The following is a 57,671-nucleotide window of genomic DNA, read 5'->3' as shown; positions in this document are numbered from 1 at the left end:
ACGAAATCCGGCGACCAGCCAACCCGCCTGGTCACAGGAACAAAAGAACTTGCGGGATTTTGCGCGGAAGTCAGTGAATATTATCAGGGGCTCCATTTTAACACCGCGCCCCGCCTTCGCATTGATGGGGACATGGCTTGGGGTCAGGTCCACTTCCAGTGGATCGGCATCTGCCGGGCCGGGGCAACGCATAGCGGCCAACGCTACGCGGCTGGCTACTATCAGGTGACCTACCGTCGGCTCGAAATCGGCTGGCGTATTGAACGGCGCGTCGAAATACAAATCAGCGGAAACATCGTCGAAGCCTTTGAGCCGGTGATCGCTGGTATGAGCCGAGACGCTTTCAGGAAATCTTGAATATGACCCGTTGATCCAGACGACAGGTCAGACGCCGATGAACGCCACACGACTGTCCTGCGACCTTGCAGCCTCGCGCTCGCGCGCCTGTTCCAGCGCTTCATGATTGTCGCCGATCCAGTCGCAAATCTGGCTGACGGTCCCCAGGAACCCCCTGCCCAGATCCGTCAGCCGATATTCCACGCTCGGCGGCATGGTCGGCCGGACCTCCCTTGACACCATCCCGAAACGCTCAAGTTCGCGCAGCGTCTGGGTCAGCATTTTGGAGCTGATAGGCGCTGCGCAGCGCTTGAGGTCGGAAAAGCGCATCTCGCCACCACCCAGTCTGTATGTGACGAGCATTGTCCACTTGTTCCCGACCAGTTCGAGAATCTGCAGGGCGGTTTGCGGGTCCACGTTGGTATCCATAAGATACCTAATACCTAATCGGCGCCTTGTTGCAAATAGAAACTAGAATCGGTAGCCCTCCTTCATCAAGAGGCGCGACACGCCCGTGGAGAGGAAGCTATCATGAAAATTCTTGTTATTGGCGGCACCGGCATGATTGGCGGCCATGCAGCCTTTCATCTTGCATCGCAGGAGCATGATGTCACGGTCTCGGGCCGCAAGCCCCCGCAACCGGACACCGAACTGTCGCGCCTGCCCTTTTTGCAGGGCGATTATGTTGAGGGTAGCTTCACGACGCAGCATTTGACCGGCTTTGATGCCATCATCTTCGCGGCTGGAGCCGACCTCCGTCATGTTCCCGAGGGTGCGGATTATGAGGCTCACGTCTTCCGAGCCAACGCCGAGGCCGTGCCGCAGTTCGCCGCGCTCGCCAAGCAGGCAGGCGTCCGGCACTTCATCCATGTCGGCAGCTTCTATCCCCATGTCGCGCCAGAACTGGTGGAAAAAAGCGTCTATGTTCGCGCCCGAAAGCTTGCCACCGACGGCATTACCGCGCTGGCGGATGACAGCTTCCATGTTGTCAGCGTGGATGCGCCGTTCGTCGTGGGTGCGGTTCCAGGCATGAGCCTGCCGATGTTCGAAGCATATACCCGTTATGCCGAGGGACAACTTGGCATCCCGCCCTTCGCTCCTGCCGGCAGCACGAATTTCATTTCCACCCTGTCCTTGTCCGAAGCGATCCAGTCCGCGCTGGAAAGGGGCGAAAATGGCAAAGCCTATCTGGTTGGCGACGAAAATCTGAGCTTCGCGGACTATTTCAAGCTGTTCTTCCGGGCTGCCGGGAACGATGTCGATGTGCCTGCGCTGGATCAGGAACATCCCCTGCTGCCGGACGTCGCGATCTTCACCGGGCGCGGAAACGTCGTGCGGTACGAACCCGACGCAAAGACGATGGCCGACCTTCGCTACCGCCGCAACGATGTTGCTCGTGCCGTAAAGGAAGTCGTCGATCAGTTCCGGTCGGCAAAATGAGTATGGCTCCTCTGGCGGGCCAAACGGCAGTCGTTACAGGGGGCAGCGGCGGTATCGGCACGGCTTGCGCACGGGCGCTCGTTGCCGATGGCGCGCGCGTGCTCATCACGGGGCGCAGGCAGGAAGCGCTGAACGCAGCGCGAGCCCGCATAATCGGCGATTTTCCGGAAGCGCAGGTCGCGATCTCCGCTGGCGATGCTACATCCGAAAAGGACGTTGGCGACGCCCTCACGCAGGCATATGCCATGGCAGATCGCCTCGACATTCTGGTGCCTGCGGTCGGAGGCGGCGGCTTCGGCCCCTTCCTCTCGACCAGTGTAGAGGATTTGCGCCGGGATCTTGACCTCAACATCACCAGCGCTTTCATCGCGATGCAGGCCGGGGCCAGGTTGATGCGCGAAGGCGGGTCAATCGTGTGCATATCGTCCACGGCCGCGACCCTCCCCTTCCCCGCGCTCGCTACCTATTGCGCCAGCAAAGCCGGGCTGGAAGCATTGATCCGAACCGTGGCCGACGAACTGGCCGCGCTCGGTATCCGCGTGAACGCGGTCCGCCCCGGCCTCACCCGCAGCGACGCCACGGCGGATATGTTCGCCAGCCCGGCGGTCATCGATCGCTTTCTGGAGCAAACGCCGCTCAAACGGACGGGAGAGCCGAAAGATATTGCGGCGGCGGTGGCCTATCTCGCCAGCCCCGCTGCGTCCTGGGTCACCGGACAGTCCTTTGCGGTCGATGGCGGACAGGAACTGCGGCGCAACCCGGACCTGCTGGGCGCCGCCTGATAAACGCACAGAATAATCGAGGACAGGATGATGCTGGATTTCACGGGCAAGACGGTTTTGGTGACTGGTGGCGGCGCGGGGATCGGACGCGCCTGCGCCGATGCTTTTGCACGGCAAGGCGCACAGGTCTTCATTGCGGAGATTGATCCGGAACGCTGTGCCGATTTCACCATCGGCAAGGCGATTCAATGCGACGTCAATGATCCGCAACAGGTTGATGCGCTGGCCGACCGCCTGAAACAGGAAACGGGCGGGAAGCTCGATATTCTTGTGAACAATGTCGGCCATTTTCTTCATGCCAAAGCATTTTCTGATCTTTCACGTGAGGAGATGCAGGAAATTATCGGCCTCAACCTGATCAGCCTAATGCACGTGACGAACCGCTTGCTTCCGCTACTAAAGGCGTCGGCACCCGGCAGTTCGATCATCAACATCACCTCCATCGAAGCCTATCGCGGCATTCCCAACTGCTCCGTCTATGCCGCCGCGAAATGGGGGATAACGGGCTTCACCAAGAGCCTCGCTCTTGAACTCGCGCCGCTCGGCATCAGGGTGAATGACATCGCGCCGGAAACAACGGACACACCCCAGACCCCGATCAATTATATGGTGCCGCCGGAAAATCGCGAACATGTGCAAAGATGGGTGCCCCTCGGCCGCTTCGGCCATCCGGACGACTGCGCGGGCGCGGCGCTCTACCTCGCCAGCCCGCTTGCGTCCTGGGTCACGGGAACGGCCATTAACGTTGACGGCGGTTCGCTGGCGGCGGCAGGATGGATCCGCGATATCAACGGGACCTGGACCAACATGCCGATCGTGACCGGCAACGGAATGAACCTGTGAGCGGCGCGATGAACAAGCTGATCGACGAAGCGGCGCTGCGGCGCTCGGCAGAAATCTACGCGCAGGGTGCGGATCGGAAGGACAAGCAGTTGTGGCGATCCGTGCTGGCGAATGACTGCCGGATCGAAGGGCCGGGCTTCGTGACAGAAGGGCTGGAGGCGACATTGATGTCGATCGACGGACTCGCGCAGATGTTCCGTTCGACATTCCACCGCGTCCATAATCAGACAGTTATGATTGACGGTGACAGAGCCAGCGGCGAGACTTATTGCACTGCCGATCATTTGCTCAACGACGCGGACCAGATTTTGCGCTGGACGATCCGTTATCTCGATGAATGGCGTCGTGATGGTGACGCGTGGCGCTTTACCCGGCGTAAGCTCGAACTGTTGTGGGAGGAAATGGTGCCCGTGACGGTTCGGCACGGCTAACGCAAATCCCAATTCATTAGGAAGCAATCAAAATCGCGCTACACATGTTGGACCCTGTCCAGCCCGGATCATATACCGCATCGTCGGCGTTGTAGATCCGGGCAACAAAGTGGAATGCGATGAACGAAAGACGTGCCTGCATAAACGCGATAGGTTGCGCCGTTCCTGACCAGGATGTGCATTCCCCCTTCATTCGATGGGCCAGCCAGCAATTAGTGGATGAACGGGCGCGCGGCCTGTTCATCCGCATGGCGGAACGCAGCGGCATCAATCATCGCTGGTCTGTCCTTCCCCAAGTGGATGCAGAGGCCTCACCTGTCGATCCCGGCGGCTTCTACGCGGACGCCATGCCTTCGACGTCGCAACGCATGCAACTCTATCATCGCTACGCCCCTGAATTGGCCCTGCGAGCCATCGACGCTTTGCGCGCAAAGATAGTTCTGGATGGCGTTACCCATCTCGTCGTCGCCAGTTGCACCGGCTTCGTCGCTCCCGGCGTCGATCAGATCATCGCCGACGCGCTGGGTCTGGTCGGTGTGGAGCGGACACTTGTGGGGTTCATGGGCTGTTACGCAGCGGTCGCGGCGCTTCGGACGGCACGACATATCGTGCGGTCGGAAACCGACGCGCGCGTACTGGTGGTCACCGTCGAACTGTCCTCGCTTCACCTTCAGCGGGAACAGCAGGTCGAAAGATTGCTGATGATGCTGCAATTCGGCGACGGCGCAGCGGCGGCACTGGTCAGCGCGCAGGATCGCGGTTTCGCGATGGATGCGCCCTTCGCGATAAATCTGGAAGATTCTGCCGATCTCATCCGGTGGGAGATCGGCGACGCCGGTTTCGTCATGCACCTGTCCGGTGAAGTCCCGAGCCGCATTCAGGCCGCTCTGCGAGACAATGGCGTCAGGGACCGGATTTGCGGTTCGACTGATCCCGTATCCGTCGCGAATTGGGCGGTTCATGCCGGGGGCCGGTCCATATTGGACGCAGTCGAAAACGGCATGGACCTGCGACCCGATGCTCTGGCCGTGTCTCGCGGCATCCTCGCGCGCCATGGCAACATGTCGTCCGCAACGCTGATGTTTATCCTCAGCGATCTGCTCGACGAGGGGAGCCACGGCCCCGGCGTCGCGCTCGCCTTCGGACCGGGCGTCGCTGCGGAAGGATTCCGCTTTTCGCGAGCAGGATGATGACAGGAGCGGCCAAGCTGGAGGCGCTCATCATCGGCGGCGGCCCGGCCGGCTCTGCCACCGCCATCACCCTCGCCCGTGCCGGAATGAGGCCGCATCTGATTGAGCGTCGGGCCGCTGCCCCCGCTGGCGTATGCGGGGGCTTTCTCGGCTGGGACGCGATCGCTGGCCTTATGGAATTGGGAGTGGACCCCTGGAAGCTTGGGGCGCGACCCATAAGTCGCTTCAGGCTGGCCACGGGGACACGCTGCGTCGAAGCCGCCCTGCCCGCCACGGCCGGGGGCATTTCCCGCCACGTCCTGGACAATGCCCTTATCGAGGCAGCCGCCAACGCCGGTGCTATTGTCAGCCGAGGCCGAACAGCCCGCACAGCCGATCCAGATCGCCGCGCCGTGCGCTTCGACAATGGCGAGACGCTTACTGCAGACGCCCTGTTCATAGGCGTCGGAAAGCATGAGCTGCGCGGCGTCGCCCGGCATTTCTCAAGCTCATCGGTCGGGCTACGCACCTCCCTCCCTGCGTCCTCCGTATCGCATGGCGCGCTGTCGGGCGTCGTTGAACTGCACCTGTTTAACCAGGGCTATGCAGGACTGCTGTTGCAGGAGGATGGATCGGTCAATCTCTGCCTGTCGGTAAGCAGAGATCGGCTGACTACAGCGGGGAGCGTTCCCGCGCTGCTGGACGCGTTGCAACAGGAGGCCCCACTGCTCCGCGAACGGCTTCAGGGCGTCCCCACCCATTTCGATGCCGTAGCTGGCGTTCCCTATGGCTGGCGCGCGCCGCAAAGCCACAAAGGCGTCTTTCGCATCGGTGATCAGAGCGCCGTCATAGCCTCCCTCGCAGGCGACGGTATCGCCATCGCCTTGGCCAGCGGAGCGAGCGCCGCCGGAGCAATGCTGGCCGCAGGACCTGAAGCCTCACCGGCATGGCAGGACAAATGGCGGCGGCAATGCGCGCGGCCTGTCGGCATTGCCGAAGCCTTGCGCCATGGTGCAGCAGCACCCCTGACCCGCAATATCCTCATGTCGCTGCTACGGTTCGCGCCCGGACTGGGAACCAGCGCCGCGTCTCTCACCCGGATCCGGAAAGGATAAGCGGCGTCTCCCGCACACGCTCCACGCACATGCGAAAAGCGAAACGGCGCACGATCCGCACCTGATCCTCGGATATGCCAGCCTGTGCCAGCAGGTCGATCCATTCCCGACGCCGGAACGATCGGGCGATCGATAATTGACCATCTTCCCGCACGATCCTGTGGACGCGCAGCAGTCGCGCCAGAATGGGGAAGCCCCAATGCGCAAAACCGTGGCGATGCAGATCGCAGATCAACCAACCCATCCGCGCTTTCGCTTCCATATGACGCAGGAAAGTCATCAGCTGCGCGTCGGTCATATGGTGCGTGACCTGGCTTGAAATGATGAAGTCGAACGGCTCCGGCTGATCGAGATAATCGCCAGCCCGATAATCAATCGACAGGTCTGACGGGGTCGCATGCCGCGCCGCCTGCAAACTCTTTTCATTCAGGTCCACGCCGATCAGCTCGGCATCGATACCCCGGCGCCGCGCCCATCGGGCAATCGCACGCAGGACGTCGCCGTCCCCAAATCCGACATCGAGCAGGCGGAAATGTCTTGCCTGTCCCACTGCGCGTTGGAGAAAGGCGATGGCGGGCCAGGCTGTGAACGTCCATCGGTTGACCCGCGCCAGATCGTGCAGCACCCGCTCATATACGGCGGGGTCGAGATCGGGCGCGTCCATCTGCTCTTCCTGACGCGATCTTGTGATGAGCTTTGCCATGTCTCGTCTTCTCCCGCCATCATTCTACCACGGAGAAAGCAGTTGATGCGCCAGACTTTTTGTCTCACCGTGCAAGCGCTGGGGCGGATAGGAGTATGACAATGCTGGCGGCTTCCCTCCTCTTGCTCGCCTCTTCGGCTGCGCTTCCTGCGACCGATGTGACCGGTCTATGGGTGACGGACGATGGCAAGGGCCTCGTCAAAATCGAGCCATGTGGCGCGAAACTGTGCGGCCGGATCGTGCGAGTGCTCGATACGGGCGCCGATGTCCCCAAGACAGACGTGCACAACCCGAACCCTCGCCTTCGCTCGCAGCCTTTGGCGGGTCTTCTTACCCTTTGGGATTTCAGCCGATCCGGTTCCACATGGACAGGCGGGCGGGCTTATGATCCAAAAAGCGGGAAAAGCTATCGTTCCTCACTGGCGCGCAATACTGACGGATCGCTGAAGCTCACCGGCTGCGTGCTCTTCATCTGTGAATCGCGGCGCTGGACCCGAGGCGGCTAGGCCGCTTCCCACTGGAATATCCCATACCGCATCGCCCCTGTGCGTAGCGCGAGGATGAGGCGCGGAAGGCTCAGTATGAAATCACGGCTCATCGTGGCGCGGCCAAGCGCAAGCCGACGAATGTCCCGGTCGCTCAAGACGCTCTTCGCCAGGCGGCCAAGGCAGATCGACCAGGTACGGCGCACGTCCCGGCTGATGTCCCGATAATCCATCAGGCGAAATCCAGCGTCCGAGGCCAATGTCAGATAATCTTTCTGGCTTCCCATGCTGGGCAACCTGCCCTCCTTGCATATCGGTAACAGCAAATGCCGCACCTCCCAAGCAGATGCCGCCTCCCCCTCCAGCCAGGCGCACACGACCAGACGGCCGCCCGGCCGCAATATGCGCCTTGCCTCGGTGAAGAAGCGCGGCTTATCCGTCATATGCTCAGAACTCTCGATCGCATAAGCGCGGTCGAACGACCCCGTTTCCAGTCCGTTGTCCAACCAGTCCCGCACCAGACAGGTAAAGCGCGGCGAACGCTCTTGCGCAATTGCGTGCTGGGCCGCCGACAGAGTCAGGCCGATGATCGACACGTCATGGCGTGTCAGGATATTGGCCGCCGTCGCCCCATATCCGCAACCAATGTCGCAAATCCGGTCCCCCGCTTCTACGCCAAGCCTTTGCTCCACTTCGGTCACCAGTTGGGCGGCGGCCTGCTCGGGCGTTTCGGTCCCGGTGCGCCAATATCCGTGGTGAACATGATCGCCCCAGATGCGACGATAGGCGAGGTCAAGCTCATCATAGTGAAGCGCGACGCTGCGGGAATCCGGCGCTTGATCGGGGACAATCATTAAATAGACCGTGCAAGCAGGAGGCCGGTCAGCGACATCGATCAAGCTCCCAAAATGAGATAAATCCGCCCCTCGCGCAGGGATTGCAACGACTAAAATTGCCGGGGAGGTGGTTCGTTCCGGCTATCGTCCACCCTAGTGACCCATCCTAACATCCACGCTTTAACAAGCTGCGACGCGATCCAGTCGAAGCCCCCTTGCGTTCCCCCCGCGATAGGCAGAACATCGGCCCTTCAAAAAGACCGTCTTCACCACGAGAGGCGGGATGAGGAGAGCAAGGATGAGCGGCACGCAATCGCGCTCTATTGCGCTGATCGGCCCCGCCGGAGCGGGTAAAACTAGCCTCGCGGAAGCAATAATGCACATCAGCGGGGCTGTTTCGCGACAGGGATCGGTCGAAGCTGGCACCAGCGTCGGCGATGCAAGTCCGGAAGCGCGAGAGCGGGGAAGCTCCACCGAACTCAACCTCATGCAGTTCGAATGGATGGGGGATCATTTCTCCCTCGTCGATATTCCAGGCTCGCCCAGCTTTGCCGATGACGCGGCCATCGCTCTCAATACGGTCGACCTCGCCATCGTCGTCATCGATCCTGACCCGGCCCGCGCGCCCTTGGCAGAGCCCACGCTGCGCAAGCTCGAACGGGCGGGCGTTCCGCATGCCCTGTTCGTCAACAAGATCGAGCAGACGCGGGGCAGCATCCAGGATCTGCTGACGGCCCTCACCCCCATGAGCGCCGCCGCGCTCGTCGCCCGGCAGATCCCGATCCGGTCGGGCGATCGGGTCGATGGCTTCGTCGATCTCGCGCTGGAACGGGCCTATCATTATGAAACAGACAAGCAGTCGCAGCAGATCGCGCTCGCCGAAGAGTTGAAGGCTGATGAAAGCCAGGCGCGCTTCCATATGCTGGAACAACTGGCCGATCATGACGACATCCTGCTTGAACAGCTCCTGTCGGACGAACAGCCAAGCCTTCAAACCATCTTCGCCGATCTCGCGCAGGAAACCGCCAGCGGCCTCATCGTGCCAGTGTTGTTCGGTTCCGCTGCCAATGGCTTTGGTATCCGCCGCCTGCTCAAGATGCTGCGGCATGATACCCCTGCCCCCGCAAAGACGGCGGAGCGGCTAGGCATCAGCGGAGCAGCGGCACAGGTGCTGAAGATTTCCCATGCGGCAACGGTAGGCCGCCTGGCGATCGCGCGGCTGTTCGGCGGTGATTTGCAGGACGGCGCCGACTTGCAGGATAATGGCGGACAATCCCTGCGCGCGGGCGGGATATTTGCGCTTCAGGGTCTTGCCACGACTAAGATCGCCTCCGCTGATCCGGGCGCGATCGTCGGCATTGCCAAGATCGACACGGTAAAGGCGGGTGACCTGATCGGCATCGCGACCAAACCCGGCGGCACAGGGCTGCTCGCTGACCGACCGGCAACCAATTGCGCGGTGGCGATCGCCGCGAAGGACCATAAGGACGAGGTGCGCCTGTCCACCGCTCTCAATCGACTGGCGGAGGAAGATCATGCCCTTCACTGGAGCCAGGACGAAGCATCACGGGAGACACTGCTTCATGGCGTGAGTGACGAGCATCTGAACGTCGCGCTGGCCCGCCTGAAGCGCCGCTATGGCGTGGCCGTATCGGTGCAGCAGCCGACGATCGCCTACAGGGAATCTATCCGAAAAGCGGTCACGCAACGCGGGCGGCACAAAAAACAGTCCGGCGGGCATGGGCAGTTCGGCGATGTCGTGCTGGAAGTGCGTCCTCTGGAACGGGGAGAGGGCCTTCGCTTCGAGGAACAGATCACGGGTGGCGCGATACCCAAGCAGTGGATTCCGGCGGTCGAAAAGGGCGTGCACGACGCCCAGGCAAAAGGTCCCCTCGGCTTTCCCGTCGTCGATGTCGCGGCGACATTGGTTGATGGCTCCTTTCACAGCGTCGATAGCTCCGAACTCGCTTTCCGCACCGCCGGACGGATAGCGATGAGCGACGCACTGGCCGCCGCGTCCCCTTATCTGCTGGAGCCGGTCGCGCATGTGACGATCATGACACCCGGCACCGCATCATCCCGCATCACCTCCGCCGTGGCCTCCCGCCGTGGCCAGATGCTGCGCATGACGAGCCGCGAAGGTTGGTCGGCCTGGGATGTGATTGAAGTCCTGCTACCGGAGGCGGGGCTGCAAGGTCTGGAAGCGGAAATCCGCTCGATGAGCCAGGGCATGGCTCATTTCGATGCGCATTTCGATCATCTTGCGGAAGTCGCCCCGAAACTCGCCAACAGCATCGTCCAGCGAGTCAAGGAGCCCGCCTGATCACGCAGGCAGATTCTGCCGCACCCAACTGACGATCGCTGCCATCGGCATGGCGCCCGCATTGCGCGCAATTTCCCGCCCCTTGTGCACGATCACCAGCGAAGGAATGCTGCGGATCGCATAGCGGGCGGCAAGATCGGCTTCCGCTTCCGTATCAATCTTCCCCAGCCGGGCATGTGGCTCCAGCTGCGCGGCAGCGGCTTCGAAGGCTGGCGCCATCTGGCGACAGGGACCGCACCAACTCGCCCAGAAATCGATGATGAGCGGAACGTCGCTGCTGGCCGCATGCTGCGAAAAATTGGCGCTGGTCAGGGTCACCGGCCGACCCTGGAACAATGCCTGCTTGCACCGCCCGCAACGCCCCTCGCCCAACCGTTCCTTTGGCACACGGTTCAGCGTAGCGCAGGCCGGGCAACTGATCACAAGGGGTCCGTCCATGCTACAATGGCCTTCTGTTTAGGCCGCCAGCCCGCGCGATCGAAGCAAGGCATCGACTTCTGGCGCGCGTCCGGCGAAAGCCCGGAAGTTGTCGGCTGCGGAACGGCTGGCGCCCGCCGCCAATATCTCGCGGCGGAAGGCAGTGGCGCCTCCCCCCGGCAGATCGGCATGAGAGAATATCTCGAAAGCGTCGGCCGACAGAAGTTCAGCCCAGAGGTAGGAATAATATCCCGCCGCATATCCGCCCGCGAAAATATGGCTGAACGCATGGGCAAAGCGATTCCATTCAGGCGGATGGACAACAGCCACCGCCGCGCGCACCTGTTCAAGCGTATGCATCACACGCGCCCCCTGCGCCGGATCATAGTCGCGATGCAGCAGCAGGTCGAAGGTCGCAAATTCGATCTGGCGCAACAACGCCAGCCCCGCCTGAAACTGCCGCGCGGCAAGCAGCCGGTCAAATAGAGGTTCAGGCAACGGCTCGCCCGTATCCACATGCCCGGACAGGCCGATCAGCGTGTCCTTTTCCCAAGCAAAATTCTCCATGAACTGGCTGGGCAGCTCGACCGCATCCCATTCGACGCCGGAAATGCCGCCGACCGACGGCAGATCGACCTCCGTCAGCAGATGGTGCAGCACATGGCCAAATTCATGAAACAACGTCACCACGTCATTATGCGTGACCAACGAGGGACGATCACCCGCAGGCGGCGCGAAGTTGGTGGTCAGATAGGCAATCGGCCGGTGGAAAGCATCGGCATCCCGGAACCGCGCCCGGCACACATCCATCCACGCCCCACCGCGCTTACCAGCCCGCGCGAACAGGTCGAGATAGACCCCCGCGACAATCTCGCCGCTCGCATCCAGCACATCATAGAAAAGGACATCAGGATGCCAGGTGGAAACAGCTTTCCGTTCGATCAGGCACACATCGAAAAGCCGCTCGATCAGCTTCTGCGTGCCCGCCAGGACACGAGGTAGCGGGAAATAGGCTTTCAGCGCTTCCTGATCGACCCCATGCAACGTCCGCCGCATCGCTTCGGCGATGTAGGACAGGTCCCACGGATAAAGTTCGTTCAAACCAAAATGCTCAGCGGCAAAGGCTCGCGCCTCCTCCAGTTCCTTCTCGCCGACCGGCCGAGCGCGCTTGGCGAGGTCAGCCAGAAAGGCCAGCGCCTCGTCCGCATCCGCCGCCATCTTGGTTTCGAGCGAGTGCGCGGCGGAATCGTTGAAGCCCAATATCTGCGCCGCTTCATGCCGCAGTGCCATGATCTGGTCGATCCGTTCGCTATTATCATGACTGCGGTCATCCGATTGATCAGACGCGCGCGTATTGTGGGCGCGATAAACCCGCTCCCGCAGTGCCCGATCGTCGGCATGCAGAAGGATCGCCAGCACGCTGGGCTGGCGCAGAGTGATCAACCAACCCGGCAGGCCCTTTTCCTGCGCATAGGCGGCAAGAATGGCCTTGTCGCTTTCCGGCACCCCGGCCAACGCCGCCTCGTCGGTCACATGCTCGCTCCACGCTTCCGTCGCGTCCAGCACGGCGTTCCCGAAACGCGTGCTAAGGTCGCTCAGCGCCACGCCAATATCGAGGAATCGCTGGCGGGCCTCGCCTTCCAGCGCCACGCCCGCCAGACGGAAGGCACGCAGCGCCAATTCGACGGCCCGCTTCTGCGCAGGACGCAAGTCAGCAAAATCGGGCCGGTCCGCCACGCGCGCGACCGCATCATGATGCGCCCGGTTCTGCCCCGCCTCCATCAGGTAAGCCGTCATCAAGGCCTGTGCCGAAGCATGGGCTTCTCGCAGTTCCGGCGTGTCGGCTACCCCCGCAAGATGGCCAATGGGCGACCATGTGCGCGACAGGAGAAAATCGGCCCGCTCCGCCGCCAAAATGACGCTGCCGAAGTCATCGGCTTGCGATGCCGTAATCTGCTCGATCGCAGCGCGGTGCTGGTCAATCGCTGCCTCTATGGCGGTAACCACATGTGCTGCCTCGATGGCGGCGAAATCGGGCAGGTCGGTATCGGCAAGAAGGGGGTTAAGCGAAGTCATGGCTACTCTTGGTTGAGGCAGCCCAAACGGGCTAGGAAGCCCCTTAATTGGGCCATGACACCCTGCTCTTCAAGCTCCTCTCGCTACCTCGCCCACACAATCTTAGTGAGCATCCGCCCCGTTGATCGCCAGGACCGACATGACAAGAGCCGTTGTCCCCAATGCGGAAAGCCGGGCGCACTGGCAGGAATGGAAACCACGCCCTGCCCAAAGGCTGTCGTTAAAGAGGGGCAATCCGCGCGACCAGAGTTGGATCATTAAGGGTGCCCTTCGGCGCTTCCTGATCTGCCCCACGCGGCGTCCGGCACCTCGCCTCAGCGACGTAGGGATCCCATGGAACGGGCGGATAGCTTATAAACTGACGGCGCGGCCATGTCCCGCGCCGCCTTTTTACCTGGCCAGCAATTCCACAACCTCGATCAGATGCCCCTCGGGATCGGTTACGAAGGCGACCTTCACACCATGAGCTTCCCTGACTTCAATCGGTTGGACAACCTTGCCGCCAGACTTTTGGACCCGCTGGACAAACGCCTCAAGGTCGCTCGTTTGAAATCCCAGGATCACCTCATCCTGTGCGGGGGCATCCCGATCCAGAAACTTGAACAAAACGAAGGTAGCGCCGCCTTCGCCCGTAGCATTGAACAGGATTTCATCGATCTGCCGATCGCCGACCGTATCCTGAATCCGGGCCATTTCAACTAGGCCCGCGACATCCTTGTAGAAGGCGGCGGTGCCCTCCAGGTCTTGCACCACAAGCTTCGTAAAACCAAAATGCGAGGTCATTCATCCTACTCCTGATTATATGGAAAGGGCCAGGGGATAACCTCCCCTGGCCCTCTGAAACGCTATCCTTACGACAGGATCAACATCAGAACCGGAACGTTCCGGTCAGGCCGAATTCGCGCGGATTGGTGACGTTCACCGTACGATAACCTGATTCATAAGGAACACCAATGGCCGTATTAATCTGGGCGGTGCCCAGGCTGATGTTGGTGATCCGCTTCTGGTTCAGCAAATTCTTCGCGAACGCGGTCAGCTCGAACCGATCGTCTTCCGTGCGGAAACCTGCAAACAGGTTCAGCAGGGTACGCGAACGATAGTCATAATCGACCTGATCTGCGTAGAAGCCCGGACGATAGTTGACGAGCGCCCGCACAAACGGGGTGAACTCACCCATCGGGAAACGGATTTCCGTATTGGCGGTGAGGGTGAAGTCAGGAGTCTGGGACAGACGACCGTTTGTCACGCAATAGCTGACATTGCCTGGGCCAGTTACAGCCGGTGCGCCGTTCTGATTGGGAACGCCAGTGCCTGCATAGTCATTGCAGGGCACCAGAGCATCTTTGTAGCGCGCACGAACATAGGATGCGCTGACGCCCAGGTCCCAATTATCCGTCACCCGCCCGTCGATGGACGCTTCGATACCCTTGATCTTGGCATCGCCATTATAGTTGAAATCGAAGCCGCCCGTCGGAGGATTGGCCGCCGCAGACTCATAGTAGATGCCCGTGAACCGGCTCAGATAATTTTCCAACGTCTGATAGAAGGCGGAAATAGTGAAGTTCGCGCGGTTGTCGAACAACTTACCCTTCAAACCTGCCTCGAAGGAGTCGGTCTTTTCTGCCTTGGTACGGATCAGATCCTCGCTCACGCCTACCGGTACAGCGACGCCAGTGCTGCCAGCACGGTAGGAGTGACCATAGGCAAAATATGCGTTGAGGCGCGGATTGAACTCATAGGAGACCGTAACGCCGCCCGTGAGAGGCTTGTCCGTGAAGCGCTGCAGGTTCGCCGGCACGCCTTCGATCGGAGGGCCGGCCGGGAAGGCGGGAGATGTCACGAAGATGTCGGTCGTCTGAACATTCTTGATGATCGAATAACGAAGACCGCCTTCAATCGAGAAGCCATTGGAACGATATCTCAGATTGCCGTTGAATGACCAAGTTTGCGTATCCACCGGAGTGAAGACTTCCGTATTGATCGGCAAGAAGAGTCCAGCCGCAATCGGGGTGGGAGCGAAAAACGCGTCTGCCCGCTGGTTGGTCACAACGGTGCCAGTCTGCTTGGTGTAGAATGCACCAACGCCCCAGCCGAAGCCTTCCTTGTTGTTGGAGGCAAGGCGCAGTTCGGCCGAATCCACCTTGTAGGGCGAATTGACAGTCGATGCGTACACATAATCAGGGATGGCGTTGCCCGCGTCGAGGTCGCGTTCAGCCTTCAGCCTGCTGTACTGGTGAGCGCCGACGAACGACAGGGTGGCCGGGCCTAGATCATAATCGAAGGCCAGATTGACGATGTGGCTCTCATTCTGGTTGCGGAATCGGCCATCCGAGACGGCAGCATAATCAGACTCTGAAAGCGCGGGGCCAGACGCATTGACGCCGTCCGGCACGTTGCCAGCACCGACAACCTGCTGGGGCTGGATATTGTCCGCAAACAGATACTGGTAGCTCAGATAAGCGGTGAAGTCGCTGCTCGGACGCCAGCCCAGCGTGACGCGCGCGCTTTCGGTGCGACTGCGGGCACGCTCGCCAGTAGTGATGTTGCGGACGTTGTTGAGACGATTGCCATCGACCAGGCCAGCGACGCGGATCGCGAGCGTGTCATTGAAGGGCAGCGAAACACCAGCCTGGACGTTGTAACCGGCGCGCGACGTTGCGGTCGCCTGCGCATAGCCTTCGATTTCGTCGAAGTTCGGACGGCGCGTCGCGATGGTGATGGAACCGGCCGGTGCAGACAGGCCGCGCAGCAGGCCCTGCGGACCACGCAGCACTTCAATCTGCTGGATGTCATAGAGCGCCGTATAAACGGTCTGCGCATCCGTCGGAATTTCGTTATAATAGACCTGAACCGCCGGGCTGGTGCCCTGGTCGGGATCAAAGGTCACGCCACGCAGGGTGGTCGTGTTGTTGCGGCCGGTGGTGTTGGTCAGCTCAAGGCCCGGCGCGAGCTGCTGCACGTCCTTTGCGTCGAAGATGTTGAACTTCTGAAGCTGTTCGCCGGTCGCGACGTTCACGGCCATCGGCACCGACTGAAGCGAACGCGCTTCACGAGTCGCTGTTACGACGATTTCGTTGGTGGCGCTGTCATCGTTGCTGACACCTTCCTGCGCCCAAGCAGCAACAGGGACAATCAGTGCCGCACCGCACAACAATGCAGAAATTCCGGTAACCTTCTTCATGACATCCTTTCCGAGAAGCCCGGACTTGGCCCGAGCGATGTGGAGCCCGCTAACGGCCGTAGGGCTTCATCGCAATCCGGAGACTCATCACCTTGCCGATTTTCGCACGACACCGTGTTTTATGAGCAACACATAACCAATTCATTCGTAGCGAATGCGAGCGGGACATCCGCATATATATGAATGAATGTTCATCTGATCGCATTTTTCGTTGATCGACGGGTAATCGCTATCGATGTCTCGACGGTTCCGCTCAAACTACATTCTTGTTATTGGCACGCCAAAGTGCGATTATGGGCCCATAATTTAGGGGACGCATCATGACCGACAGCCGCAAGACAATTTTCCTGACCGGGGCCACCGGCAATATGGGCCGGGAGACGGTAAAGCGCATTGCGGAAAAGGCGGACACACTGCGTCTGCGAATATTGGTAAGGCCAGAGGAAAAGTCGCACCCCGTCGTGAAGGATGTCCAGCGCCGTGGCCTGGCCGAGGTGATATGGGGCGACCTCACCGACCCCGCTTCGATCCGCAAGGGGGTTGAGGGCGCCCATGTCGTGCTTCATGTCGGCGCTCTGGTATCGCCGCTTGCGGACCGCCTTCCGGCCGAGCTTGTGACCCGCGTCAACGTCGGCGGCGCGCAGAATATCGTCGATGCGATCCACGCGGTGGGCGACCCCAAGCAGACACGGCTCATCTATATCGGCACCATCGCCGAAACCGGCAGCCGCAATGCACCTGTGCATTGGGGGCGGACGGGCGATCCGATCAAGATCAGCGCCTATGACCACTATGCCGTCACCAAGACTCAGGCCGAAGCGATTGTCGCTCAGAGCGGCATCACTCACTGGGCATCGGTGCGCCAAAGCGGCATGGCGCATTTCGAAATGTGGAAGATTTTCGATCCGATCATGTTCCACAATCCGCTCAATGGCGTGTTCGAATGGTCTACCGCCAATGACAGCGGCCGCTTGATGGCGGCACTGTGCGGCGACGATGTGCCGGACGCATTCTGGCGCAATTTCTACAATCTGGGCGGCGGCGCGTCATCGCGCGTAGTGAATCATGAGTTCATGGAAAAATCCATGCCCAACTACCGCAAGGTGTTGAAACCGCACTGGTTTGCCACCCGCAATTTCCACGGCCAATGGTATGCCGACTCCGACCGGCTCGAAGCCTTGGTGCCCTTCCGTGAACAATCGCTCGATGAGTATTTCCGCGAAGCCCCACGGCATATGCCATGGATCGGACGCCTGGTGCCCAAGCTGATGCCCGGTGTCGTGTCAAAACAGATCGAAAAGCTGGCCAACGGGCCGGACGGCAGCCTCAACTGGTTCGCCACCAATAATGAAGCCAAGATCCGCGCCTATTTCGGATCACGTGCGGCGTGGGAAGCCATTCCCCGCAATTGGGACGACTTCCACTTCGCCCAGCCTTCGCGGGAACCGACCCTGCTCGATCATGGCTATGACGAAAGCCGTTCGCCGGAAGACTGGCGGATCGATGATTTGAAGGCAGCGGCGGAATATCGCGGCGGCAAATATCTTGGCAACTCTTTCGATGGCCCGGACATACCCGTGGAATGGCAGTCCGCTGTGGGCCATCGTTTCACTATGACGCCACGCCTATACCTCCAGGGCGGTCATTGGTGCCCCGTCACCATGATCGATACCGCCGCCTATGAAGCGGAAGCGGCGCGCAATCCCTTCTTCGCGCAGGTATGGGGCGACGCTGCCGGTTAAGCCGGAGAAGATATAGGGAGAGCTGGAATGAAAACGACGCTCGTTTGCCTGGCTGCCGCATGGATTTTAGGGACCACGGCGGCGGCTGCGCAACTGCCCGCCCCGTCGGAATTGCAGCAGGCGATCCCTCTTGGCACCGGCCCCGTGCCCGGCGGCAACGGACCTGAAATCTGGTTCGGTAAGTCCGGCAACATGAGCGTCCGTAATACCAGCGAAGCCGCCTTGCTGCCCGTCCTCCCCGACCCGGCAAAAGCGACCGGCACCGCCATGGTCATTGCGCCGGGCGGCGGCTTCATGACGCTTTCCTGGGATCATGAGGGGATGGAGGTCGCTCGCCTGCTGGCCGATCAGGGCATCGCCGCCTTCGTGCTCAAATACCGGTTGGACCCGACCCCGCGCGACTGGCCAGCTTTCGGCAAGATGATGCAGGGCAGAATGACCGACTGGGTCGGCAAGCCCGGTGGAGGTCTGCGCATCGTCACGCCCCCTTATGCGATCGCCGATGGGATCGCGGCGCTGAAGCTCGTCCGCGCGCGTGCGGCGCAATGGCATGTCGATCCGGCCAAGGTCGGCATGATCGGCTTTTCTGCCGGAGCGCGAACGACGATCCGTGTGACCATCGATGCGTCACCTGCTGACCGTCCTGCCTTCTCCGTCTTGCTCTATCCCCCGATGGAAAAGGTGGACGTACCCACCGACGCGCCGCCCGCCTTCGTGGCGATGGCGACCGACGATCCGCTGTCAGGGCGCGCGGGCTATGGGCTCATCGAAAGCTGGATCGCTGCTCGCCGCCCGATCGAGTTCCACGCCTATCAACGTGGCGGTCATGGTTTCGGCCTGGGTTACAAAGGCACGACGACGCAGGGTTGGACCGAAGCGTTGTTCCGCTGGATCGACCTCAACGGCTTCGGGGCAAAGGAAGCCCCGAAGCGCTGAGTCCGCTGCCCCGTCCTAGCGCACCGGCACCTTCAGCTTGGTGGTGACGCGCGTCAGCGGATAGCGCTTGCCATTCCATAGGAAATCGCCCGGCAACCCTGTCGGCCGGGTGATCTCGGCATTCAAGGTGCTTCCCGAAATTCGGTAGCGGACGCTGACCGGCCCCTGAGGCGTGGCAGCGGTTGCGGACAGGCTCTTGAGCGATCCCAACGCGGGCTCAACCTTCAGCCGCGCATAGCCCGGCGCATCAGGCCCAATCCCGGCCACGATACCCAGCAGGTCTGCGCTCGGGTGCGCACTCCATGCATGGCTGTCCGATCGTGTCGATTGGCCCTTGCCCCCCTGCCCCGCGTCGTCGCGCTCTTCCGGCCAGGTCGTATAGTGCATTGCCAGCAGATCACGCCACGTCTTGAGCATGTCGAGATAACGGTCGCTCTTCCCCGCATGGACCAGCGCCTGCGCCAGATACCAGGAAAAATAATAGCTGACGCTGGTGATCCCTTCCGGTGCGTCTATCCCTTTGCCCGGCACCATTATCCGGTCGATGATGGCTCCGGCCTCGTCGCGGTTCGCAACATCATAAAGGATCGCCAGAGCATTCATATGCTGGCTGAATCGGTCGCCATCAGGATTATCGGCATAAAGACCGCGCGCCGGAACCCAGCAGCGGTTGCGGATTGCCGCCTTCACCGTCTCGGCACGCGCGGCATAACGCTGCGCCTGGCTGGCATCGCCAAAGGCTGCCTCGATCGCTGCCCCCTGCTGGAGAGCGCCGAGCCAGCTGACACTCATCAGGCAGCTTTCATCGGTCTTGCCATAGGAAGGAAAGATGGTCCGATCGGTCGCGGGCTGGCCGACCCAGTCGATGAAGTTCCATTGCGGATTCTTACCCAACAGGCCGCTGGGGCGGCGGTAGGTTTCGAACCAGTCCAGAACCCGGCGCATGCGCGGTATGTTACGGACGATAGGCGCGGGATCGGGCTGCCGCAATCGCCAGTCATCCAGCATGCCAACCCACATCAGCGCGAAGGGCGCGATCACATTATTGCCGCGCGTCGGCCAGGCGCCTTCCATCAACCCGCCATCAACATCGGATGCAGCGAAGGCATCGATCGCCTGCTCGGCCAGACGGGGGTCACCCGATACGGCATAGGAAATCAGCATCTGAAGGCGCGTGTCGCCCGCATATTGCAGCTGTTCCCAATAGGCTGTGTCCATATAGGTTTCATGCGCATCGACCCGCGCCGTGCGCCAACCTATATCGAAAATCCGAGCAAGTTCAGGATCATCGCTTTGGAACTTACCGACTTGTTGGAACGGATAGCCGGTCTCGTAGGCTCTTAGCCCCTCCAGCACCAACGGTTGATCCTTGGTCTCAACCGTAATTTCGGCATAGCGCCAGGTCCGCCACCATAGCGGGGCAAAACTGCGCTTTTCCCCATCCGCGATAAAGCTGTCCCATATGCCGATCGGCTTGCGATCCTCGATCAGGTTTCGGTCGCCCTTGCGGCCCTGCGCATCGTATAGCGCCTCGGTCCACAGCAGCTTGATCGCCGCCCCCTTGCCGCCGGACACGTCCAACTGAGGATAGGCCGACACCATCGCATCGCGCTGAATAAGCAAGGTCGCCTTGCTGTTGGCCGGGATTATCACCGCCCGTGCGGGAAAGGCCATGGCGGCAGGCAGGTCAGTCCGCACCACCTTGCCCGCTGCCACAGGCGTATAGGATTGCTGCGGCAGCCGGTCGGCCACCAGCGTCCGCGTCGCCGCATCGGGAGCGGGAACCGCGTCCTGCCAGCCCTCGCCCTTCTCCTGCGGCCCGGCGGTATCGAAATCAGCCTTCGCCGCATCGATCTTCTCAGGGTTGCCCGCGACATAATACCATCGCTTCACCTGCCCCCAGCCATTGGCGAAGCCACGACCCTGGTCGCGCTTCACCCGCCACCCCTGCCGGTCAGTGGAAAGCTCCGCTGCCTCGCCTTCGCCGATCAGGCGAAACCCGGTCGCGACGCTCTGTTGGAACAGCGGCGCAGTGTTGGTGAACAGCGAACTGCCCTGAGCCGCCGAAATCTGCGCGGGCGTGGCATTGGCGGGCAGCTTCAGGGGCTGCACCCCGTTCCACACCGTCGCCGCGATGACGTTGACGCCTCGCTTCATATAGGGCGCTAGGTCGATGCTCTCCTCGCGCCAGTGGGCGATGTCGCCCGTCGAAGGCCCTGCCGCCACGCGCGCACCATTCACAAACAATATGAAACGGTTATCTGCCGTTACTTGCACCTTATAAGAGCGTGGTTTGTCCGGCAGGTCGAGCGTGCGGCGGAAATGCAGGACGATCGGGCGCACCGCTGGCCCCGCCTCCGCATGACTGATCCAGCCCTCAGCACCACCCGTTTGAGCGATAGCGGCGGGCGCAGCACCCAACATCAGCGAAGCAGCCAACAATGTGCGCATCCTCATCATTTCTTCTCCGGGGAAAGGGCACGGGCCAACGCTGCATCGAGCGCGGCATTGAATTGCTGGGATATGGCCGCGCGCGGCACGATCAGCTGGAACCCGTGGAAAGCGCCCGGTATCACCAGCAATTCGGTAGGGACATCCGCATCGATCAGGCGGCGGGCAAACTCCACATCCTCGTTCACGAACAGGTCGATGGACCCGACCCCGATAAAGGTCGGTGGAAGTCCTTTGAGGTTCTTCACCCGCGCAGGCACCGCGCCTTCTGGCTGGGTGGCAGCGCCAGGCCGTCGCCCCAGCAGCGCCTGCCAGCCCTTCCGGTTCGACTCTGCCGTCCAGATCAGCTGGCCGATATGCGGCGGCACTGGACGCGAAGAGCCCGTCCGATCGTCCAGCATGGGGTAGATAAGCGCCTGAAACGCGACTGGCACCTCGCCCCTGTCACGCGCCGCAATCGTCAGCATGGCAGCCAAGCCGCCACCCGCGCTTTCACCCATGACGACAATCCGCCCCGGATCGACGCCCAGCGCGGCGGCATTGCCGTGCAGCCATTTCAAACCCGCATAGGCATCTTCCAGAGGTCCGGGGAAACGCGTCTCCGGCGCCAACCGATATTGCACCGATACGATCACGCAGTTCAGCCGCTCGGCCAGGCTTTTGAGCGCGGGCAGATTTTCCCGCGCATCACCGCCGATGAAACCACCGCCATGGACAAAGAAGATGGCGCCCCGCGGCGCCCCCTGCTCGGCACCAGCGTTCACGACATAGACCGGCACCGCCGGATGTCCGCGCGATCCGGGTGCCTGCCGCTCCTCGACCCCTGCGGGCAGTGGGCCGGGCTTGGCGGGCTTGTACGTCACCCCGCTGCGCTGCGCCTGCATGATGCCGCGCGCGACCGGCCGCAACTCCGGATTAACCGACTTCAATCCTGCTTCTGGAGAAGTTACGACCGGCGCCGCTGCAATCAGCAGGCAGGATGCGATCGCGGCTGCGAAACGCCGCCCTTTCACCGTTGCGCCTCCAGTTTCGCTGGCCCCACCCATCCGGCCGGAACCGGCTTCAACTTCTTGTAGATCGTATCCTTGGGATCGATCATCGCATTCTGGGGTACGTTGGCGACAGCAACGCTGATGTCATTCTTGCCCGCCCGAACCAGCTTCGTCACATCGACGCGGAACGGTGCGCTGAACAGGGTGGGCAAACTTTGCCCGTTGACCGTCACCGTGGCGACGTCATGCACTTCGCCCAGATCCAGCATCACGCTTGTTCCTTTGGTCAACCAGCCCGCATCGACATTGATCGTGCGCCTGTAGGTTCCCGTTCCTGCAAAGCGCGCCAGTTCAGGCACCTGCTGCCAATCCTTCAGGCTGATAGAGGCGAAATCCTGGCTGTAGGGCTTGCGCTGGACACGACCGGCCGCCTGAAGCCGCCATCCATCCATGGGCAGCGTCATGCTGGCCACAGTCGCCGGTGCCGGAACGGTGACCGCCTGCGTCGTGGGATCAAGCATCAGGAGCGCGCTTTCCCCCGCCGCCAGGCTGATCGGCACGTCCGTCCCCTGCCCAGCGACGCGCGCCGACACAGGCGCAACCGTGCCGTCCATCGCATTCCACCGCGTCACGCCCCCCACTTCGGGCAGCGTCAGCGTCACCTGCCGTGCGGCGTCTCCCCTGTTGTACACAAAGGTCGCGGTACGGCCCTCAATCTTCCGCTGAACGAAGTAAAGATCGGCAGCGTCACCAGAAAAGCGCAGATTGGCCGGAACCGCCGCTGCCCGCAGAGCATCGGTCACACCAGCGGCGGGAACGATTTTCGCTCCGGATTTCAGCGCGGCGGCGACTGCCTTCTTCACCCTCGCATCGCGCTGGCGAGCCTGGGCCAGCCCTTCATCCCGGCTCGGCGCTCGATCGGTGAATAACACCGGCAATCCCGCCTTGGCAAAACGCGCGATCGCCTCGGCTGTTTCTGCCTGAATGCCATCGATCGGCGGCAACACCAGCACCGGGTAGCGCTGGCCACCCTGCGAAACGAGCTGTTTCCCTTCGATCCGGGCATGAGCGATCGAGTCCGGGTTGATCCGGTCGAAATCATATCCGCCCGCCAGGAACGCCTTTTCCGCTTCCTGCTTGCCCGCGCCGTCATCCTCGATGCCGACATAATAGCCGTAGCGGCCATAGAAATAGGCGACCGGAACCGCCGCCTCACCTGCCTGCATCACCGCCTGCAATCGGCCGATATAGCCCGCCAAAGACTTCATCGCGGGCCAGATCGGATTGGTCTCGTTCAACATGCTGGAAAAGCCCCCGGCAAAGGGGCTGGGCTGGAACGCGTGCCAGCCGGGCCAATCGTCTGCATGTAAACGGTAGTTATAGCCGTGCAGGATCATGGAGTTGACGCCACCAGCCATGAAAGAATCGACACGTCGGCGCATCTCTTCGGGCGTCACATTATAGGGACGGTCTTTCCACGCGAGGCTTTCGCCAGACACGATTGCGCGCCCGTAGAGATGCGCGCCCGACCGCGCCATGCGCATGAACAGCGGATCGCCCGCGCCCGGCAAATCCTCGGTCTCCGGTATGTCGGCCAGACCATATCCCCGGATCGTATCGAAAGCGCCGCCATGCGCCTGGAACTTCGCCTTCAGGCCATGCGCATGATTCCATGCCACGAAAGGCTGGATGAACCCCTCGATCATCATGTCTGAAACCGTGCGGCGATAGTCGGCGCGAACCCGTTCCGCCACATCGCTGTTCGCCGTGTCGAAATAGGGCGGCGACCAATGCTCGTTCCACGCCTGCATCCAACCGGGCTGGACAACGAAGGGCAGATAGGGCGTCAGATCATAGCCGCGCCGCTTCCTGAACTGTTGCAGCAATTCAGGTCCCCACTGAATATCCTGCATCAATTCCAGGCTGTCCACGAACGTCGATCGGATTCCGACCGGGTCATTCCCCAACGGATCACCGACGCGCGCCGCATGCGCTGCAAAGGCTTGCGGGTTCATATGATCCAGTATCAGCTGCGGCCCCTGCCCGGCCGCGCCCAATACACCGACGTCGGACGCATATTGGCGGAACACGAAGATTTGCCAATCGCCGGGCGGTGGGGTCCAGTCGAGCGTGCCATCATCGCGCAACTTGCTGGTCAGGACGACGCTTGATGAAGGATCGAGCGTACCAGCAGTCACCACGTCCCGCCACGGCGTCAATGTCATGCCCATCGCGCCGGGCGCGGACGGCTGAAGCACGGGCGCATTGCCCTTGACCGCAACGACCGCGACAGTGCGCGCCCGGCCCTCCATCCGCTTGCCCCAGTCGGCGACCTTCGGGTCCTTGACGCGCGCATCGAACATGCTGAGCGCGCCCAGCCGCCTTGTGCGCTTTGGGATATTGAGCTTGATTGGGCCGACCTCGCCGCCCTTGACCTGGGTGCTGGCCATGGCGAGTTCGGTGAACGCCAGTTCCGGCGTGATGGCAAAACCGCCGCCGGACGGCCAGGACGAACCCAGCGTATAGTCCAGCGTCAGGCCCAACGCCTTCGCCGCCTCCCCCGCAGCGCGGACATGGGCGAAGAAGGACGGCTCGGCATATTGATCGACGCGGGCCTTCTCATCCGGCGTAAGCGTCACGAAATTGGGCGTGAAAGACTGAATCTCCGCACCGGCAAATCCGGTGTCCGCCATCAGCTTCAGCTCACGCTGCAATTCCTGATCCGTCACCGCATCGCCCGGCCACCACCAACGCAGCCGGGGCCGGGCATCGACGGGCGGACTCTGGAAATGATCGTCCAGCGGGCCTGCAAAGGCCGGAGTCTCGACAAGCGCGAACATGGCTGTTGCGGCCAGTAGGCAGTTCTTGATCAAACGCTTCGCCGCCATGGCTCAGGGCCTCCGCATCATACGGTTCAGCCGCGCCGTGCCGGTCAGCACCGGATCAGCGGCGGATGTGCCCACCTCTACCTTGACGTCACCCGCTGGCACCACCCAACGCTGCGCCTTTGCATCAAAGTCCGCGAGCACGCGCATGTCCGCCGTAACCGTGACTTCCTTGCTTTCGCCGGGCTTGAGATTGGGCTTCGCCCATCCGATCAACCGCTTGGCCTTGCCCGGCCGGGTGACGTAGACCTGCGGCACGTCCGCACCCTCCCGCTGGCCGCTATTCACCACGGTGAAGCGGACAGACAGCGCCTTTCCGCCCGTGACCTTCAGCCCTTCATAGCGGAACTGGGTGTAGCTAAGACCGTAGCCGAAGGGATAAAGCGGCTTCAGCCCCTTCTTGTCGAACCAGCGATAACCGGCGTCCGATCCTTCCGGATAGACGATGTCGAACGGCTTCAAACCCGCTTGAAGACCATAGACGGCGCGCGTTTCCTTATCCGCAGGCGGCGCGTCGGAACCGGGAAGCACTGGATTGGGCAACTGATCCACCGAGGCCGGGAAGGTCACGGGCAGGTGGCCGGACGGGTTGACCTTTCCGGTCAGAACCCGCGCAATCGCAGCGCCGCCACGCTGACCACCATACCAGGCGGAAAGAATCGCGGGGACCTTGGCCTGCCAGGGCATCAGGACGGGGTTGCCGGTTTCCAGTACTACAATCGTCTTTCCGTTCGCGCTTGCCACCGCGTCGATCAGTTCGTCCTGACCCTCGCCCAGCGACAGGTCCTTGTGGTCGACCGCCTCGGTCGCGTACTTCTCCGCGAAAACGACAACGATGTCGGCCGACTTCGCTGCCTGAACAGCGGCTGGCACATCCTTGCCGTCCAGATAGCTGACGGCCGCATTCGGAAACTCGGCCCGCAGCGCGTCGAGCGGCGCCGTACCCCCATAGCCGCGACGGGCAAAGCCAGCAGCGGGGCCGCTTTCCGCGCCCTTGGAAACGCGCTTCAGCCCGCCCACGGGATTGACCTGGCTCGAACCGCCGCCGCTCGGCACGCCAACATCGGCGTTGCCTCCGACCACCAGGATCGTCTTCGCCGAAGCGGCCAGCGGCAGGATGCCGCCCTCATTGCGCAGCAGGACGATCCCCTGTTCCGCCGCACGCTGCGCGATGTCGCCGTTGGCATCATAGTCGATCGACTGACCCGGCTGTAGCGGCTTGTCGGCCACTCCATGAGCGTAGATGGCGTAGAGCACGCGTCCGGCGGCCTTGTCGACCGCCGACTGCGGCACCTTCCCCGCCTTGACCGCTTCAACCATCAGGTCGGAAAAATAGCGCTTGCCGTCGATCTGCTCGCCTGATTGCTGATCAAGGCCTGCGATGATGGCCTCGGTAGAATGCACCGCGCCCCAATCCGACATCACATAACCCTTGAAGCCCCAATCGCGCCGCAGCACGTCGTTCAGCAGAAAAGGATTCTCGCAGGCGTATTTTCCATCGACGCGGTTATAGCCGCACATCACGGACCCCGGCTTGCCGCGTTCCATGCCGATCTGGAAAGCCAGCAGATCGCTCTCGCGCATCGCCTGCTCATCCATGTTCACCGATGCGATGTTGCGACCGGTTTCCTGATTGTTGAGCGCGAAATGCTTGATCGTGCCGATGATGCCATTGGACTGCACGCCGCTGATCTGGCTGCCGACCAGTTCCCCAGCCAACAGCGGATCTTCACCCAGATATTCGAAATTGCGGCCAGCGCGCGGGTCACGCACCAGATTGACGCCGCCCACCAGCATCACGTTGAAACCCTTGGCCCGCGCCTCCGCACCAATCATTGCACCGCCCGCATGGGCGATTTCCGGGTCCCATGTGGACGCAAGCGAAAGCCCTGAGGGCAGTGCCGTCGCCACATCGCCCTTGCGCATTTCCATCAGGTTGGACACGCCAAGGCTAGCGTCGCTTTCCACCAGCATAGGAACGCCAAGGCGCTCCACTCCCTCGATATATCCCGCACTGAGGGGTATTCCCTGCGGCCGCTTCGACGCAGGCACGAGGCCCGTCATGGGTCCGTGGATGAGCCGGATCTTCTCTTCACCCGTCATTTTCGTCAGGGTCTCGGCCGCTCTGCGCTCAGGCGACTTCTGGGTATCGCGGGCATATCCCGCGACCGGCGTCAGCATCGTCCCTGCGGCGGCAAGCAACAGGATGGATGAGGAATTCTTCATGATGTGCAGCCTCTCCGCTGGGGGGACATTTTCCGATTGTCGGCAGTTTACATTCTTACGTTCCAGAACCACGCGCGTCAATATTCGATCGGTGTCGTTCGATTTATTTCAGAAGGCCATTGCTTCCGCTCATGGCTTGAGTCAGAGATGTGGTCATGCCAGCCACAAAGACCGAGAAAGCATTCACCCCAAAACGCGGCCGACCCGACGCGAAACAGGTCGCCGCGATCGATCGCGCTATCCTGGCGACCGCCACCCAGATGTTCCTGGAACTGGGTTATGACGGCGTGGCGATGGAGAATATCGCTGCGGCCACCGGCGTTTCCAAGGGCACGCTCTATGCCCGCTATCCATCAAAGGAAGCGTTGTTCACGACCGTCATCCATGATCGCGTCAAACAATGGTCGCTGATATCGGCCAGACAGGATCATCGGCTGACCGATGACATTGCCGAACGCCTCCACCATCACGCGCAAATGATTGCGCGGTCGCTGCTTCAGCAGGAAGTGCACGCGTTCCAGCTCCTGACGCTCGCCAATCGCGAACGCTTCCCCGAACTCGCCCGCGCTATGTATGAAGCAGGCTATCTCTACATCGTGCGCCTCATCAGCGACGACATCAGCCAGGCAGCCGCGCGCGACGGCATTCCTGCCCGTGATCCTTCCGCAATCGCTCGACAGCTTGTCGCCGCCATCACCGGGTGGGAATTGCAGGAAAGCAGCGCGGGTCCCATCGTCGAAGCCGAACTGTTGGCCGCCGCCCGGAAAACCGTCGATCTTTTGATGGCCGCCCGCGAAAGCTGGTGACTTGAATTTAGCACGTTGTCGTGCGATATAGGAAAAATCACAAACGGAGGATCCTGTTCCATGCGCTTTTTGATTCTTGCTGCCGCTGCTCTGTCGCTCGCCACTCCGGCGCTGGCGGAAACTGCCGCTCCCGCCAAGTACAACTCGACCGACACCGAACTGGGTGTCCTGCTCGACAACCCCGCTGCCAAGGCGATCGTTGAGAAGCACATCCCCGGCATGACCACCAATGATCAGATTGACATGGCCCGCGCCATGACCCTGAAGGCGGTCCAGCAATATTCGCCCGACGATGTCACCGACGCCCGCCTGGCGGCGATCGACGCCGATCTGGCCAAGCTGCCCTAAGGGTAAAAAGCTCAGGCTTTATTGAGGGAAAGGGGCGCGCAAGCGCCCTTTTCTATTGGGCTCCTGCCACACCTCCGCAAAAAGAAAGGGCCGGTTGTGGCCGGCCCAGGTAGGTGTAGGAGAGTGCCTAAAAGGCACATCTAATTGAACATGCATGTTCGATAAGTCAAGCGATCAGTGAGCATCTGTCAACATTTCCATCATATGGGAAACGGATCGTCATCTCCCGGTTGACGCGGCGTCACCAGACGCGCGGCCCTTGGCGCGATCCATCTTTCGACGCTCTCGACGATCTCATAAATCACCGGGACGAAGATCAGCGACAACGCCGTTGAGGTAATAAGGCCGCCGATCACCGCCAGCGCCATCGGCTGACGAAATTCCGCGCCTTCCCCAATGCCCAGGGCTGTCGGAAGCATGCCCGCCGCCATCGCCACCGTCGTCATGACGATCGGCCGCGCCCGTTCACGGCATGCGTTGCGCAGCGCCTCCGTCATCGGCGTGCCCGCCCGCTCCTCCTCGATCGCGAATTCCACCAGCAGGATCGAATTTTTCGCGCACAGGCCAAGCAGCATCAGCAGGCCGATCATCGCGGGCAAGTCCAGCGTCTTGCCGAACAGCGTCAACGCGGCAAAGGCACCCAGCAGCGACAGCGGAAGCGCGGCCAGGATAACCACCGGCTTGAAGAAGCCCTTGAACAGCAGCACCAGCACCGAAAATGTCAGCCCGATACCCCCCACGATCGCCAGCATGAAGCCACCAAACAACTCGGACATCGCCTCCGAATCGCCCGTCTTCGCCTCCTGCACCCCCTTGGGCAGGTTGCGCATGACCGGCAATGCGTTCACTTCCTGCAACGCTTGGCCCAATGTCCGCCCGGCGATCAGGTCCGCCTCCACCGACACGCGCCGCTCCCGGTCATAGCGCACAATCTTGCCCGGTCCCGCCTTGAACCGGATATCCGCAACCGCCGACAAGGGCGTCGTCTGTCCATCGATGGTCGGCACGCGAAGGTTCGCGATCGTCTCCAGATCCTGACGCGATCCTTCGGGCAGGCGGACGCGGATCGGCACGCGTTCGTCGCCATCCGAATATTTCGCTACGCTGGCGTCGATGTCGCCGATGGTCGCGATGCGCAGCACCTGGGCCAGCGTCCGGCTATCGACGTTAAGGCGCGACGCCTCCTCCGGCCGGGGCGTCACGATCAACTCCGGACCTGCGGGCGGCGGCGCCGGGCGGGGGTCGGAAATCGACCGCACGTTGCGCATCTGCCGCAACAATTCGATTTGCGTGCGCTCCAACGCCTGCCCGTCTTCCCCGGCCAGCACGATGTTGACGCCAGCCGAACCGAACGTGCCCTGATTGGACAGGCGCACGTCCGGAATATCGCGCAATTTTGGCCTTATGATCTGCCGGAACTCGTCCGTCGTGACGTCGCGATCATGCTTCAGCACCACGGTCAGCGTGCCCGTGCGCATGTCGTCGCCCGCACTGAAGCCGCCGGATGTTGATCCTACCTGGGCAAAGACCCGTTCCACTGCGGGCTCTGCCGAAAGCATGCGGGTGGCGTCGTTCACTGCCCGCGCCATGTCGTCACGCGTCGCGCCGGGCGGCCCCTGCACCGCGATGTAGAGATAGCCCGGATTGCCAACCGGCTGGAATCCCACCGGGGTAAGGCTCGCCAGCAGGAGCGACAGAAGGAAAATCCCGCCACCGATCGCCATCGTCATCCATCGGTGTGCCAAGGCCCAATCCAATATGCGGCCATAAATTGGGTTTACGGGCCGCTTTTCCCGATGCGTCCGATCCTTGAGCGGGACAAGGAAATAGGCGGCCATCAGCGGCGTCAGCAAACGCGCCACGACCAGCGAGAAGAGCACCGCGACGGCCACGGTCAAACCGAACTCGCGGAAAAACTGCCCCGCCTGCCCTGGGATCAGCGATACCGGCGCGAACACCGCGATGATCGTCGCGGTCGTGGCGATCACAGCCAGACCGATGGCATCCGCGCCGATCAACGCGGCGCGATAGGGCGTCTCGCCAGTCTCGATCCGCTTCTCGATATTCTCCACCTCCACGATCGCGTCATCGACCAGGATGCCGATCACCAATGTCAGCGCCAGCAGCGTGATGCTGTTGAGGCTGAACCCCATGGCCGACATCAGGACGAAAGTGGGGATTAGCGACAGGGGCATGGCCACCGCCGCGATGATCGTCGCGCGCCAGTTGCGCAGAAACAGATAGACGACGATCACCGCCAGAAAAATGCCCTCGATCAGCACATGCTGGGTCGATGCAAAGGTCCGCCGCGTCGAATCCACCGTGGACACCAGCTTGGTGAAGGTGACGCCCGGATGCTCGGCCTCGATCTGGGCTATCGCCTTGACCGCCCGGTCCTCGACACTGATGTCGCTCGCTTCGCGCGTCTTGCTGATCTGGATCGCGGTTACCGGCCTGCCATCCAGCCGCGCAAATCCGCGCTGCTCCGCCGCGCCATCGCCAATCTCCGCAATGTCGCCCAAGCGAACGTAGCGGCCCTGAACCGGAATCGCGAGGTCGCGCAACCTGTCGATGGTCATGGATGACCCAAGGACACGGATCGTCTGTTCGACCGCCCCCACATCGGCTCGGCCACCCGGATCGTCACTGTGGAACGCGGCGAGCGCGTTGTTCACCTGCGGCGCTGTCACGCCCCGTGCCGCCATCCGCTGGGCATCCAGCACGATGTTGATTTCCCGATCCGCGCCGCCGATGCGGTGAACCTGCGCCACGCCTTGCTGGGCCTGCAATGCGCGCGTGACCACCTTGTCGACGAAGCGCGACAATTCCGTGTTGCCCATCGCGGGCGCGCTGACCGCGTAGGTCAGGATGGGCGCGGCATCGATGTCCAGACGCTGCACCAGCGGCGGGTCGATCCCCGGCGGCAAATCGATGCGCGCACGCTCCACCGCGGTACGGACATCGTCCGTCGCCTTCTGCATGTCGCTGTGCAGTTCGAACTCGACCGTCGTCGTGGACGATCCCAGCACGGCCGTAGAGCTGATATGCTTGACCCCAGCCACGCTGCTCAGCGCATTTTCGATCGGCCGCGTGATCTGGTTCTCGACTTCGCTGGGCGCCGCGCCATTCTGCGTCACCGTCACGCTGACGACAGGGAAATTGACGTTGGGGAACTGCTTTATGGGCAGGCCGATATACGCCACGATCCCCGCGATCGTCAGCAGGATGAAAAGCGAAACGACCGGGATCGGATTGCGGATGGCCCAGGCGGAAATACGCATGGTTATTTGCCCCTGCCCGCGGCGATCCGCACCCGGTCACCCTCCAGCAGGAAAGCGCCGCCACCCAGCACCGCCCGCACGCCGGGCTTCGCGCCGCTCAATATCTCGACCATGCCACCCGCGCGCCGCCCTGTCCGGACCGAAGCGCGATGGACCCGGTCGGCCTTGTCGAGCAACAGCATATAGGCGCCGTCCGCATCATAATGCACCGCGGCTTCAGGCGCGGCCAACACGGTGCCGCTGGCTTTGACGAACTCCGCCTTGGCAAATCCGCCGGGCCGCAATTGCGGGTTCACCGGCAAGGCGATGCGCGCGCTCGAAAGCCCCGTCTGATTATCGACACGCGCGCCCAGCAGCCGGATCTTGCCCGACAGCCTGGTGCCCGACGCCAATGTGACCGTCGCGGGATCACCGATGGACAGCGTTCCCATGGCCGCTTCTGCAACTTCGGCGTCCAATTCGACCAGATCGTCGCGCGCGATAGTGAACAGCACCGTTCCCGATGCGGACGGCTCGCCCGGCCGCGCGGATCGCTGGAGAACACGGCCCGCCACGGGCGATCGGATGATCAACCGGCTCTGGCGGGTCAGCAGGTCGTCAAGCTGCGCCTTCGCCACGCCCACGGCGGCCTGCGCCGATCGCGCTGCAATACGCCGCTGGTCGATCGCTTCCTGCGACAGCACGCCTTGATTATCGAGGCCCGCTACCCGGCCCGCGTCCATACGAGCCCGCTCATAGGCGACCTGCTGCTGGCTCAATTGAGCGCGCGCCTGATCGATCTGCGAACGCAGCAGCGTATCGTCCAGCACCGCCAACACCTGTCCGGCGCCTACCCTGGCATCCTCTTCCACCAGCACGCGAGCGATGCGATAGCCCGAAAGCTCCGGCGCGACCGCAACTTCCTCGCGCGGGATCAGGCGGCCCGAGGCGCTAAGACCTCCTGCCAGCGCCCGATGATCAATCAAGGCCACCGTCACGGTCGGCGGCGGCGGCTCCTTGGCCGCTTCCTTGCCCCCACCGCAGGCGGCAAGCAGCAGGGCGAGGGGAAGCGCCATGGCAAGGGGACGCAGCTTGAAGGTCACGGCATTTCCTTGGATTGAATAGGCAGGGCGACCGGCGGCTGTTCAGGCGCCGTCGCGGGATCATCCGGGCTCCACCCGCCGCCCAAAGCCCGGAAGGCGCCAACGGCATTGCCCAGCGCCTGTGTCCGCGCATTGGTGAGCGCCCGGCGTGCCGCGCGCCATGTCTGTTCTGACTGGATCAGTGTGGTAAGGTCAATCAGGCCCGCGCCATAGCCTTTCCGCCCCGCGTCAAACGCAAAGCGCGCCCGTTCCTCGGCAAGGCTGAGGTCGGTGATCCGCACCCGATCGGCAGCGACCAGCGCCAGCGCGATGTCGGCATCCCGAAAGGCTGCCTGCACCGCAGCCTCATAGCTCACCACGGCGCGTTCGCCCTGCGCCTCCGTCGCGCGCAGCTGCGCCATCAGGCGGGTGCGGTCCAGGACCGGCAGGCTCAATCCGGCGGCGATGGACCAGAGGCTGGAAACGCCGCCCGCCACCCCGGACGTCCGGCTGATGCTGCCGTTGCCCTGAAGCGTGAAGCGCGGAAACAGCGCCAGCCTGTCGACCTTGACGGCGCTCGTCGCTGCCGCGACCCGTGCCTCGGCAGCCAATATATCCGGTCGTCGCGTCAGCAGCGACGCGGGCAGCAGCGGCGGCACCGGCGGCGCCGTATCGAGCCGCGCCTCTATCTGCAGGCTATCGGTCGGGGCGTCCGGCGTTCCGATCAGGACCAGCAACGACCGCTTGGCGTTTCGCAGCGCCGTCTCGATCCGCGTCAGCTCTGCCTGCGCCGTTGCCGCGTCACCTTCCAACCGGGCCGTTTCCGAAGCGGCCACCAGCCCGCGATCGCGGCCGAGCTGTGAGGCTCGCTCCAATTCTCTCGCGATGCGCAACCCCTCCTGCGCGTCGTCGCGTTGGACAGCCAATCCTCGCGCCTCGAACAGCGCGCTCGCAACATCGGCGGCCAGGCTCAACCGGGCAGCATGATAATCATAGGCCGCCGCCACATAGGTCGCCCGCGCGCCTTGCCCGATCGCGCTCAGCCTGCCGAACAGGTCGAGTTCCCAGCTGGGACTGAAGGCCAGCGACTGGCTGTCACTGCGCGCGGTGGACCCGAACAGATCGGTGCCCGACAGCTGGCTGCCATCCTGTATCTTGGCCGATCCGCTGACGGCACCCGTCGGCAGGCGCTGCGATAGCGACTGGTCACGAATGGCGCGCGCCTCGCGCAGCCGGAAATAGGCTGAACGGGCATCGGTATTCTGCGCCAGCGCCTGTTCCACAAATGCGGAAAGTTGCGGATCGTTAAAACGCATCCACCAGCGGTCCAGCCTTTCCTCGGCGGCCAGGGCGGGTGCCGCTTCGAACCGCTCGGGCAACGCGATCCTGGGGCGCGCGAGTTCGATCGACGGCGCGCAACCACACAGCAGCGCACAGAACAAAAGTGATGAACGGCGCGGGCCAGAAAGCGGCAAGCGGAATGACTCCAACCTTGATCGACAGCGACACGGATAGCGCCGCGACAAAAAGAAACAAGATTGTTTATTTTCAACCGAAGCTTTTTTTGCCAATGCTTTCCTTCATGGTTTCCACTCCCCCCATCCGCCGCCCCGGCCGCCCCCGCCGCGAAGAAAGCGGCGACGTCGAGCAGCGCCTGGTCGATACCGCGATGCAGCTGCTCGTCGAACATGGGCCGAACCTCACGATGAACTCGATCATCGCCGCATCAGGTCTCTCGCGGAAAACCGTCTACGCCCATTACCCCAACAAATCCGCGCTGTTTGCTGCGGTCGTCCGGCAAATGCTGGGTTATGGCCTGGAACCGATGACCGTCCCTCCCCGCCCCGACTGGCGCGAAAGCCTGCTCGCATTCGTAGAGGCGTGCCTTGTCGAAGTGTGCGAACCCTATGCCACCGGCATGCGCCGCCTGTTGATGTTGAACCCCTCCTTCATGGAAGAAGCCCGCCCTCATATCGAACAGGTCGTCGTGCGCCGTTATCTCGACCCCATGATCGCATTTCTACAATCGCAGATCGATCAGGGCAGCATCCCTGATCAGGATGTGGCTTTCGCGGCCGAGTCTCTCACCAGCCTCATCCTCTCTGAATCCCATCGCCGCTTTTTTCAGGGCGAGGCCGAAAACAGCATCGATCCGGTCCATCTCAATGCTCATGCGCGCCGTTTGACCGGCTTGTTTTGCGGCGGCATCTTGGCGCCAACGCAAAGCTGCTGAGGTAAGGTTTGGCATCACCTTTCTCGCTCGGCTCAACCAACCGGCGAAGCAATTTTGCTCATGCGGTTCATTTCGCACGTCGCCGTTCAGAAAAGCGTTGCCAGCGTTGTCCACTCGAATATAGTGCGCGAAACGGCCCAAATTAACGAGAGCCGTTTAACAGCAACACCCTCAGGGGAGGATTATCGATGCGAATTAAGCGTGTCTCACGCGCGGCGCTCCTGTGCGCTGGCGTTTCTGCTTTTGCTGTACCCGCGCTGGCTTATGCACAGGCCGGAGCTGAAAATTCCAACAATGAAATCATCGTCACCGCCACGCGCCGGGCGGAAAAGCTGCAGGACGTGCCGATGTCGGTGAACGTCGCAACTGGCGAACAGCTTGAAAAATTCAAGATCTTCGACATCAAGGACGTCTCCCAACTCGCACCGGGTCTCGAGTTGAGCAACTCGACTGGACGGAATAATACGACGACGCTGCGTGGCATTACCTTCGATCCGGATCAGGGTACCGCTCCGGCGGTGCAGGTCTATCTTAACGAAATTCCGGCCGATGCGCAGACTGTTTACACCGCCATGTACGACATCGGGCAAATCGAAGTGCTGCGCGGCCCGCAAGGCCTGTTGCGGGGCCTCTCTGCACCCGCGGGTTCGATCACGATCACGACACGGCGTCCGAACTTTGACGCGCCGGAGGGTTATGCCCAGGCAACTGCAACCGACCGCGCTGGCTATAACGTGCAGTTTGGCGCTTCTCTGCCTTTCAACGACAAGCTGGCTATTCGCCTCGCCGGCGTGGTTGACGGCAACCGCCTCAATCAAGTGCGCGACGTCAATCGGAATGGCCAACGGTCAAGGAGCCGCACCGAGAGCGTGCGTGGCACCCTGGGTTGGAGGCCGACCGAGGATTTTACTGCCTATTTGACCTACCAATATCTGTATGCCGACAACCGGCAGTTCCAGCAGGTTATAGGCAGCGGCAACACGCCCTTTTATCTTGATGGCTTCGATTTTACACAGCCTTCCTATGGCTTCGGCTTCATTGTGGCTCCGGACACCTCGGTTTCGTCCGGACCGCCCTTGACCGCTTCCGACTACAAGGCGGTGCAGGAAGGGATCTTCCGTAACCGCAACGAAACTCATATCGTCAATCTGGTGACTGATTGGGATTTGGGTCCAGCTACGCTTTCGGTCCTAGGCTCTCACCAGTTCACTAAGTTGAAAATCAGCCGCGACCTCGACACGGGCAATGCCGTCCCCGGTTACGTGCCGACTTCGGATGTAGTCACGCCATATAAGGTGGATACGGCCGAAGTGCGGTTGTCGTCGAACAACGACGAAGGACTTGGTTGGGGCGTGGGCGCTTTTTATCAAAAGCAGACCGGCACCACCATTGTAAATCAGGCGCAGGATACAATCATCGCCCCAACGTTGCCGTTTACCATCTCCCCTCTGGATTTGAGGATCGTCGTCCCGGTTGACACATCGACTTGGTCATTCAACGGCAATCTGCGTTACAAAACGGGTCCACTGACGGTCACCGGCGGCCTGCGCTACTCCATCATGAAGAACACGCAGGTCACCAGCATCTTTTTCGATCCGTTGCCTGCGTCGATCCCGTCAAATCCCATTGTGGACGGACCATTCCGTGGTAACGAGAAGCCGATCACTGGTGGCGCGACAGTCAACTACGCTTTCTCGCCCGCTCTGAATGCCTATTTCTCCTATGGCCATTCTTTCCGCGCGGGCAGCCATGGGGTAGCAACGCCCGCCTTCATTTCCAACGACCTTGTTCAGACCTCACCTGAAAAGACCGATTCTTTTGAAATCGGTCTCAAAGGCTCTGCCCTCGATCGCAAGATCGATTTTACGGTCGCGGCCTTCTATCAAAAGCTCGATAATTTCCTCAATCGCTTCACCGGCATCTACTACGATGTGCGACGTACATTTATCATAAATGGCCAACCGGTTGACTATCAGTCTAGTGGCGGCTTCGACTTCAACTACAACACCAAAGCCAAGGTGAAGGGGATTGAAGCCGAGATTAACGCTCGTCCCACCTCGGACTGGGATCTGAATATCAGCGGCTCATATGCCAAGGCCCGTTTCGACAATGCCACTATTCCGTGCAACACATTCGATGTAAACGGCAACCCAACTGTTGTCGGCACGGGAGATGTGAGCTATTGCACGACCAGCGGACGCATGGCGGAAGTTCCGGATTTCACTCTGAGGGCCAACACGGAAATCCGTTTCCCCATGGGAACGGTTACACCATATGTCCGTGCCCTGTTGGATTACCGCCCCGGCTTCCATTCCGAACGCGCGAACTATAATTACAGGGATCGCGAATTGCTCAATCTGTTCTTGGGCGTGCGCTCGGATGATGCGGGCTGGGGCATTGAACTGTTCGCACGCAATGTGCTGAATCAGAAGCGTGTCACGAACATCTCAACGGGCAACAGCACGATGTCGACCTACTGTGCGCCCGGATATTATCTAAATCCGGCACTGTGCAACGGTAATGGCTTGCCGCTCAACTCCGGCTATCGCACGGCGAACGTGATGAACCCCCGCGAGTTCGGCGCAACGCTCAGCTTCAAGTGGTGATAACCTCCGTGGCCTCTCTTCCCTTTCGGGGGTAAGGGGGGCGCAGACTTATCCAATGTCTAGACCCTGTTCCTGCATTGCGGGGGCAGGGTTCTCTTTTGGCGGAGAGCCACCCTCCTGGAGAAGCGGTCGCAGAGATTGACAGATTCCCCGCCATTCTTGATGCCTCCACTTGAACGGTCGGAAACCGCGAGCGTCGGTCTTGATATATCACTCAGAAAATTCTCTCTGGTTCGCACTTGCGCCACTTCCCAGACGGTAGGATGTCGGGGAATGGCTGGTCCATGCACGAAAGGCTTGGCGGAAGGCGTCTGAATCGCAATAATCCAGTCGCCCAGCGATTTCCTCGATCGACAAGCCAGTCCTCCGTAACAAATGCAGCGCCAGTTCGCGACGGCAGCTTTCGCGCACCTGACGGTAGCTTGTACCCTCCCGCGCCAGTTGGCGGCGCAGCGTGGCTTCGCTTCCCCCTAAAGCGGTGACGATTTCTCCGAAACTAGGCAAACGCTGGTCATTTTTGAGCGCTGCCATCGCAATGCCGCGAACGCGTATCTCGGTTGGCGTCCGGTCGGCTTCCTGAGGGTTGGAGACGAACAGGAGATTGCTGAGCGGCCGTCGGTGCTGGTCTTCCCAGCTACGCATTACGGGATAATCCAGCAGAGACGCACTAAAATCAAAGCCGCTCCAGCCTTCGTTGAGGCGCACCGGGAAAGGCAATACCGGCAGGTTAAGCGCCTCGAATATTTCGGGCGCATGATTCAACCAGGCGTTGCGCGCTGGAATTGCGTGATCGATCAGCCAACCGAAAAGACCATGTATTTCCATCAACCCAAAAAGGTCGATCAAGCAGCCCGCTGACGTCGACCCGCCGGGTCGCATAGCCTGCAATTGAAGTTCCGCCCTGTCCCCATGGGTCCGCAGCGCCATTTTGCCACATCGCCAGTCTATAGCTTCAAAACAATCGCAGCAGCGCATGATAGCTTCACGCAAGGTTCGTGCGCTCGTCAGGCTGTACATTATGACGCGCCAATCGCACGGACCCAGCCCCCGGCGTCCTACCATCACCGCGTCCCGGCGTGCCAGTTCGTTAATCGCCTGGCTTGTCATCCGCGCAAGATCGGCAACCGGCAAGCTTCTCAACAAACTTCCCCCATCGACCGACCGGCCTGCATGGGCAAAAAGCGGTTCGGCGGACCCGAACGCCTCGGCATAAATGGCCCAGTCGGCCCGAAGCTGCGATTTTGGCCATGTTGAAGAACAAAGATTGAACATGGCGATCTACCAGGCTCGCTCTTGTCCTCCAATCTCGTAAACATCGGTCTCGATCGAGCACCTGTAGCTCTCTGCGATGTTGAACATCTCTGTCTGGAGAGATGCGATCTCATCATCGAGGCTGACGCCATCGGCACCCTGATCATAGGCGACGGTCAGCGTGTAATCGCAGTTCCCGGTCTTTTGCATCTGGTAATCCCGCTCCAGCATCGCCTCAATGCGCTCGCGAGCGGGCTTTCTGCCACGACCATGCTTGTTGAAGTTCTCGATGGTCAGATGCAGGGCGATGGTGACAGAAGGCGGCTTTTCCGGCAGCCCGATCCTTGAAGGAATGACGTCAAGCGCCCGATAGACGGTCATTCTTGAGATCTTGAGGTCGCGCGCGACGCTGGCCTTGCTCGCGCCGGCGGTGATCCGGCGTCGGATTTCATCGTCATCGATGTTTTTCTTCCGGCCTTTGTAGACGCCTTCGGCGCGCGCCGCCTCGATCCCGGCGCGCTGCCGGTCCTTGATGAACGTCAGTTCCATGTCCGCGACCATGCCCAGAATGGTGATCACCATCCGCCCCATGCTTCCGGCCGTCGTCACCTCCGGCTCAAGCACCCGCAATGAGGCTCCCTTCTGGTCGAGTTCATGAACCAGATTGAGAACATCGCGTGTGGAGCGACCGAGCCGATCGAGACGCAGGACGACGAGTTCGTCATCGGCGCGCAGGAACTGCATGATCGTCTCAAGCTCCGTGCGTCCAGTGCGCGATGCGCCCGAGCCTGTTTCGGAGCGGAGGATTTCACAGCCCGCTGCCTTCAACCGGGCAACCTGGATGTCGAGATCCTGGTCGATGGTGCTGACGCGGGCGTAGCCGACGCGGGTCATGGGCAAATCCGTCACATTAGGGTGGCTTTGCCCTCGTACAGTAACATTGGTGACGGAACCACCCTTTTGTGACATGTCGTATATGTCACTTCCGATCGTCACGTTCGGGTGCACCCAAATGGTGCGAGCGGAAAGGCCCCGGTCAGGCAGCAAGCCGCCCAAAATCGATCCGGCTATTCAGATCGAGGTCGAAGCGGCCATAAGGATTGACGTGGCTGTAAATCAGCGGTGTGAGGCCGCGATAATCATCCGGCGTCATCCGGCCCGTCCATTTCGGTTCCACCAGCACGCTCTGAAGCATTCGGGTGTTCACATAGACAAGCGACGCTTGCAGCAAATGTAGCGCCAGGACCGAGAGCTGCTGCTCATCGATGCGGTTAGTGGCGATCTCGCCGCCCTTGCCGAAGAAAACGAACCCATTGGCACTGTTCCAGTTTTCAACGACATTCAGGCCTTCATGAATTTCGCGGCGGAAGGACTCCTCGCGCAGATACCGGCACAGGAAGATCGTCTTGACCGCGCGGCCCAGCTCACTCAACGCCTTGTAGGTCGGGTGCATCACCTCGGAGCGGCTAAACCGGCGCAGGATCGCCTCCGGGTCGGCGGTTTTTGTCTGCATCGCGGCTGCATATTTGACCATCTCGTCATATTGCTGCTCGATCTCATCCCAGTTGATCGGACTGGAGAGGATCGGCTGCAAGTGGGGAAGCCGCGTTCGCATGCCGACATCGGGAAGAGCCAGCTTCTGGCGAGCGATCGCTTTCAGGCGGGGTGCAAGCTCAAATCCGAGAAGCCGGCAAAATGCAAAGCCAACCGCGCTTTGGCCATGACTATCAACATATTGTCGCTGGATTTCCATGTCGGTGCAATGGCGCAGCACGCCCTCGATCATGGAGGCGACCTCGGAGGAAGAGCAGCGCTTGAGCTGGGAATAGACGCATGTCGCGCGTCGTTCGACATGCCAGTAGATCATGACGCCCCGTCCACCATAACGCGCATGCCATTCCGTCATCAGGTTGCGATCCCAGGCTCCGAACTTTGTGGAATCTGACGCACAGGCCGTGCCGGCGTCCCCCCAGACTGCAGCATTGCGGATTGCCAGGGTCGCATTCGCAACCCTGGCACACGCCTCCTTGAGCGCCGCGGCATGAACGAAGCGGCGATGGACATGCAGCAGCTCTTCATAGCTGACATCGGGGGTGGCGCCGGCGATCCGCTTGAGCCCGGCATTCGTTCCCAGGCCGTAGAGGCATAGCAGGAGACGTTGATCCAGCGCGGTTTTCGGCAGTGCAACACGCGAGGCCGATGTTTCGAACGCTTCGAGAAGTCCCGTATCAAGGGCAGCCTCCTTCAGTACGTCGAGCAGCCCGGTCATCGGCCAGCGTTGGCCGATCTCGGTCTTGATCGAGGCGAGACCCCTGGGTTCGGGCAAGGGTTTGAACGGGGTGAGAGATATACGGTTCTCGCCGCGCCACAGCAGCCGAACCTTGTCGTTCCGGGGAATATTGGCATTGAGGAGCAACAGTTCCTGAGCAAGCTCTTCCCGGATGGCGCTTGAAAATGCACGCGCATCCGCCGTCAGGTTCAATCCTGTGTAATATGCTTCTCGCCGCGCATCGAAGTCCTTGGGAAGATCGTCATCGGGATTGCGGTATCGGTCCGCCCCGACAACCCAGATTTCCTTAGAACGGATGCGATCGCGCAGTTGCGCGAGGACACAAAGCTCATAACTGATCCGGTTTACGCGCCCCTCTTCATCAATGACGGAACTGCGCCATCTCGCCGGAATGACCTCGTCGACCGGCACTGCGTGCGGCGGCACGTAGCGGCATCCATCATCCACTTTGCTTCTGATCCAGTCCAGGGCCGCCAGCACCGGACGCCACACGGCGTTGTTCGACCGGAACTCCAGTGCCGAAAGCAGGCTTGGCAGCATACGGCGATAATGATTGGCCCATGACCTCCGCATCACCTTGTAGATCCGCCGATCCAAGGCGCCCTTTGCCTGGCTTTCCTTGATGATCGCCGCCAGTTTGTCCTTGCCGGCGATTGGGAAAATGACATCGCAGATGCGCCCGGATGGATCGTCGATCGAAGCGCTGGCAATCTCGACCAGGAGTCGCTCCTTGCCATAGACCCGCTCGATGTCTTTCGCGATATCGCCCACCACCTTGCGTTTCGAGCGCGATCCGATCTTATGGACCGTCTCGATCAGCAGGTCGACCATCGCATCCGTAAGCTGAGCTTCCCGCGCCATCAGATAAACGGCATAGAGCCCGAGCTGGCGCGCCGGTACATGCCGGCGCATCTCCGAGGCTTTCTCGCCGGCAACCCGGCGAACGATCTGATCGACCCATGCCTTGCCCGTGACCGATAGGAAATCTCGGGGAAGAGCAAGCCGTTGGATAAAGGCGAGTTTGGCGGTCACGCCAAGAATGTTTTCGAGCGTCGCCTGACCTGCATCCCCCTTCATCGTGTTGAAGCCGGTCGGGCCATCGGGATCGGCGAGCGAGGCTTCCAGCAAGGCGACCGCATCCGGCGCAAGCCGATCGCGGACTCGGGCCAACAGGGCCTCCAGATAGAGGTGTCGTTGCGAACGGACGAGGCGTTCCAGCTCCTTGCGCGACGGCCCATAGATACGGCGGTCGCGGCACCACAGGAAAACATGCTCGAGCATGGCATTGATCGGCTGCCCGCCCGCACAAAGATCGTCGGAAATCCACCTCGACAACGCCCTGCGATCCGTCTGCGTCATACGGCGGAACCCGAGATGCCGCAAAATCTCCGCGCAATGCCGGCGGGCGGTGCGCCCGGAAAAATCATAGTGGTTCACGGATTTGGCATCGAGACCAAGTTGCTCCGCCAGATACAAGACACCGTCGGAGGGTATCGACGCATGATCCGGCACAAAGAAGCCATGCCCGGCGAAAAATCTAAGCTGAACCGCCAATCCCAGTCGTGCCGTCTCCGCTTTGCCGGTCACGAACGCGATGTCCGAAAAACTCAGGCTCCAGGAGCCGATCAGATCCCCACTCGAAACGCCAAGGCTCATAACGCCGCTCCCTTATCGGAGCGGAACGTCGTTCCTCGCATGGGCGATCGTCAACAACAACCAGCCCGTTCCCGACGTGTTCTCCAAGATGACCAAAATCGCAGCTTCGGGCCGACTGGGCCTAAATGGCGAGCACGCGCTCAGCCACGCTCTCGGCAAGATGCCATTCGCCGGATTCCGTCTGCAATGGCCGCATTGGTACTTCCCTTGATTTTCGATCAAGCTAGTCGATCCAACGCCCAGGATAAATCTTTCTGTTTCGGGTTTTGGCGTAAAATGGATGCGCGAAATTGCCGCGCTACATGATCGATTTTGGGGTGGTGGCAAAACGCAGGAAGAGTCATGAAAACTGAAGCGCTCGCATAAAGCGGCATCAGAGAGGATTATATGAAGGGCAGAAAGGGATCGACCGCCAATCGGTCGACCAGAGCATATGTGGTCCTACCCCTGATCGCGGCGTCCCTCATCGGTGCCGACGCCCCCACGGGCGGTGAAGTCGGCGTGCATGCCTTCGTACTCAGCAATATCTATCTTGCCCAAGGTGGGGAAAAGGATAGCTGCCCAGTTCCCGATAGCGGTGACCTCGATCGTTTCTATGCCATGCTGCCGCCTGCCGAGCAGGCCAAATATGCCGGTAAGGAAAAGCGGCAGGAACTTGAGCAGCGGATGAACGAATATTTCAAATTCCGCAGAATATTTCTTCGCGGCGACCGCTCATCTTCCGTGATCTTCCCGCCGGGCTACGATCCAAAGGCAGAGCCAACGCAGGAGCTGGCGGCGGCGATCGGCGCCCTGAACGGTTTACCCAAAGGCGCCGGGCGGCTCGCCTTCCAGAAGCGCGAAGTGGTCTACAGCGCCTGCTCCAACCCCGCCGATTTCCCGGCATTGGCGAAGAACTTCAAAACCTATGAGGGCAAGGTTGCCGCCGGTATCAACCTGGATGGTAAAGACGGAAAATTGGATTTCGAAGGGCCAGATGGCACGAACGGCGTCGATAACCGGCTTTGGCGTGCCGTCGGCTGCGTTTCCACCTTTCGCGAAAACGGCAAGGAAGAAGTTGCGGGTAAAACCATGATCTCGGCCCGCGCGCCCACTGTAATCGAGCTTCGCGGCGTCGACAGCCTTCAGGATGACCCTGAAGTACGCGTCACCATTCTTGCTGTCAGTGAACCGCTGACCCGCGACGGGCGTGGCGGCCCGCTCGCCCGCGCCACCTTTACGCCCGATCCCGATCCCCGGCTTCGCGCTACGGTCTCAGGCCACATTACAGGCGGCGTCCTGACGACGGACCCCGTTGATCTGACGATGAACTACAAGGAACAGATAGTGGATGCACCGCGCCACATCCGGGGCGCCCGGCTGCGTGCCAAGTTCAGCCCTGATGGCTCGATAGAAGGCAGCATCTTTGGCTATTACACGCTGGACAGCTTCTATGACTCCATCGAACAGATGACGCAGAATGGCGCCAATCTGACGCGAGTATCCTGCCCCGGCGTTCGCAAGGCGATTGATCGTCTGGCAGATGGCTATCGTGATCCGCGCACTGGCCGCTTCACTGCCATATCGTCGGCCTATGATTTCGTCGGCGTAAAGGCCTTCCTTGCTGCGCCCAGCCAAGTCGCACAAAGCGAGGTGCGTCCATGAAGGTGCGCGCCCTTCCCTCGCTTGCCCTAGCTGGCGCCTGCCTCACCCTTGGGCTCAGCATCGCCCTCAACGGAGCGCGCGCCGACGAAACGCATGCGGACACCCCTCCGAGTCAAATCCGGCGACTGACGGAAAGCCAGTATCGCAGCGTCATCGCCGATATTTTCGGCCCCGACATCAAGATTGTCGGCCGGTTTGAGCCAGATCTGCGCATCGACGGACTTCAGGCGGTTGGCACAAGCGCCGTCTCCGTGACGGCAGCGGGCCTTGAACAATATGAGACGTTAGCCCGCAGCATCGCGACGCAGGTGACGGACGAGCAGCATCGCGAAAAACTGATCGGTTGCGCACCTACTCCGGCGGACAAGGACGGCGCTGCTTGCGCCCGCCAGTTTATTCAACGTGTCGGCTCACAACTATATCGGCGCCCCTTGAGCGAGGGCGAAGTTGCAGCTCTTACAAGGTCAGCGACAGAGGCGGCCGCTACGCTCGGGAATTTTCACGCAGGTCTGGCGGCAACGCTTGGCGGAATGCTGACCAGCCCCGAATTTCTGTTCCGTATAGATCGCCCTGCCCCCTCGCGCCGGAGTGTCGATGCATGGTCGAAGGCAAGCCGCCTTTCCTTCCTGTTATGGAACAGTGCGCCAGACCAGACATTGCTCGACGAAGCACGCAGCGGCGCGCTCGACACCCAGGCAGGACTTGCCAAGGCCGTCGATCGCCTGATCGCCTCGCCACGGTTCCATGAGGGTGTTCGCGCCTTCTTCACAGACTATCTGCGCTTGGACGGAATGGACGATCTGGCGAAGGACTCCCTTATCTATCCCGCCTATTCGCAGGCCATCGGCACTTCGCTGCGAGACCAGACGCTGCGCACCATCAGCTGGTTGCTGGTGGATCGGAAGGGTGACTATCGCGATCTTTTCACGACGCGGTCGATCGCGATGAACCGCACGCTTGGCCCGATTTACGACGTGCCGGTGACCAAGTCCGACTGGTATATTTATGAATTTCCGCAAGGTGATCCGCGAACCGGATTGCTCACGCATGCCAGCCTGCTGTCACAGCATTCGCATCCGGGCCGCACCTCACCGACACTTCGCGGGGTAGCGCTGCGCGAGATATTCCTTTGCGAGAAAATCCCCGCCCCGCCCGCGAACGTCAATTTCGCGGTGGTGCAGAATGTCGATAACCCGACGCTCAAGACTACGCGCGCCCGGCTTCAGGCGCATCTTGATGATGAGGAATGCGCCAGCTGCCACCGCCGCACCGATCCTATAGGTTTGGGGCTGGAACAGTTTGACGGCGTCGGCCAGTTCCGAAAGGTCGAACATGACGAGGTGATTGACGTCACCGGCGATTTCGAAAAGCAGGCCTATAATGGCGCCGCTGCTCTTGGGCAATTGTTCCACGACAGCCCGCGCGTCAGCAGTTGCCTTGTCCAGTCGGCATGGCGTTACGCCCATGGACGCAATCCGGCGGAAGCTGACGAATCCGGGATAGCGCGACTGAGCCAGGGCTTTTCGGCGGGCGGCTATCGCTTCCCATCCCTGATGCGCGCCATCGCGCTGGACCCCGCATTTTACGCCATGCCGCGCCTTGCTCCTGAAAGCCGCGTGGCAACTGTTCGCAGATCAAAGGAGACTGGCTGATGTTGATGAATGGAACGACACGGCGCGGTTTCCTGCTGCGCGGAATATTGGGTGGCGGTGCAGTTACGTTGGGACTGCCCCTGCTGGACGCATTTCTGGACAATAACGGCACAGCCTTTGCCGCGACGCTTGGGGGCGGGCGCCTACCCGTGCGCTTCGGCACATGGTTCTGGGGATGCGGGATGATCCCGGATCGCTGGCAGCCAAAGTCCATGGGGGCCGATTACGACCTGCCCCCGCAGCTTGCGCCCATTGCCGCCGTGAAGCAGCATGTAAGCGTCCTGACCGGGTTCGACGTGATGCTGGATGGCAAGGGCAATCTGCCTCATCTGTCGGGCAACACCGCCGTGCGCACAGGCGCGCCCGCGGACGATTGGCTCGCCATTCGGGCACCTACGCTAGACGTCCTTATCGGCGATGCGATCGGCGGCGGCTCCTTCTTCCGTTCGCTTGATCTTTCAGCGGACGGCAATGCACGCACCAGCTATTCGTTCCGCGACGGACGCAGCATGAATGCCGCCACGCCAAGCCCGGTCGAATTTTACCGCAAGATTTTCGGGCCGGACTTCAACGATCCCAACAAGGCCGATTTCAAGCCCGATCCGCGCATCATGGTGCGCCGGAGCGTATTGTCCGGGGTTACCGAACAACGCCGCGCACTGGAAGCCAATCTGGGCGCGACCGACAAGGCCCGCCTGGACCAATATTTCACCTCCGTCCGCGAGATGGAAGGAAAGCTCGCGCTACAGTTGCAGAAGCCACCCCCGGCCGAAGCCTGTGTCGTACCCGCCGAAGCACCAGCCGTGTCAGGCGACATCACGGATGTTCAGCAACGGAAGATCAATCACAAGCTGATGGCGCAGATGCTGGCGATGGCGCTGGCCTGCAACCAGACCCGCGTGTTCAACATGAACTTTTCGACAGCAGCATCCGATCTGCGTCAAGCGGGCCAAACGACGGGCTATCACCAGAACACGCATGAGGAAATGATCGACCGGGCCATCGGGTATCAGCCGACCGTGGATTTCTTCGCCACCCGCAGCATGGAAGCCTGGGCGGATTTCGTGTCGGCCCTCGCCGCGATTAAGGAAGGCGACGGAACCCTGCTCGACAACACACTGGTATTTGCGCATTCGGACGTATCCTATGCCAAGAACCATGATGTTCTGGGCATTCCGGTGATGCTGGCTGGGCGCGCAGGCGGAAAGGTCAAATCCGGCATCCACGTCCATGGCAATGGAGAGTCGATCAGCCGTGTCGGCTTGACACTTCAACAGCTTATGGGAATTTCGGTCGACTCATGGGGCATGGATGCCATGAATACCAAGCGACCCATCGGCGAAATATTGGCGTGACGATCACAGAAAGAATGAGGCAGAAGATGAAGCTTCCCTACTCCCTGGCTTTGGCAACCCTCGGCTTGGCCGCGAGCTACGCGGCCTATGCCGCCACACCTGCGGTGACCAACGCGATCAAGGCGCGCCAAGCCAGCTACAAGGAGATTGGCGGAGCTTTCAAAAGCATCAATGATGAGCTGAAGTCCGGATCACCCGACATGAACAGCGTCCGCCCGCTGGCGCGTGATATTGCCACTCGCGCCGCGTTGTTGCCCAAATATTTCCCGAAGGGCAGCGGTCCGGAATCCGGAATCAAGACACGCGCCAAGACCGAAATCTGGAAGGATAACGCTGCCTTCGTGAAGCTTCAGGGCGACATGATCACGGCTGCAAAGGCCCTGGATGCCGCCGCCGCCAGCGGCAATGTGGCCGGGCTTGGCGCGGCACGCACCAGCTTGGGTGGCACCTGCAAAAGCTGCCACGATCGTTTCCGCGCGGAGCTTTGATGGTGGATGCGGAAGTGAGCGGCGCGCCGGTGCGCCTGCGTATCTGGGATCTGCCGATCCGCTTGTTTCACTGGACGCTGGTGCCGCTGCTGGGTTTCGCCTGGTGGGCCGCTGAAGAGCGAATGCTGGATTGGCATCGGCTCGCCGGTTACAGCATTTTTGCGCTGCTGCTCTTCCGTCTGATCTGGGGTTTCGCGGGCAGCAGCACGGCCCGTTTCTCCAACTTCGTTGGCGGCCCATCAACACTCCTTCGCTATATCCGCGGCCATATGTTCAATCGGGCCGCGACGCCAGCCGCTGGCCATAATCCGGTTGGCGGCTGGAGTGTGATCGCGATGATCACCATCCTCGCAGTGCAGGTGGGGCTCGGCTTCTTTTCTGTGGATATCGACGGCATGGAGTCCGGTCCCTTTTCCTATCTGGTCGATTTCGAAACCGGCCGCGTCGCTGCGGAATGGCACGCCTTCATCTTCAACGCCATCCTTGCCCTCACCGCTCTTCATGTCGTGGCCGTTCTTTTCTATCTGATCCATCGGCGCGACAATCTTGTCGGACCAATGATCATCGGAACGCGGAAATGGTCAGGGGATCGGCCAACGCTGCGGTTCGCATCGGCCTGGAGCGCGCTTATTATCTTCCTGCTGATTGCGGGAGGAACATGGTTGTTGATCGCCCAGTTCGGCCGGGCCTGACACGCAACCCGCGCTAATGCGCTGTAAGGAAGGCCCTCTTCGCATTCAGCGCAGAGGGCCTTCCTCTCATTTCAGGCAGGTCGTCTGAATATCCATCTCAAGCCTTGAGATGCTTCGCCAAATGCTTGTTCATTTCGAACATGCTGGCCTTCTTGCCTCCGAATATCTTTTCCAGCTTGTCATCGGCCAATATCTCTCGCTTGTCCTTCGGATTTTGGAGGTCATTTGTCTTTATGTAGGCCCAGATCTTCTTGACCACTTCGCTTCGCGGAATCTTGCTATCGCCAATAATGTCGGCCAGCTCAGGAGAGGGCGTAACCGGCGCGGTGATCCCTCCGCGCGCGCCACCTGTGGCCTTGCCTGTCTTCTTTACCTTGGCGACAGCCGCTTTGGTTTCCTTTTCGCCACGCTGCTCACGAGTCTGCGCCATGAACTTCTCCCTTGCTGGTCGCTAGAGGGTTGATGATCATGCCAAGTCATGAGCGACGAAAAAGTTGCCTGTCATGCGTCAATCAAGGCCCCCTTCTCCCGGCATCGGCCACATAAGCATCCCGATCGCCAGGCGATTTTGGTCGACCGACCATGTTGGCCTGCGCCCTTTGCTTCAGTCCAGCAGCAGGTGCATGCGACCCGTCGCTATGGGCTTGTCCCGATCCGCCTGCCAGCAAATGGCATCGGCGTTCACTACCCTTCGCCCCACACGGATAAGCCGGGCCTGCGCATAGCTGTCCACCATCAGTCCACCGCGCAGGAAGTCGAACGACATGTTCATCGGCTTGGGCCAGGGCTCCCTCCGATCCTGCGCGACGGCCTCAAGACATGCGAGTTCCAGCAGACTGGCGATGACGCCACCATATAGAAAACCCGACCGTCCTTCGAGCGAAGGAGCAGCGGGCATCATCAGGACGGCGGTATCGCCATCCAGCACAACGCTCCGGATGCCCAGCATCTGCGCATAGGGAGTGCGAACGATCATGACTCGTCGGTGAAAAAGAAGCTGGCGGTTGCCGTGGCGATCGGCGCTTGCGGGTCACCATCATGAACATCGCAACGGGTGAAAGCGACCTTGCGCGTTATATGATGGCAATGGGCGCGCGCGTGCAGGCTGTGCCCTGCCCTTGCTGGCCGCAGATAATCGATATGCAGGTCGAGCGTAGCCATCCCACGCCACTGCCGCGTGCGCGCGATGATCGCGGAACCTGCTGCCGCATCGACCAGCGATATGATCGGCCCGGACGATACCAGGCCCGCATCGGCATCCATCAGAAACTCGGGAGCGAAAGGACAAGCCAACTCCGCCCAATCCGCCCCGTGATCTACAGTATATATGCCCAGCAACGCATGATGTCCCCGCGGCGGCAGGTTCTTCAATCGCTCAAAGGCATCTTCCTCCTCCACCGATCAGGCGTTCCCGCGCGGTTCACGCGGCAGGCCCAGCCCCCGCTCCGCGATCAGGTTACGCTGAATCTGGTTGGTGCCACCGTAAATGGTGTCGGCCCGAGAGAAGAGGAACAGATTGGGCAGCGTATCCCATTCATATTCGGCATGATCGCTGATCTCGCCGCCTTGGCCCAGCACGTCCATGGCGAGTTCCCCAAGGTCGCGGCGCCAACTCGCCCACTGAATCTTGTAGGTCAGCGCCGCGCCGTCGATCTTGGAATGATCGGTTTGCGACAGCATGCGCAAGGCTCCGTAACGCATCAGACGCAGGCCCACTTCCGCTTTGGCGAGACGCTGACGGATCAAGGGATCATTCGCCGCTCCATTGGCCTTGGCCGCCGCGATGATCTCATCCAGTTCATTGCGGAATCCCATTTGCTGACCCAGCGTCGACACGCCCCGCTCGAATGCCAGCAGGCCCATCGCGATCCGCCACCCATCGCCCACCGCGCCGATCAGGCTGTCGGCCGGACACCGCGCATCGGTGAAGAAGGTTTCGTTGAACTCCGCATCGCCATTGATCTGGCGGATACCGCGTATCTCGATACCCGGCTGGTCGATCGGCATCATCAGGAAGGTGAGGCCCTTCGGCCCCTGCGACCCTTCCTCCGTCCGCGTCACGACGAAGATCCAGTCGGAAATATGAGCAAGGCTCGTCCAGATTTTCTGGCCGTTCACCACCCATTCGCCGTCTTCAAGCCGCGCCTTCGTTCTCACGCTGGCAAGGTCCGAACCGGCATTGGGCTCCGAAAAGCCCTGACAGAAGATCGTCTTGCCGCCCGCAATGCCCGGCAGAAAGCGCTGCTTCTGCTCCTCGGTGCCGAATGTCAGGATTGTGGGACCAGCAAGCTCGATGCCGATATGGTTGACGCGCCCCGGAACGCCCGCACGGGCATATTCCTCGGCAAAGATTACCTGCTGCGCCAATGTTGCGTCGCGCCCGCCCCATTGCGATGGCCACCCGATGCAGGACCAGCGATGCGCGGCAAGCTGCTGCTCCCACTCCTTGCGCCGTTCCGGGCTGCCGGTCAGCTTGGTGATGCCCTTGATGTCGCGAAATTCGCCCGCCATCTGACCGTTCAACCAGTCCGCGCACTCCTGCCGGAACAACTCCTCTTCTGGAGAAAATCCGAGTTTCATGCCGCTTCTCCCAGAATCATCGTGGCGATCTTCTCACGATGCCCGACATTGGTGCCCAGCATCGTCTGAAGCGCACGGGCGCGCTTGAAAAACAGATGCGCGTCATGCTCCCAGGTGAAACCGATGCCGCCGTGCAGCTGGATCATGTCACCGGCGCAGCGGAAATATGTGTCGGTGGCAAAGGATTTGGCGGCATGAATGGCCATCTCCGCCTCTTCGGCACTCTCATCCACGGCGCAGGCGGCCCAATATACCGCCGACCGAGCCTGCTCGATCTCCACCATCATGTCCGCCAGCCTGTGCTTATAGGCTTGGAACGACCCAATCGGCCGACCGAACTGGATACGCTCCTTGGAATAATCGACGGTCCGGTCGAGGCACGCCTGCGCGCCGCCCAACGCTTCCGCCGCTGCGGCGATGAACCCAGCGCGATGGACAGCGGCCAGCGCCGCCACCGGGTCAGCAAGCCGCTCCCCCGCCACATTGTCCAGCTGCACATGAGCCAAGGGCCGGGTCTGGTCCATGCTCGTCTGGCTCGCCACGCTGACGCCCGGGGCATCCGCGCGGACAATCCAGACCTGCCGCATGTCGGTCACTACGAACATGTCGGCAGAGGCGCCATGAGCGACGAACCGCGATCCGCCCGTCAGCCGGTCGCCATCCGACCGGATGTCCGCACCATAGAAATAACCGCCAATCACCTCTCCAGAGATCAGGCGCGGCAACCACTCATTCTGCTGCTCCGCATCACCGCCAGCCGCAAGCGCCTGAGCCGCTTGCACGAGACTGCTCAGCATGGGCAATGCCGCCACCTGAGCACCTGCCGCCTCAGCGATGATCGCCAGCTCGACCATGCCTAGGCCCGCGCCGCCAGCGCTTTCCGGAAGTCCGATGCCCGATAGCCCCAGTTCCTGACAGAAAGCCTGCCAAAGCGCCCGGTCGATGCCGTCGCCCGCCATCGCGTTGCGCGTGCGCTCGCTGGTGGCATTCTCGGCGAAGAAGCTGCGCGCCGTCTCCGCGATCATTTGTTGTTCGTCGGTAAATGCGAATTCCATCTCGGCCGCCTTTAAATATGCTGGCGGAGATCCTTGCCCCGACACCCAACGGTGCGAGACATCAGCCATCCAATGACGCGGCGGCCCTCTCCTGCCATTGACGATCGGCAGTCATATACTGCCAAACGCCGTTCACATCCTGCTATATGAGCTTATTTTCCTTTTCAAGCGCTCATATGCGGAATTTGAAAATATTGAAATTCCGAATTTGATTGTTCAACTTGAATTTATGAACTGCTAGCCGTCTGTGCGTCGGTGATCCGAACTACGCGGTTGCTGAACTTCACAGTCCTGACCGCCAGGGAGGTTTCGACGTGATTCACACCCTCCATCGACAGGATCTGCCCCGATGCCATCTTGTGAAGGTTGTCGAGGTCATCATACAGGCATGTCGCCATGATGTTACACGGCCCCAAAGTGATCATCACAGCCTTAACCAGCGGTATATGCGCGATCTCACGCGCGATCTGGCGGACATGGCTGACATCCGCCTGCACCGCGACGAAAGCCACATTGGTCGCCTTCTCCAGCTTCAAGCCCGTCAGCGCGGTGAAGGCGATGAGCTTTTCCTGCTGCAACCGCTTGATGCGGCCCCTAACGGTGCCCTCGTTCACGCCAAGATCGGCCGCGATCTTGCGGTTGGAAACGCGCGCATCCTGCGCCAATATGTCGATCAGCTGGTGGTCCAGCTCGTCGAGATCAGGCCTCCTCATGCAAGCCTCCTGCGATCGATCGGGGCGGTGTCCAAGCCATAGCGGACGATGTCGAGCCCGATCGCAGGCGTCATCGATCTTATTCCCCGCACCTTCGACAAACGATCCGTGATCAACGAGGGAAGCTCATCAATGTCACGGAGCGTCAAGAGCAGGCTGATCTCATAATTACCCGTCACCAGATGCGCAGCGAAGACTTCAGGAAATACAGCCAGTTCTTCCGCTACATCCAATGCCGACCGGCCACTCACCTGAACCGCCAGGTGGATGAGGACATGATAGCCATGCACCGCAAAATCGGACACGGCCACAACGCGCAGCATCCCCGCATCCTCCATCCGCCGAATGCGCGTCGAAACTGTGGAAGCGATCAGGTTGAGGGATTCCGCGATCTGCTGATTGGTCGCCCGGCCATTTTGCCGCAGCTGTTCGACAATCTTCCGGTCCGTCTCGTCGAACGCAAACGTCTCGCTCATATACCCACTCAACCTCTTTCAACCGCTGCTCTTGCCAGCAAAGGGCCAGAAGGTCGAATCGAAAGCGCATCTTCCGGCCAGCAGCATCGCCAGCACCACCCAAGGATTGGAAGCAGGGAGCATGCCATCAGTCTCGCAAAAGCGATCCGCCATTCACATGCCAAAGCTGCCCGTTTACCCATTCCCCGTCGTCGGAAGCGAGGAAAGCAACCGCACCCGCAATGTCGTCGGGCTTGCCGAGGCGGCGGTGCGGCAAATTCTCCAGCATCCCATCCACATAATCCTGCGTCAGATGCTGGGCGACCGCTTCGGTCAGGACGACGCCAGGGCAAATGCCGTTGGCGCGGATGCCCTGCTTACCGAACTTGCGGGCAACATGCCGGACGAGCGCATGCAGCGCATTCTTCGTCATGGGATAGGCTACCTGCATAGGATTGCCCGAAATGGCGGCACCCGATGAGGTATAGATCATCGCGCCACCCCCACGCTCCAGCAGCACTGGAAGCGCCGCCTGGGTCGCCAGGAAATGGCTCTTGGCGTTGATGGCGAAGGACCGATCCAGCACCTCTTCCGAACAGTTCAGCACATCGATGTCCCCTTCGGTGCTACCCGCCAGATTGCTGTGGTAGAAGTCGAGCCGCCCGAACTCGGACAAGGCGGCCTCAACGATCGCCGCCTGAGACGCCGCCTTCGTGCCGTCAAGCACCACGCCGATCGCCCGTCCGCCCTGCTCGCGAATGGCGCGCGCGGTCCCTTGCGCCCACTCGCCGACAATGTCGCCGATCACGACTGATGCCCCTTCGGCCACCAGCCGCCGCGCCGTCGCCGCGCCAATACCGCGCCCGCCGCCCGCGACGATCCCCGCCTTGCCTTCCAATCCGCGCATCATATTCTCCAATATATCAAATCGCCGGGCGCCTGTTCTTCCACGGCGCGGCGCCTTCCAACTGCCCGGCTAGGCGAAACAGCAGCGCCTCGTCGCCATAGCGTCCCGTAAACATCACCCCGATCGGCAGACCCGCCGATGACATGGCGAGCGGCACCGACATGGCAGGCTGGCCGGTCATGTTTGCAACCTGGGTAAAGGGCGAGAAGACCGCCGCGCGTTGTCCCCACGCCGCAAAATCGACATCAGGCGTCAGGTTGATCTGCCCCAGCTTCAGCGGCGGGGCGGCCAATGTCGGCGATAGGATCACGTCATAATTCGCCATGAACTGCGCCATGGCGATCGCCGCCGCCTGGAGCGTGTTGTTAGCGCGGGCAAAGTCCATGCCGGTCGCCTTCTGCCCATAGCCGACAAAGCCCAGCGTAATCGGCTCCAGCACATCCGGCCCGATCGCGATGCCGGTCGCCTTCGCGCGATCCATCATGTCCGCAGCCACCGACGAACCGATCAGCACGAAACTCGCCGCCCCCATCGCCGCAATGTCCAGCTTGGGCGCTGCTTCCTCGACATGATGACCCAGGCTCTCGCACAACCGCGCCGCCTTGCGCGCCGCTTCCACGCATTCCGGGTCGACGGGCGAACCGGCAGGCGCATTCAGCATCAACGCTATCCGCAACCGTCCGGGAGCCTGCCCCACTTGCGACAGGAAAGTCTCGCCCGGCGTCGGCGCGGCATAGCGGCTGCCCGGCTCCGGTCCCTGCGTCGCATCCAATATGGCGGCGGAGTCCCGAACGCTGCGGGTGACGGCATGATGCACAGACAGTCCACCCCAGCCTTCTGTGCGCGGCGGTCCCATCGGTACGCGCCCCCGGCTAGGCTTCAATCCGAACAGCCCGCAACAGGACGCCGGAATGCGGATCGACCCGCCGCCGTCGGTCGCGTGCGCGGCGGGCAGTACGCCTACAGCCACCGCTGCTGCTGCACCGCCCGACGATCCGCCAGTGATCCGGCTCACGTCCCAAGGGTTGCGCGTGTCGCCCGTCAGCTTGTTCTCGGTCGTGCCGGTCAGTCCCAATTCCGGCACCGTAGTCTTGCCGAAGATGACAAAGCCCGCCTTCTCAATGCGCCGCACCAGCTCGGACGTCACTTCAGGCTTGTAGCCCTTATAGAAGCGGCTGCCATTCTCCGTCGGCAGGCCCGCAATATAGGTATTCAGGTCCTTCAGCAGCCAGGGAACGCCGCTAAACGGCCCTTGCGGCAAACCCTTGGCGATCGCAGCACGGCCATAATCATAATGTTTCTGCGCAAGGAAGTTGAACCGCGGATTCAGCGCCTCCGCCTTCCCGATCGCCTCCTCCAGCAACTCGCCGGGCGAAACCTGCTTCTTGGCGACAAGTTCAGCCAGACCCATGGCGTCATGCGTGTCGAGCGGAGTGGAGCGCGGCGTCGCAGCCTTGCCAGTGCCCGCCAGCCCCACAAGCGCCGCACCGCCTGCCACTGTTTCCCGGCGTGTCATGTCCATTTCTATCTCTCCAAGAGGTTCCTTTGGCGTGACAGCCATAGGGGATCATCCACCCCCGCCCCGTTCGCCCTGAGCCTGTCGAAGGGCCTCACTCTCTTTTTGAAGAAGAAGAGGGCTTCTACATTCGAATGAGACAAGCGGCTCGTTCGAACAGCCCGAACGGGCCTGGTGGGTGCAATGGACGTAATCCGCGCTATGCCTCTGCCGCCGCATCCCGATCCGCATAATAGCGTGCATAATATTTGCGGAATTGCGGGATCGGGCCGTCACCATCGCAGATGATCGGGTTCGGCTCGAACTTCTGCCGGTCCCACACCACCTTGTCCTGATCGAACTGCTTGCAGATGTCGCGGATGATCGCCTTGGCAACGCCCGCCCGCTCGCCTTCCGCCTGCGCCTTGGGCTGGGTGAAGCAAAAGCGGACATGCACATGATCCAACTCAACCGGAGCCAGGCAGGCAACCAGCAGCGTCTCCGAAATGCCGGTGAAGCGCGTCCAGCTTTGCCCCGGCCCCATCGTGTCATAGCTGATGCAGCCATCGACCTCGCCCCAGGGCGTGCCCATCTTGGCCTTTACATCCGCGCCCCGGCCCCACTCGCCCCAGCGCAACTCACCCAACGGCACATTGGCCGTGCCGTGAATGAACCGGAAATGCGCAACGTCCACGCCATTTTCCGCCATATTCTGGAGCGAACCCCAGACATTCCACTCGTGGACCTCGTAATCGGTCCATTCAGGGTCGCTCGCCTCCGGCAGTACTGCCACATCGAACAGCGGCGCTTCATCCTGTGGATGATACCAGGCCCAGATAAAGCGGTTCGCTTCGGTAATGTGCCAGTTGCGCGTGCATTTGCGCTTCACCTGCGGCGGGATGTTGCGGGCATAGGGAACCTCCTTCACCACCGCCTCGTCACCATCATAGCGCCAGGCGTGGAAAGGGCACTCCAGCAAATTGCCATGCACCTTGCCGCCATGGCCCATATGCGCGCCCAGATGCTTGCAATAGGCGTCCAGCATGCGGATCTTGCCATCTTCGCCGCGCCAGATCGCCAAATCCTTGGAGAAGTAACGCAACGGCTTCACCTCGCCGACCTGCAATTCCGAAGAGAGCAGGATCGGATACCAGCCAAAAGGAATGCCGATATTAAGATTACGCTCTTCGATAGATGCGCGATCCTTGACCTCGGCCAGCCGCCAATCGAGCAGGTCCTGCCCTTTCAGCTTCTCAAGGATCTGCCATACGGCGACAGGCGGGGTGCGCGCGTCGGATGCGGCGGCGGTTTCGGGGTTGGACATGGAAAAGCTCCGTCAGATTATTTGAGGTCAAAGACCTTGAGGGCGTTTTCACGCAGGAATTTCGGCCAGACTTCGTCCTTGAAGGGGACGTTTTGCATGTCGCTGAAGATCCGTTCCAAGCTGAGTCCCATGGGGAAGTACCCAGCATAGATGATCTTGTCCGCGCCGCGCGTATTGGCATAGTCGATGATCGCCTTGGGATAGTGCTTTGGCGCAAAGGCGCTGGTCGAATAATAAAGGTTAGGCCATTTCAGCATCAGCTTGACGGCCAGAGCCTCCCACGGCTCCGCGCCATGGCGCATGACGACTTTCAGGTCAGGGAAGAACCAGCAAACCTCATCTAGATGCTCGACCTTTTGCGTTTCCATCGGAATACGCGGACCCGGAATACCGGCATTCAGCAGCACAGG

48 protein-coding genes (2 of these 48 cut by a window edge) are annotated in these 57,671 nt (G+C 61.2%); 20 read left to right on the top strand and 28 right to left on the bottom strand.

Annotated features, from left to right (window positions below):
* On the top strand, positions 1-357 hold the 3' portion of the coding sequence (locus IZV00_RS14900; protein WP_230463446.1) for a nuclear transport factor 2 family protein. It extends 156 nt beyond the left edge of the window; 357 of the gene's 513 nt are visible here — the last part of the coding sequence; its start codon lies off the left edge, out of view; it ends in the stop codon at positions 355-357.
* 27 nt (positions 358-384) lie between these two features.
* Here IZV00_RS14900 and IZV00_RS14895 read toward each other — a convergent pair whose 3' ends face one another.
* Positions 385-765, bottom strand: a complete 381-nt coding sequence (locus IZV00_RS14895; RefSeq protein ID WP_196227207.1) for a winged helix-turn-helix transcriptional regulator — start codon at positions 763-765, stop codon at positions 385-387.
* Between the two features lie 102 nt (positions 766-867).
* Between IZV00_RS14895 and IZV00_RS14890 the strand changes: the two genes are divergently transcribed.
* The 6 genes from IZV00_RS14890 (at position 868) to IZV00_RS14865 (ending at position 6,116) form a co-directional block, all read left to right on the top strand.
* Positions 868-1,776 carry an NAD-dependent epimerase/dehydratase family protein gene (locus IZV00_RS14890; RefSeq protein WP_196227206.1) on the top strand — a complete coding sequence of 303 codons (909 nt, stop codon included), beginning with the start codon at positions 868-870 and terminating at the stop codon, positions 1,774-1,776.
* A complete protein-coding gene (locus tag IZV00_RS14885) occupies positions 1,773-2,558 on the top strand; it encodes an SDR family NAD(P)-dependent oxidoreductase (protein ID WP_196227205.1) in 786 nt (261 codons plus the stop codon). Before IZV00_RS14890 ends, IZV00_RS14885 begins: the two co-directional genes overlap by 4 nt.
* A 27-nt stretch (positions 2,559-2,585) precedes the next feature.
* The gene (locus IZV00_RS14880) at positions 2,586-3,401 is read left to right on the top strand and encodes an SDR family NAD(P)-dependent oxidoreductase (protein ID WP_230463445.1); all 816 of its coding nucleotides are present in this window, start codon (positions 2,586-2,588) and stop codon (positions 3,399-3,401) included.
* Complete coding sequence (locus IZV00_RS14875; RefSeq protein ID WP_230463444.1) at positions 3,398-3,832, top strand: nuclear transport factor 2 family protein; 435 nt, start codon at positions 3,398-3,400, stop codon at positions 3,830-3,832. Before IZV00_RS14880 ends, IZV00_RS14875 begins: the two co-directional genes overlap by 4 nt.
* A 119-nt stretch (positions 3,833-3,951) precedes the next feature.
* The gene (locus IZV00_RS14870) at positions 3,952-5,022 is read left to right on the top strand and encodes a type III polyketide synthase (RefSeq protein WP_196227204.1); all 1,071 of its coding nucleotides are present in this window, start codon (positions 3,952-3,954) and stop codon (positions 5,020-5,022) included.
* Positions 5,019-6,116 (top strand): NAD(P)/FAD-dependent oxidoreductase, encoded by a 1,098-nt coding sequence (locus tag IZV00_RS14865; RefSeq protein WP_196227203.1) that lies wholly within the window; start codon positions 5,019-5,021, stop codon positions 6,114-6,116. The genes IZV00_RS14870 and IZV00_RS14865 overlap by 4 nt, the downstream gene beginning before the upstream one ends.
* On the opposite strand, the gene IZV00_RS14860 is transcribed toward IZV00_RS14865, so the two are convergent.
* Positions 6,094-6,819, bottom strand: a complete 726-nt coding sequence (locus IZV00_RS14860; RefSeq protein ID WP_196227202.1) for a methyltransferase domain-containing protein — start codon at positions 6,817-6,819, stop codon at positions 6,094-6,096. The two genes, IZV00_RS14865 and IZV00_RS14860, sit on opposite strands and share 23 nt — an antisense overlap.
* A gap of 101 nt (positions 6,820-6,920) precedes the next feature.
* Here IZV00_RS14860 and IZV00_RS14855 point away from each other — a divergent pair, with 101 nt between their 5' ends.
* Positions 6,921-7,325: a DUF2147 domain-containing protein gene (locus tag IZV00_RS14855; protein WP_196227201.1), complete on the top strand. Its 405-nt coding sequence runs from the start codon at positions 6,921-6,923 to the stop codon at positions 7,323-7,325.
* On the opposite strand, the gene IZV00_RS14850 is transcribed toward IZV00_RS14855, so the two are convergent.
* Positions 7,322-8,158 (bottom strand): class I SAM-dependent methyltransferase, encoded by an 837-nt coding sequence (locus IZV00_RS14850; RefSeq protein WP_196227200.1) that lies wholly within the window; start codon positions 8,156-8,158, stop codon positions 7,322-7,324. The genes IZV00_RS14855 and IZV00_RS14850 overlap by 4 nt on opposite strands.
* A 280-nt stretch (positions 8,159-8,438) precedes the next feature.
* Between IZV00_RS14850 and IZV00_RS14845 the strand changes: the two genes are divergently transcribed.
* The gene (locus IZV00_RS14845; RefSeq protein ID WP_196227199.1) at positions 8,439-10,463 is read left to right on the top strand and encodes an elongation factor G; all 2,025 of its coding nucleotides are present in this window, start codon (positions 8,439-8,441) and stop codon (positions 10,461-10,463) included.
* Here IZV00_RS14845 and trxC read toward each other — a convergent pair whose 3' ends face one another.
* The 4 genes from trxC to IZV00_RS14825 form a co-directional block, all read right to left on the bottom strand.
* Positions 10,464-10,901, bottom strand: coding sequence for a thioredoxin TrxC (trxC, locus tag IZV00_RS14840; RefSeq protein ID WP_196227198.1), 438 nt, complete (start codon positions 10,899-10,901; stop codon positions 10,464-10,466).
* Positions 10,902-10,919: 18 nt separating this feature from the next.
* Positions 10,920-12,956, bottom strand: coding sequence for a M3 family metallopeptidase (locus tag IZV00_RS14835; protein ID WP_196227197.1), 2,037 nt, complete (start codon positions 12,954-12,956; stop codon positions 10,920-10,922).
* A 390-nt stretch (positions 12,957-13,346) separates the two neighbouring features.
* Positions 13,347-13,739 (bottom strand): VOC family protein, encoded by a 393-nt coding sequence (locus tag IZV00_RS14830; RefSeq protein WP_196227196.1) that lies wholly within the window; start codon positions 13,737-13,739, stop codon positions 13,347-13,349.
* Positions 13,740-13,824: 85 nt separating this feature from the next.
* Complete coding sequence (locus IZV00_RS14825; protein WP_196227195.1) at positions 13,825-16,137, bottom strand: TonB-dependent receptor; 2,313 nt, start codon at positions 16,135-16,137, stop codon at positions 13,825-13,827.
* Between the two features lie 320 nt (positions 16,138-16,457).
* Here IZV00_RS14825 and IZV00_RS14820 point away from each other — a divergent pair, with 320 nt between their 5' ends.
* Together IZV00_RS14820 and IZV00_RS14815 are read left to right on the top strand one after the other, a co-directional pair.
* Positions 16,458-17,879 (top strand): NAD-dependent epimerase/dehydratase family protein, encoded by a 1,422-nt coding sequence (locus IZV00_RS14820; protein ID WP_196227194.1) that lies wholly within the window; start codon positions 16,458-16,460, stop codon positions 17,877-17,879.
* Between the two features lie 27 nt (positions 17,880-17,906).
* Complete coding sequence (locus IZV00_RS14815) at positions 17,907-18,815, top strand: alpha/beta hydrolase (RefSeq protein WP_196227193.1); 909 nt, start codon at positions 17,907-17,909, stop codon at positions 18,813-18,815.
* A gap of 15 nt (positions 18,816-18,830) precedes the next feature.
* On the opposite strand, the gene IZV00_RS14810 is transcribed toward IZV00_RS14815, so the two are convergent.
* The 4 genes from IZV00_RS14810 to IZV00_RS14795 are packed head-to-tail and all read right to left on the bottom strand — an operon-like array spanning position 18,831 to position 27,369.
* Positions 18,831-21,275 carry an alpha-L-rhamnosidase-related protein gene (locus IZV00_RS14810; protein WP_196227192.1) on the bottom strand — a complete coding sequence of 815 codons (2,445 nt, stop codon included), beginning with the start codon at positions 21,273-21,275 and terminating at the stop codon, positions 18,831-18,833.
* Positions 21,272-22,279 (bottom strand): alpha/beta hydrolase, encoded by a 1,008-nt coding sequence (locus IZV00_RS14805; RefSeq protein ID WP_230463443.1) that lies wholly within the window; start codon positions 22,277-22,279, stop codon positions 21,272-21,274. The genes IZV00_RS14810 and IZV00_RS14805 overlap by 4 nt, the downstream gene beginning before the upstream one ends.
* Complete coding sequence (locus tag IZV00_RS14800) at positions 22,276-25,146, bottom strand: glycosyl hydrolase (RefSeq protein ID WP_196227191.1); 2,871 nt, start codon at positions 25,144-25,146, stop codon at positions 22,276-22,278. Before IZV00_RS14800 ends, IZV00_RS14805 begins: the two co-directional genes overlap by 4 nt.
* A gap of 3 nt (positions 25,147-25,149) precedes the next feature.
* Complete coding sequence (locus IZV00_RS14795) at positions 25,150-27,369, bottom strand: glycoside hydrolase family 3 C-terminal domain-containing protein (protein ID WP_196227190.1); 2,220 nt, start codon at positions 27,367-27,369, stop codon at positions 25,150-25,152.
* 155 nt (positions 27,370-27,524) lie between these two features.
* Between IZV00_RS14795 and IZV00_RS14790 the strand changes: the two genes are divergently transcribed.
* Positions 27,525-28,175 carry a TetR/AcrR family transcriptional regulator gene (locus IZV00_RS14790; RefSeq protein ID WP_196227189.1) on the top strand — a complete coding sequence of 217 codons (651 nt, stop codon included), beginning with the start codon at positions 27,525-27,527 and terminating at the stop codon, positions 28,173-28,175.
* Between the two features lie 60 nt (positions 28,176-28,235).
* The gene (locus tag IZV00_RS14785; RefSeq protein ID WP_196227188.1) at positions 28,236-28,523 is read left to right on the top strand and encodes a hypothetical protein; all 288 of its coding nucleotides are present in this window, start codon (positions 28,236-28,238) and stop codon (positions 28,521-28,523) included.
* 200 nt (positions 28,524-28,723) lie between these two features.
* Here IZV00_RS14785 and IZV00_RS14780 read toward each other — a convergent pair whose 3' ends face one another.
* Genes IZV00_RS14780 through IZV00_RS14770 form a run of 3 tightly spaced genes read right to left on the bottom strand, consistent with a single transcriptional unit; the run spans position 28,724 to position 34,340 of the window.
* Positions 28,724-31,804, bottom strand: coding sequence for an efflux RND transporter permease subunit (locus tag IZV00_RS14780; RefSeq protein ID WP_196227187.1), 3,081 nt, complete (start codon positions 31,802-31,804; stop codon positions 28,724-28,726).
* 2 nt (positions 31,805-31,806) lie between these two features.
* The gene (locus IZV00_RS14775; RefSeq protein ID WP_230463442.1) at positions 31,807-32,886 is read right to left on the bottom strand and encodes an efflux RND transporter periplasmic adaptor subunit; all 1,080 of its coding nucleotides are present in this window, start codon (positions 32,884-32,886) and stop codon (positions 31,807-31,809) included.
* Positions 32,883-34,340: an efflux transporter outer membrane subunit gene (locus IZV00_RS14770; protein ID WP_196227186.1), complete on the bottom strand. Its 1,458-nt coding sequence runs from the start codon at positions 34,338-34,340 to the stop codon at positions 32,883-32,885. The genes IZV00_RS14775 and IZV00_RS14770 overlap by 4 nt, the downstream gene beginning before the upstream one ends.
* Before the next feature lie 107 nt (positions 34,341-34,447).
* Between IZV00_RS14770 and IZV00_RS14765 the strand changes: the two genes are divergently transcribed.
* Positions 34,448-35,098 (top strand): TetR/AcrR family transcriptional regulator, encoded by a 651-nt coding sequence (locus tag IZV00_RS14765; RefSeq protein WP_196227185.1) that lies wholly within the window; start codon positions 34,448-34,450, stop codon positions 35,096-35,098.
* 188 nt (positions 35,099-35,286) lie between these two features.
* Positions 35,287-37,704 carry a TonB-dependent receptor gene (locus IZV00_RS14760; RefSeq protein ID WP_196227184.1) on the top strand — a complete coding sequence of 806 codons (2,418 nt, stop codon included), beginning with the start codon at positions 35,287-35,289 and terminating at the stop codon, positions 37,702-37,704.
* Positions 37,705-37,914: 210 nt separating this feature from the next.
* Here the strand turns inward: IZV00_RS14760 and IZV00_RS14755 are convergent, their stop codons facing one another.
* The 3 genes from IZV00_RS14755 to IZV00_RS14745 are packed head-to-tail and all read right to left on the bottom strand — an operon-like array spanning position 37,915 to position 42,901.
* Positions 37,915-38,976: an AraC family transcriptional regulator gene (locus IZV00_RS14755; RefSeq protein ID WP_268934791.1), complete on the bottom strand. Its 1,062-nt coding sequence runs from the start codon at positions 38,974-38,976 to the stop codon at positions 37,915-37,917.
* 6 nt (positions 38,977-38,982) lie between these two features.
* Complete coding sequence (locus IZV00_RS14750; RefSeq protein WP_225870698.1) at positions 38,983-39,951, bottom strand: recombinase family protein; 969 nt, start codon at positions 39,949-39,951, stop codon at positions 38,983-38,985.
* A gap of 40 nt (positions 39,952-39,991) precedes the next feature.
* Positions 39,992-42,901, bottom strand: coding sequence for a Tn3 family transposase (locus IZV00_RS14745; RefSeq protein ID WP_006961814.1), 2,910 nt, complete (start codon positions 42,899-42,901; stop codon positions 39,992-39,994).
* A 387-nt stretch (positions 42,902-43,288) separates the two neighbouring features.
* Here IZV00_RS14745 and IZV00_RS14740 point away from each other — a divergent pair, with 387 nt between their 5' ends.
* Genes IZV00_RS14740 through IZV00_RS14720 form a run of 5 tightly spaced genes read left to right on the top strand, consistent with a single transcriptional unit; the run spans position 43,289 to position 48,732 of the window.
* Positions 43,289-44,545 (top strand): hypothetical protein, encoded by a 1,257-nt coding sequence (locus IZV00_RS14740; protein ID WP_196227182.1) that lies wholly within the window; start codon positions 43,289-43,291, stop codon positions 44,543-44,545.
* Positions 44,542-46,197 carry a DUF1592 domain-containing protein gene (locus IZV00_RS14735; RefSeq protein WP_196227181.1) on the top strand — a complete coding sequence of 552 codons (1,656 nt, stop codon included), beginning with the start codon at positions 44,542-44,544 and terminating at the stop codon, positions 46,195-46,197. Before IZV00_RS14740 ends, IZV00_RS14735 begins: the two co-directional genes overlap by 4 nt.
* Positions 46,197-47,552: a DUF1552 domain-containing protein gene (locus IZV00_RS14730; RefSeq protein ID WP_230463441.1), complete on the top strand. Its 1,356-nt coding sequence runs from the start codon at positions 46,197-46,199 to the stop codon at positions 47,550-47,552. The genes IZV00_RS14735 and IZV00_RS14730 overlap by 1 nt, the downstream gene beginning before the upstream one ends.
* A 26-nt stretch (positions 47,553-47,578) precedes the next feature.
* On the top strand, positions 47,579-48,040 hold the full coding sequence (locus IZV00_RS14725) for a c-type cytochrome (RefSeq protein WP_196227180.1): 462 nt from the start codon (positions 47,579-47,581) through the stop codon (positions 48,038-48,040).
* The gene (locus IZV00_RS14720; RefSeq protein WP_196227179.1) at positions 48,040-48,732 is read left to right on the top strand and encodes a cytochrome b/b6 domain-containing protein; all 693 of its coding nucleotides are present in this window, start codon (positions 48,040-48,042) and stop codon (positions 48,730-48,732) included. The genes IZV00_RS14725 and IZV00_RS14720 overlap by 1 nt, the downstream gene beginning before the upstream one ends.
* 97 nt (positions 48,733-48,829) lie before the next feature.
* Here IZV00_RS14720 and IZV00_RS14715 read toward each other — a convergent pair whose 3' ends face one another.
* The 11 genes from IZV00_RS14715 to IZV00_RS14665 form a co-directional block, all read right to left on the bottom strand.
* Positions 48,830-49,162, bottom strand: coding sequence for an SWIB/MDM2 domain-containing protein (locus tag IZV00_RS14715; RefSeq protein WP_196227178.1), 333 nt, complete (start codon positions 49,160-49,162; stop codon positions 48,830-48,832).
* 174 nt (positions 49,163-49,336) lie between these two features.
* Positions 49,337-49,708, bottom strand: a complete 372-nt coding sequence (locus IZV00_RS14710) for a PaaI family thioesterase (protein ID WP_196227177.1) — start codon at positions 49,706-49,708, stop codon at positions 49,337-49,339.
* Positions 49,705-50,130, bottom strand: coding sequence for a PaaI family thioesterase (locus IZV00_RS14705; RefSeq protein WP_196227176.1), 426 nt, complete (start codon positions 50,128-50,130; stop codon positions 49,705-49,707). Before IZV00_RS14705 ends, IZV00_RS14710 begins: the two co-directional genes overlap by 4 nt.
* Before the next feature lie 3 nt (positions 50,131-50,133).
* Entirely contained in the window at positions 50,134-51,312 is a 1,179-nt protein-coding gene (locus IZV00_RS14700; RefSeq protein WP_196227175.1) for an acyl-CoA dehydrogenase family protein, read from the bottom strand.
* Positions 51,309-52,367, bottom strand: a complete 1,059-nt coding sequence (locus IZV00_RS14695) for an acyl-CoA dehydrogenase family protein (RefSeq protein WP_196227174.1) — start codon at positions 52,365-52,367, stop codon at positions 51,309-51,311. The genes IZV00_RS14700 and IZV00_RS14695 overlap by 4 nt, the downstream gene beginning before the upstream one ends.
* A 227-nt stretch (positions 52,368-52,594) precedes the next feature.
* Complete coding sequence (locus IZV00_RS14690) at positions 52,595-53,080, bottom strand: Lrp/AsnC family transcriptional regulator (RefSeq protein ID WP_196227173.1); 486 nt, start codon at positions 53,078-53,080, stop codon at positions 52,595-52,597.
* Positions 53,077-53,556 (bottom strand): Lrp/AsnC family transcriptional regulator, encoded by a 480-nt coding sequence (locus tag IZV00_RS14685; RefSeq protein ID WP_196227172.1) that lies wholly within the window; start codon positions 53,554-53,556, stop codon positions 53,077-53,079. Before IZV00_RS14685 ends, IZV00_RS14690 begins: the two co-directional genes overlap by 4 nt.
* Positions 53,557-53,683: 127 nt before the next feature.
* Positions 53,684-54,445 (bottom strand): SDR family NAD(P)-dependent oxidoreductase, encoded by a 762-nt coding sequence (locus IZV00_RS14680; RefSeq protein WP_230463440.1) that lies wholly within the window; start codon positions 54,443-54,445, stop codon positions 53,684-53,686.
* 13 nt (positions 54,446-54,458) lie between these two features.
* Positions 54,459-55,964, bottom strand: a complete 1,506-nt coding sequence (locus IZV00_RS14675; protein WP_196227171.1) for an amidase — start codon at positions 55,962-55,964, stop codon at positions 54,459-54,461.
* A 193-nt stretch (positions 55,965-56,157) separates the two neighbouring features.
* Positions 56,158-57,261, bottom strand: coding sequence for a Rieske 2Fe-2S domain-containing protein (locus IZV00_RS14670; protein ID WP_196227170.1), 1,104 nt, complete (start codon positions 57,259-57,261; stop codon positions 56,158-56,160).
* 17 nt (positions 57,262-57,278) lie between these two features.
* A protein-coding gene (locus IZV00_RS14665) for an amidohydrolase family protein (RefSeq protein ID WP_196227169.1) crosses the window boundary here: on the bottom strand, positions 57,279-57,671 show its final stretch. 477 nt of this gene lie beyond the right edge of the window; only the last 393 of its 870 coding nucleotides appear in the window; its start codon lies off the right edge, out of view — the gene reads right to left on this strand; it ends in the stop codon at positions 57,279-57,281.

It is taken from the genome of Sphingobium sp. Cam5-1 (genome assembly GCF_015693305.1).
Lineage (GTDB): Bacteria > Pseudomonadota > Alphaproteobacteria > Sphingomonadales > Sphingomonadaceae > Sphingobium.
Note: the sequence above shows the minus strand (reverse complement) of the source record. Positions and strands in the feature narration are given on the sequence as shown.

Bases quoted from the DNA above. Each gene is read 5' to 3' on its own strand.
- IZV00_RS14810 (WP_196227192.1), bottom strand. From the start codon at position 21,275: ATGATGAGGATGCGCACATTGTTGGCTGCTTCGCTGATGTTGGGTGCT.
- IZV00_RS14860 (WP_196227202.1), bottom strand. From the start codon at position 6,819: ATGGCAAAGCTCATCACAAGATCGCGTCAGGAAGAGCAGATGGACGCG.
- IZV00_RS14735 (WP_196227181.1), top strand. From the start codon at position 44,542: ATGAAGGTGCGCGCCCTTCCCTCGCTTGCCCTAGCTGGCGCCTGCCTC.
- IZV00_RS14790 (WP_196227189.1), top strand. From the start codon at position 27,525: ATGCCAGCCACAAAGACCGAGAAAGCATTCACCCCAAAACGCGGCCGA.
- IZV00_RS14730 (WP_230463441.1), top strand. From the start codon at position 46,197: ATGTTGATGAATGGAACGACACGGCGCGGTTTCCTGCTGCGCGGAATA.
- IZV00_RS14800 (WP_196227191.1), bottom strand. From the start codon at position 25,146: ATGGCGGCGAAGCGTTTGATCAAGAACTGCCTACTGGCCGCAACAGCC.
- IZV00_RS14670 (WP_196227170.1), bottom strand. From the start codon at position 57,261: ATGTCCAACCCCGAAACCGCCGCCGCATCCGACGCGCGCACCCCGCCT.
- IZV00_RS14685 (WP_196227172.1), bottom strand. From the start codon at position 53,556: ATGAGCGAGACGTTTGCGTTCGACGAGACGGACCGGAAGATTGTCGAA.
- IZV00_RS14785 (WP_196227188.1), top strand. From the start codon at position 28,236: ATGCGCTTTTTGATTCTTGCTGCCGCTGCTCTGTCGCTCGCCACTCCG.
- IZV00_RS14850 (WP_196227200.1), bottom strand. From the start codon at position 8,158: ATGATTGTCCCCGATCAAGCGCCGGATTCCCGCAGCGTCGCGCTTCAC.
- IZV00_RS14885 (WP_196227205.1), top strand. From the start codon at position 1,773: ATGAGTATGGCTCCTCTGGCGGGCCAAACGGCAGTCGTTACAGGGGGC.
- IZV00_RS14795 (WP_196227190.1), bottom strand. From the start codon at position 27,369: ATGAAGAATTCCTCATCCATCCTGTTGCTTGCCGCCGCAGGGACGATG.
- IZV00_RS14740 (WP_196227182.1), top strand. From the start codon at position 43,289: ATGAAGGGCAGAAAGGGATCGACCGCCAATCGGTCGACCAGAGCATAT.
- IZV00_RS14680 (WP_230463440.1), bottom strand. From the start codon at position 54,445: ATGATGCGCGGATTGGAAGGCAAGGCGGGGATCGTCGCGGGCGGCGGG.
- IZV00_RS14755 (WP_268934791.1), bottom strand. From the start codon at position 38,976: ATGTTCAATCTTTGTTCTTCAACATGGCCAAAATCGCAGCTTCGGGCC.
- IZV00_RS14700 (WP_196227175.1), bottom strand. From the start codon at position 51,312: ATGAAACTCGGATTTTCTCCAGAAGAGGAGTTGTTCCGGCAGGAGTGC.
- IZV00_RS14720 (WP_196227179.1), top strand. From the start codon at position 48,040: ATGGTGGATGCGGAAGTGAGCGGCGCGCCGGTGCGCCTGCGTATCTGG.
- IZV00_RS14675 (WP_196227171.1), bottom strand. From the start codon at position 55,964: ATGGACATGACACGCCGGGAAACAGTGGCAGGCGGTGCGGCGCTTGTG.
- IZV00_RS14855 (WP_196227201.1), top strand. From the start codon at position 6,921: ATGCTGGCGGCTTCCCTCCTCTTGCTCGCCTCTTCGGCTGCGCTTCCT.
- IZV00_RS14880 (WP_230463445.1), top strand. From the start codon at position 2,586: ATGATGCTGGATTTCACGGGCAAGACGGTTTTGGTGACTGGTGGCGGC.
- IZV00_RS14745 (WP_006961814.1), bottom strand. From the start codon at position 42,901: ATGAGCCTTGGCGTTTCGAGTGGGGATCTGATCGGCTCCTGGAGCCTG.
- IZV00_RS14870 (WP_196227204.1), top strand. From the start codon at position 3,952: ATGAACGAAAGACGTGCCTGCATAAACGCGATAGGTTGCGCCGTTCCT.
- IZV00_RS14895 (WP_196227207.1), bottom strand. From the start codon at position 765: ATGGATACCAACGTGGACCCGCAAACCGCCCTGCAGATTCTCGAACTG.
- IZV00_RS14710 (WP_196227177.1), bottom strand. From the start codon at position 49,708: ATGATCGTTCGCACTCCCTATGCGCAGATGCTGGGCATCCGGAGCGTT.
- IZV00_RS14825 (WP_196227195.1), bottom strand. From the start codon at position 16,137: ATGAAGAAGGTTACCGGAATTTCTGCATTGTTGTGCGGTGCGGCACTG.
- IZV00_RS14845 (WP_196227199.1), top strand. From the start codon at position 8,439: ATGAGCGGCACGCAATCGCGCTCTATTGCGCTGATCGGCCCCGCCGGA.
- IZV00_RS14820 (WP_196227194.1), top strand. From the start codon at position 16,458: ATGACCGACAGCCGCAAGACAATTTTCCTGACCGGGGCCACCGGCAAT.
- IZV00_RS14760 (WP_196227184.1), top strand. From the start codon at position 35,287: ATGCGAATTAAGCGTGTCTCACGCGCGGCGCTCCTGTGCGCTGGCGTT.
- IZV00_RS14780 (WP_196227187.1), bottom strand. From the start codon at position 31,804: ATGCGTATTTCCGCCTGGGCCATCCGCAATCCGATCCCGGTCGTTTCG.
- IZV00_RS14815 (WP_196227193.1), top strand. From the start codon at position 17,907: ATGAAAACGACGCTCGTTTGCCTGGCTGCCGCATGGATTTTAGGGACC.
- trxC (WP_196227198.1), bottom strand. From the start codon at position 10,901: ATGGACGGACCCCTTGTGATCAGTTGCCCGGCCTGCGCTACGCTGAAC.
- IZV00_RS14890 (WP_196227206.1), top strand. From the start codon at position 868: ATGAAAATTCTTGTTATTGGCGGCACCGGCATGATTGGCGGCCATGCA.
- IZV00_RS14835 (WP_196227197.1), bottom strand. From the start codon at position 12,956: ATGACTTCGCTTAACCCCCTTCTTGCCGATACCGACCTGCCCGATTTC.
- IZV00_RS14715 (WP_196227178.1), bottom strand. From the start codon at position 49,162: ATGGCGCAGACTCGTGAGCAGCGTGGCGAAAAGGAAACCAAAGCGGCT.
- IZV00_RS14695 (WP_196227174.1), bottom strand. From the start codon at position 52,367: ATGGAATTCGCATTTACCGACGAACAACAAATGATCGCGGAGACGGCG.
- IZV00_RS14865 (WP_196227203.1), top strand. From the start codon at position 5,019: ATGATGACAGGAGCGGCCAAGCTGGAGGCGCTCATCATCGGCGGCGGC.
- IZV00_RS14830 (WP_196227196.1), bottom strand. From the start codon at position 13,739: ATGACCTCGCATTTTGGTTTTACGAAGCTTGTGGTGCAAGACCTGGAG.
- IZV00_RS14690 (WP_196227173.1), bottom strand. From the start codon at position 53,080: ATGAGGAGGCCTGATCTCGACGAGCTGGACCACCAGCTGATCGACATA.
- IZV00_RS14725 (WP_196227180.1), top strand. From the start codon at position 47,579: ATGAAGCTTCCCTACTCCCTGGCTTTGGCAACCCTCGGCTTGGCCGCG.
- IZV00_RS14765 (WP_196227185.1), top strand. From the start codon at position 34,448: ATGGTTTCCACTCCCCCCATCCGCCGCCCCGGCCGCCCCCGCCGCGAA.